The organism is Microbacterium testaceum, from assembly GCF_001476655.1.
In the GTDB taxonomy this organism is placed as follows: domain Bacteria; phylum Actinomycetota; class Actinomycetes; order Actinomycetales; family Microbacteriaceae; genus Microbacterium; species Microbacterium testaceum_C.
On sequence record NZ_LDRT01000032.1, the window covers coordinates 1 to 42,664 of the forward strand.

Sequence of the window (42,664 nt, forward strand, 5' to 3'; positions counted from 1 at the left end):
TGTTGCTTTTTATCCTTACATGTTATTTGTATTTTTGATATCCGCGCGTCCGAGTAATCGTGAACGCGTACGACCGTCGGCAGCGTCAGATGTGTATAAGGGCCAGCCCGCGCGCCGCGCACCCGACCGCGTCAGAGCGAGGAGACGTCGTGCCCCTTCGGCAGCGCCACCGAGAGGCCACCGGGAATGATGCGCGTGTAGATGCGGGTCGCCTCGCCGAACTCGTCGCCGTCGAGCTCGATCGGCTGCGCGGGAGCGGTCGCGAGCTCGATGCCCGTGCCCCGCAGGTAGCGCACCGAGGTGTCCTTGCGGCGCTCGAGCACGCGCCGGCCGGCGCGGAACTTGCGCAGCACCGAGTTGTCCCACACGATGCTCCGCCACACGCCCAGCCAGCCCAGCACCCCCGTCGGCTGAAGCACGGCCACGTCGAGGCGACCGTCGGCGATCGACGCGTCGGGGATGAGCGCCACGCCGCCCTGCAGGGCGCCGCAGTTGGCGAAGAGCACGCTCTGCACCTTCGCCGAGTGCAGGCGGTGCCCGTTCAGCTGGTACATGACACGGAAGGGCTTGGCCGAGACCAGGGACCGCGCCGCTCCGTCGACGTAGGCCACCCAACCGACCTGCTTCTTCAGGTCGTCGCGAGTGTTCTGGATCATCGCGGCATCCAAGCCGATACCGGCCATGACCGAGAACCCGTGTTCCTCGACCTCGCCGTCGGCACGACGGATGCGGGCCAGCCCGGTGTCGATCGGATGGATGTCGCCCTCGAAAGTCGCGCGGATCATCGCGTCGGTGTCGTTGAGCGGCAGGTTGAGGTTGCGCGCGAGGAGGTTACCGGTGCCGCTGGGCACGATCGTGAGCGGAACCCCGGTGGAGGTGAGAGCCTCGGCGACCGCACGCACGGTGCCGTCTCCGCCGGCCACGAGAACGGCATCCACGTCCTCGTCGAGAGCGGCGCGGGTCGCGTCGTCGCCGAGGTCGTCGACGGTGGTCTCGTAGAAGAGCGGCTCGGCCCAGTCGGCTTCGGCCGCGAGCTCGGCGACGCGCGCTCGCAGGGTCTCGGGCTCGACCTTGGTGGGGTTGTAGACGAGAGCGGCACGCTTCTTCCGCGTGGGCTCGGCGTCCATCGGAGCCTCCTCGCCCTCGGCGTCGACGCGCTGCGTCTTGCCCGGGGTCTCTGCCGACGAGTCGGGCGGGACGTCCTCCGGCTGATGGATCGTGTCGTCGGGCTCCGCGGCGTCCTTCGGGTGGGGGACGTCCTTGCGCGGACGATCGGCCGCATCGTCGCCGAGGCGGGCGGCGTGGAAGTCGTCGCCCGAGCCCTCGGCGGCAGCAGCGTCCGCCTTCACCTCGGCGGGCGCATCAGAGGGGACGGTCTCGGGGGACTCCGCGTCGTCACGCGGCGCGTCAGGGTCGGCCATTTCTCCACCATAGGACCGGGATCCGCTTCCGGACGGGCGAATCGGACGGGGTTGACGACCGGATGCCGGTGGCCCATACCCGCTGCGACGCGCCCGGCGTTGCGTCGGCCGGTGCGGGCCGTCCGAGGGAGGGAGCGAGGTCGGCCCCGACCGTAGGATGGACGCGTGATCGACCTGACTCTGCTGCGTGAAGATCCCGAGCTCGTGAAGCGCTCCCAGATCGCCCGCGGGGAATCGCCCGCGTCGGTCGACGAAGCGCTGGATGCCGACAGGCTCCGCCGCAAGGCGATCACCGACTTCGAAGAGCTCCGCGCCGCGCAGAACGCGCACGGCAAGCGCGTCGCGCAGGCGCCCAAAGACGAGAAAGCGGGCCTCGTGGCCGAGGCCAAGGAGCTGAGCGAGCGGGTCAAAGCCGCCCAGCAGGCCGCGAACGCCGCGGAAGAGGCCGCCGAGGCGGCGCTGGCGAAGATCGAGAACATCGTGCTCGACGGTGTACCCGCCGGCGGCGAAGACGACTTCATCACCCTGCGCACGCACGGTGAGATCCCCACCTACGACTTCCCCCCGCGCGACCACCTCGAGATCGGCGAGCTGCTCGGCGCGATCGACATGGAGCGCGGCACCAAGGTCTCGGGCAGCCGCTTCTACTTCCTCACCGGCATCGGCGCCCGCCTCGAGCTCGCGCTGATGACCCTCGCGCTCGACCGGGCCCTGCAGGCCGGCTTCACCCCGATGATCCCGCCGACGCTCGTGCGTCCCGAGGTGATGCGCGGCACCGGCTTCCTCGGTCAGCATGCCGACGAGGTCTACCACCTGCCGAAGGAAGACCTCTACCTCGTCGGCACGAGCGAGGTCCCGCTCGCCGGGTACCACATGGACGAGATCCTCGACCTGGAGCGCGGTGCCAAGCGCTACGCCGGCTGGTCCACCTGCTACCGCAGTGAGGCCGGGTCCTACGGCAAGGACACCCGGGGCATCATCCGCGTGCATCAGTTCAACAAGCTCGAGATGTTCGTCTACACAGACCCCGCCGATGCCGAGGCCGAGCACGACCGTCTCGTCGCGATGCAGGAGGGCATGCTGCAAGACCTCGGGCTCGCGTACCGCGTGATCGACGTCGCCGCGGGCGATCTGGGCTCCAGCGCCGCGCGCAAGTTCGACATCGAGGCCTGGGTACCCACCCAGGACGCCTACCGCGAGCTCACGAGCACGTCGAACTGCACGACCTACCAGGCGCGCCGCCTCGAGACGCGGTTCCGGCCCGAGGGCGGCGGCAAGACGCAGCCCGTCGCGACGCTGAACGGAACGCTCGCGACCACCCGGTGGATCGTCGCCCTCCTCGAGACGCACCAGCGTGAGGACGGGTCGGTCGCGGTCCCCGAGGTGCTGCGCCCGTACCTCGGCGGGCTCGAGGTCATGGAGCCGATCGCGTGAACGACGAGGCCGCTCTCCCCGACACCGGCGCCGTCGAGAGCGCGCCGAAGCAGGAGGCGGCTGACGCCGTCGCCGACCTCGCCGACGCTCCCGTCGCGCGCATGCTCATCGCCCTCGACGTCGACGGGACGGTGCTCCTCGAAGACGACACCCTCAGCCCGGGCGTGGTCGAGGCGGTGGCCGGAGCCCAGGCGGCGGGCCACGAGGTCATGCTCGCCACCGGCCGCAGCTGGGGCAGCACGCACACGATCATGGACCGCCTCGGCATCCGTCCCGAGTACGCGGTGTGCTCCAACGGTGCGATCGTCATGCGCCGCATCGGTGACGGGGATGCCGCGCCGTACGAGCGCGCGCACGTCGAGACGTTCGACCCGACCGAGGTCCTCACCCTCCTCGGCGAGCATCTCGCCGGGGCGCACTTCCTGGTCGAACTGCCCGACGGGTCCCGGCTGTTCACCGACTACCTCGACGACTGGAATCTCGAGGGCGCGAACCGCGTCACCTTCGACCAGCTGTCCGAGCAGCCGGTGTGCCGTGTCGTCGTGGTCGCCCCCGAGAAGACCGACAAGGACTTCCTGCAGCTGGTCGAGCGCATCGGCCTCAACCAGGTGTCGTACGCGATCGGGTGGACCGCATGGCTCGACATCGCCCCGCAGGGCGTCGACAAGTCCACCGCGCTCGAACTCGTGCGCGGCTGGCTCGGCATCCCCGCGGAGCGTGTCCTCGTCATGGGCGACGGACGCAACGACATCGAGATGATGCAGTGGGCGGTCCGCAACGGCGGCCGCGCGATCGCGATGCACCAAGGCCCGCCCGAGGTGCACGCCGCCGCCGGCGAGGTCGGGCTCTCGGTCGCCGAGGGCGGCGTCGCGGCGGTGCTGCGCGCGCTCTGACCCTTAGACGTGCGCGGCGTGTCCGGGCCGGTGGCTCGCGACGCTCGCGACGGCCCAGGCCAGCAGCCCGAACGGCGGCAGCAGCAGGAGCGCCGTGGCCCACGTGGCCTTCAGGCCGATGGAGACCTGCGCGTCACGGACGGTGACGACGGTGGCCCAGATGGATGCCGCGTAGATGAGCGCGAAGGCGATGAGCATGGGATTCCCCTCCTTGTCGAACAAGACCCGCTGCGGAGGGCGGTGGGCTGATTTCTCCCGGTTTACGCCTGCCTCGGTGCGCATTCAAGCGCCGGTGGCGAGCGCTGGGGGAACCGATATCCGTCGCTGGGTGTTCGTTCAGGAACGGATGCCGTGCCCCGCCCACGCGGAACGCCTTGCGGCTCGGAGCACACGGGTGTCGCTGCGGTCGAGGGCACGTCGACTGCGATCGAACGCTGCGCGCGCGGCATCCTGGAACAGGTGTTCGTGGGCCGATGAGGTGGCCGCGAGCGAGGCCAGGCACTTCTGCAGGCGCACCTGCACCTCGATGTCTGCTGCTCCGTCGCGCGCGAGCGGCCGGAAGGCGTCGGCGACGAGGTCGCGCAGCGTCGGCGGGGTCACGAACACGCGCTCATAGGCGACGTCGTGCGAGGGCTCCGTGACGAGCGCGCGCGTGAGGACCCGCTGGAGGGCCGCGATCACCTCGATCGCCGTACCCGGGTCGTTCGTCGCGGCCGAGAGCGCGCGGCTGCCGATCTCGGTGAGGGCGATCACGCCGAACCGCGGGTCCTGCTCGAACGTGCGGTGGCGTTCGATGCGGAAACAGCGGCGGATGCCGGATGCCAGGGCGTCGTCGATCTCGCCGTGCACGAACGCCAACGGCACCCTCGCGTCGGCGATGCGGCCCGGGGACGCGTGCACGTGGACCTCGACGTCGTGGGAGCGCGCGAGCCGGTCCAGGCCCGCGATGTCGACGTGCGTGACGTACCCGACCTCGTCGGCGGCGACCGCGGCGGCATCCCCCGGAACACCGGTGCTCCGGCGCGCGCCGAGCGTGGGGGAGGAGGCGTAGAGCTCGAGCGAGGTCGTCGCGGCCCTCTCGACACGGTCGATGACGTCGGCCATGCGTCCGAAGGTGGAGAGGTGCGAGATCCAGCGCAGCAGCGTCACGACGACGATCGCGATGATGACGAGGGTGCCGACGAACAGGATCGTCCGGCCCTGTTCGTTGTAGTAGTCCGTCGACAGGGCGACGATCCCGACGAGAGAGAAGGCGAACGCGCCGACGAAGGTCGACACCGCGTTCTGCGACGTCGGGTCCGCGATGAGCAGGGAGGTCGAGCGCGGTGTCGCCGTGGTCGTCGCGGACGAGAACGCCGTCACCATCGCCGTCACCGAGAAGGTGCTCACGGTGAGCATGGCCGTCGCGATGATCTGCAGCAGCGACCCCACCGCGTTCTGACCGAGGTCGAGCGAGAACGAGAACGGCAGCAGCGGCCCGAGGAACCGCGCCGCCAGCGCGACGAGCACCGCGATCACCGTGAAGATCGCCGCCCGTACCCACACCTGCCGCCCGAGACGGAGGAAGAAGGATGCCACCGACCCGCGTACTGCTTTCGCCATGGGATCGACGCTAGTCAGGGCTCTCCACGCGCGACGGGGGCTGGACGCGCGGCCCTCCCTGCCCTCGGTAGACTCGGACGACCGGGAGGGTTGTCCGAGCGGCCGATGGACCTGGTCTTGAAAACCAGTGGGCAGCAATGTCCCGTGGGTTCGAATCCCACACCCTCCGCAACGACGGAAGCGGCTCCCGCAGGGGGCCGCTTCCGTCGTTATGACCGGCTGAGCGGGAGTCGAACGGAGTTGGGCCCACGCCGCCGGAGGCTCCGCTCTCCTCGGCTCGCCGGGGCGAGTCCCCAGTGCTCCGTCGGATCGTCGGTGGTCCCGCGGCCGCCGCGGGTCAGTCGTAGGACTCGCCGGAACCGAGACTCTCGCCCGTGCGCCAGAACTGCGTGCCCAAGGCGATACCGGCGACGGCGATCGCGCTCGCGACGATCGCGACGACGATGAGGGGGCCCTGAACGGATGAGCGCTCGAGAACGGTGCTCTCCGATACGGCGAAGACCGCGCAGACGGCGGCGAAGAATCCGCCGACCGACACCAGCCACATGTCTGCACGCCAGCGGTAGAGCCAGAAGCGCCATCCTGCCTGCGAGGGTTTCCCGGATGACGCACGCCGAGCAGTGGCACGCACCTTGATGAGGGATGACAACAGGGTGAGCCCCGTCGCGAAAGCAAGACTTCCGTAGATCGCCCACAGCACCTCGACCGCTTCGTGAGCCGACAGCGAGTGCGGCCATGCTCCCGTGAGGAACCCGGCGATGACCGGACCGAGGAGAGAGGCGGCGATGGTGAACGCGATGACGATCCAGACGACTCGCCAGGGGGTCCCGAGAACACGGAAGGAGCTGACCATTGTCGCGGAGGGCGTCGCGGTGTCAGGCGGCGTCGGATTGGCGCGGATGGACCCTCGTCGCATCTGCTCCCCGGTGATGAGCGCGCACAGCGAGAAGAAGGCGAGGACGCCCACCGTCGTGGTCGACGTCTCCGCGAGGTCACCGGACGCCGACCCTCCGCCCGAGGCAGCGGCGCCCGCGGCGTACGTCAACGCGAGGCCCGCGACGGCCAGGAGCGCCCCGATCGCACTCACGATCGAGCCGAAACGCTGATTCGAACGGCGATTCGCTGCTCGCAGCTCGTCGGACGTTTTGTGAGCCATTCCGCCCCCTACCGGCATCCGGTGTCGCCGGTGCCGATTGTACCTTCGCCGGAATGGTCGCCCCGACGATGACGGGCATGGACCGTTCGGCCGTCGACCACGCGATCGTCGGGCGTTGGCGCGACCTCGCCATCGGATGAGATTCCCCTGACCCTCACACGATTCTCAGCAGTGCATCCCTAAGATGGCTCCGACCTGTGGCCGCGGCCCAGGCGAGATGCGATGCCCGGCCGGATGGCATCCGTCCCCGAAAGGACCCGAGTGAGCAAGAGCACGACCCCGCGCGGGCAGAGAACCGTCGCGCGCCACGGACGTCTGCGGACGCTCAGCCCCGCCAGCCAGATCATGCGGGCGGTGGCCGTGGGCCTCGCCGTTCTGCTGGTCTCCGGTTTCGGAGTCGGCGCCTACGCGCTGTACGACCTGTCGTCGAGCTTCACGGCCGACGCGGTCGAGCTCAAGGGACAGCCCGCGGTTCCGCCGGACATCGGCGAACTCAAGGGCGGTGTCAACCTGCTCCTGGTCGGAACCGACGAGTGCGAACCCGACTTCGCGTCGCTCTTCGGCGACCGTTGCACGGGAGCCGACTCCGGCGACAGCCTCAACGACGTCAACATGCTCGTGCACATCTCGGATGAGCCGCGGCGCGTGACCGTCATCTCGTTCCCCCGCGACCTCATGGTTCCGATCCCCTCCTGCACCGACAAAGACGGCACGCAGCACTCGGCGATGAGCAAGCAGCAGATCAACAGCGCCTTCTACTACGGCGGGCTGTCGTGCGTGGTCGACACCATCTCGAAGCTCAGCGGTCTCGAGATCCCCTTCGCCGCGAAGGTGAGCTTCGGGGGCGTCATCAACATCACCGACGCGATCGGCGGGGTCGACGTGTGTATCGCCAACGGCATCAAAGACCCCTACACCGGGATCGACTGGCCCGCCGGCACCCGCACCGTGGTCGGCCTGGACGCCCTCCAGTTCCTCCGCACCCGCCACGGCGTCGGCGACGGCGGTGACCTCGGTCGCATCTCGAACCAGCAGCAGTACATGTCGCGCCTGGCCAACAAGCTGAAGAGCCAGGAGGTGCTGTCGAACCCGGCAACCCTCTACAAGCTCGCGTCCACCGCCCTGCGCAACGTCGATCCCTCGACGTCGCTCACGAATCCCCTGACGCTCGTGCAGATCGCCTCCGCGGTGAAGGACGTCCCCTTCAACGAGATCGTCTTCATCCAGTACCCGACATTCACCGATTCGGCCGACCCGAACCGCGTCGTCCCCGACTACGACGCCGCTGACACGCTCTGGGCCGCGCTCGCCGCGAACCAGCCCCTCCAGCTCTCGGGGAACCTGAGCGACGGAGACGGCGTCGTCGTCGACGAGAACGCCCAGCCGGCGCCGACCGACACCGCGTCGCCGGCACCGACCGACAGCGCGGCCCCGACTCCGGAGCCGTCGGCGTCGGCGATCACGCTGCCGTCGGAGATCGCGGGCCAGACGGCCGCCCAGGCCACCTGCTCGAACGGAAACGTCCGCTGACACTCTCGTTCCCGGCATCCGGATCCTCCTGATCGTGGATTCGGATGCCGGGGCGCGAGCGGGTAGTATGAACCGGTGTGCTCGCGCCTTCGGCGCCGATCACCTGGAGACGTCGCATAGTCAGGCCTAGTGCACCACCCTGCTAAGGTGGAGTCCCCGTAAGGGGACCGAGGGTTCAAATCCCTCCGTCTCCGCACTGAAGAAAAGCCCCGGTCCGCCGGGGCTCTTCTCTTTCCTCCCGGGGTGCACCGGCGCAGATCCCGGAGAAGTGTCGCGCATCCGGATGGATCAGCCGGCGACGCCGATATCCTCGCTGAAGGCCCCGTCGCCCCTCGACCCCCGGAGAATCCCCATGTCTGTCGGTCTGCTCGCCGTCGTCGATGACATCCTCAGCGCCGCCATGAAGGCGAGCGCGAAGACCGCGGGCGTCGTCATCGACGACGCCGCCGTCACTCCGCAGTACGTTCAGGGCCTCACGCCCGCGCGCGAGCTTCCCGTCGTGTGGAAGATCGCGCTCGGCAGCATCATCAACAAGTACGTCATCATCATCCCGATCGCGCTGCTGCTCGAAGCCTTCGCGCCGATGGTGCTTCCGTACCTCCTCATCGTCGGTGGTGCCTTCCTCTGCTTCGAGGGCGCCGAGAAGGTGCTCGAGTGGTTCGGCGTCAGCCACGGCGAACACGAGGAGGAGGGCCCGCGCGACGAGAAGAAGCTCGTGTTCGGGGCCGTTCGCACCGACCTCATCCTCAGCACCGAGATCATGCTGATCGCGCTGTCGAGTCTCGACCCCGGGTTCGGGATCTGGATGACGCTGGGTGCCCTCCTCGTCATCGGTCTCGCCATGACGGTCGTTGTCTACGGCGCGGTCGCGCTGCTGGTGAAGATCGACGACATCGGTCTGCGTTTCATGAAGAGCCCCTCTCGCGCAGTCCGCCGCTTCGGCGTGCGGGTCGTGGCATCCATGCCCACGGTCTTCCGCGTGATCAGCATCGTCGGCACCATCGCGATGCTGTGGGTCGGGGGGCACCTGCTGCTGCAGAACCTCGCTGAGACGCTGTGGGCGGGCCCCTACGACCTTGTGCACGTGGTGACGCACGCGATCGAGGCCGCCGGTCCGGTGATCGTGTGGATCGTGGAGACGGCGATGTCGGCGGTGGTCGGCCTCGCCGTCGGGCTCGCCATCGTCGCGGTCATCACCGTGATCACGCGCCTGACGAAGCGCGGCGGTCACTCCGCGCAGAGCGCCACCGAGACGGCTCACGCCGACGGCTGACCGTCCTCGCCCGTGCCCCTCAGACGGAGGCTCCGCCGAAGCGCTCGCGCAACTCGGCCTTGACGACCTTGCCGGACGCCGTGCGGGGGAGTGCGTCGACCACGACGACGTCCTTCGGCAGCTTGTAGCGCGCCACCTGACCATCCAGGTGCGCGCGTACCGCGGGGGTGTCGAGCGTCGTTCCTTCCGTCACGGTCAGGACGGCCAGGGGCACTTCGCCCCAGCGATCGTCCGGGATGCCGATGACGGCGACGCCCGTGACTCCCGGTATGTCCGCGATCAGGGCTTCGACCTCGGCCGGGTAGATGTTCTCGCCGCCGGAGATGATCATGTCCTTCGACCGGCCGCAGATGTACAGATAGCCGTCGGCATCCAGGTAGCCCAGGTCGCCGGAACGGAACCAACCGTCGGTGGTCTTCGCGGCGCGCGTGGCCTCGTCGAGACCGAGGTACCCGGCGAAGACGTTCGGACCGGTGACGTGGATCTCTCCGACGGTTCCCGCGGGGACGGGGTGGCCTTCGTCGTCGACGACGCGGACCTCGGTGAAGAAGTGCGGGAGGCCGACGCTGCCTTGCTTCGCTCGCGTCATGTGCGGGGCGAGCGACGTCGCGCCCGGAGAGGTCTCGGTCATGCCGTAGCCCTGTGAGAACGACAGGCCGCGCTCCTCCCAGGCCCGGAGGATGCGATCGGGAACCGCGGACCCGCCGCATGTGAGGGTGTGCAGGCTCGAGATGTCGGTACTCGCCCACGAGGGGTGGTCGGTCATGAGCTGGAAGGTCGTGGGAACCCCGGAGATCATCGTGACGCGGTGCCGTTCGACGAGGTCGAGTGCGCGGCCGGCCTCGAACCCCTTCTCCAGCACGAGCGTTCCGCCTTTGAGGACGACGGGGAGGGCACCCATGCCGAGGGAGGCGACATGGAACAGGGGCGAGATCATCAGAGCGACGTCGTCCGACACGACGTCGTAGTCGATGACGGTGTTCACCGCGACGGCCGTGAGGTTCTCGTGCGTGAGCACCGCGCCCTTGGGGCGACCGGTCGTGCCGGAGGTGTAGACGACCGCTGCGGGCGCGTCAGGCTCGGCGATCACGAGCGCGGGCACCGGGCCGGTGGCATCCTTCCTCCGGTCGAAACCGGGTTCGCCGTTCCGGCCCGATACTCCCGTGCGCAGGCGGTGCGGTGGATGGGGGAGCCCGGCCTCGACGGTGTCGAGACGATCGTCGAATGAGGCGTCGTGGATGAGCACACGGGCGCGGCTGTCCGAGAGGACGTGGGCGATCTCGGGGCCGGCGAGGCGCGTGTTGACCGGGACGAAGACGGCACCGATGCGCACCGCGCCGAAGAGGGTGATGAGGAAGTCCGGGCTGTTCTCGCCGAGGAAGGCGACCGTGTCGCCCGCGCCGATGCCCTCTTCCGCGAGGACGGCGGACGCCGCCTCGGCACCGTCGGCGAGCTGTCGGTAGGTCAGCCGCTGGTTCTCCCCGAACACCACGGCGATCTTGTCGGGTGAGCGCAGCCGGCGCCGGGGGAGCCATGCTCCGAGTCCTTGGGTTCTCATGCGCGGTCTCTTCTTCGAGTGCGGGTTGGCGGGGGTCCAACGGTGTCCCTGGGCCCGTCTGCGACGGGCCCCGGGGCGGCTCAGGCGTAGAAGCGGTAGAGGCCGCGGGCGACGACGGCGGGCTTGCTGCCGCCGTCGATCTCGATCGTCTGGTCGACCGCGAGCTGATACCCGCCGGCGATCTCGGTGACCTCGGCGATGACGGCGTTCATGCGCACGCGCGCGCCGACCTTCACGGGCGAGATGAAGCGCACCTTGTCGAGGCCGTAGTTGACCTTGGTGGTCACGCCGGTGACATCCAAGAGCTCGGTCCAGAACTTCACGGCCAGCGACAGGCTGAGGAAGCCGTGGGCGATCGCGCTGCCGAAGGGGCCGTCTTTCGCGCGCTCGGGGTCGATGTGGATCCATTGGTGGTCGTCGGTGGCATCGGCGAAGAGGTCCACGCGGCCCTGGGTGACTTCGAGCCAGTCCGACCAGCCGAGGTCGGTGCCGGTGAGGCCGGCGATGTCGTCATAGGTGACGGTGGTGGTCATGAGTGCTCCTTGGGAGGGGTGGAGAGGCCGAAGAGGCGCGCGGCGTTGTCGCGGAGGATCCCCGGCATCACCTCGGTTTTCAGGGTGGTCTGCTCGACGTCGCGCATCCAGCGGTCGGGGGTGAGCAGGGGGAAGTCGGAGCCGAAGAGGATGCGGCTCTTCAGGAACGAGTTGGCCGCGCGGACGAGTTGCTCCGGGAAGTACTTCGGGCTCCAGCCCGACAGGTCGATCCACGTGTTGTGCTTGTGGGTGGCAACCGAGATCGCCTCGTCCTGCCACGGCACGGACGGGTGGGCCATGATGATCTGCAGATCGCCGAAGTCCGCCGCGACCGGGTCGAGCAGCATGGGGTTGGACAGGCCGAGGCGAAGGCCGCGCCCGCCCTTCATCCCCGCGCCGATCCCGGTCTGGCCGGTGTGGAAGAGGGCGACCACGCCGGCCGCCTGAAGCACCTCGTAGAGCGGGTAGTGGCGCTCGTCGCCGGGGTCGAAGTTCTGCACGGTGGGGTGGAACTTGAACCCGCGGACACCGGAATCCTCGATGAGCCGGAGCGCGCGGTCGACCGCGTCGGAGCGGTTCGGGTCGACGGACCCGAAGGGGATCAGCACGTCGTTGTGGCGTGCCGCGCCCGCGGCGATGTCGGCGCTCGACAGAGGCGGGTGGTCGAGGTGGCTCTCGGCATCCACCGTGAAGACCACCGCCGCCATCGACCGTTCGCGGTAGTACTCCGCGATGCTGTCGAGGTCGGGACGTGCGGCGTCGACGGCGAAGTAGCGGCTCGCGGCCGCCGCGAGATCGTCGGGCAGAGAGGCGTGTCCGTGCCCGTCGATCTCGATGTGCACGTGCACGTCGATGGCTTTCAGCGCCTCGACGTCGATGGCGCACTCGTAGCGGGCCATGGCTGTCAGGCGGTCGGGGCCGGGCGCTGCAGGTCGGCGGGCAGAGCGGGGAACCGCTCGCCGACGCTCTGCAGGTCGCCGACCGCCTCGGCGAAGCCGTCGGAGAGCGCCTCGAACGTCCAGCCGCCCTCGCGATAAGCCGTCGCCACGGGCTCGGGGTGCGACCACAGTTGCAGACGGTCGCCGCCGATGCCGATGGCCTGGCCGGTGACGCCCGCGGCGGCGCCGGAGGCGAGGTAGGCCACGAGGCCGGCGACGTCGTCGGACGTACCGAAGCCCAGGTCGTGACGGAAGAACGCCGGCATCGGCTCGCCCGCGGCCTCCGCCTCGACGGCAGCGGCGAAGTAGGGGACCGTCGCGGTCATCGCGGTGGCGGCGACGGGGATCACCGCGTTCACGGTGATCCCCGCCCTCTTCAGCTCGAGAGCCCACGTGCGCACCATGCCGACGATGCCCGCCTTGGCGGCCGCGTAGTTCGTCTGGCCGAAGTTGCCCCGCTGGCCGGTGGGCGAGCCGATGCAGATGATGCGCCCGGCGATCTCGTTCTGACGCATGTACGTCGCGGCGGCCCGCACGGTGGTGAAGGTCCCGCGAAGGTGGACGCCGATGACGGTGTCGAAATCGTCGTCGCTCATCTTCCAGAGCACGGTGTCGCGCAGGACACCCGCGTTGGTCACGAGGATGTCGAGGCGCCCGAAGTTCTCCACCGCCGCGGCGACGAGGGCATCGGCGGTCTCGGTCGGGCCGACCGGGGCGGCGACGGCGACCGCGCGCCCGCCCGCGTCGACGATGGTCTTCACCGCGGCCTCGGCGGTGGCAGCGTCCACGTCGTTGATCACGACGGCGGCGCCCTGTCGGGCGAGCTCCTGGGCGTAGGCGAGGCCGAGGCCGCGCCCGGAACCGGTGACGATGGCGACTTTGCCGGTGAGCGACATGGTGAACTCCTTCGTGTCGCCGCCATCGTGGCATCCATTCGTTGAGAATGTCAATGATTGATTTTCGCTACACTGACGTCATGAGCACTGCGGCGGGCGAGGATGCGACTCCGGCGTCGCGACTGGAGCACGCGCCCCTCGTCGACGATCTCGGTTTCCTGCTCGCGCGTGCCGCCGCGGTGTCCCACGCGGCGGGCAACGAGGCGCTCGCAGCGCACGGGTTGAAGGTGCGGTCGTACTCGGTGCTGGCGCTCGCCGTGACGGGCGGACGGCCCTCGCAGCGCGAGCTCGCGGCCTTTCTGCGCCTGGATCCCAGTCAGGTGGTCGCGCTCATCGACGACCTCGAGCAACGCGGACTCGTGTCGCGCGAGCCCGATCCCCGTGATCGACGAGCGAACGTCGTGTCCGCCACCCTGGAGGGGCGCAAGGTCTATCGCCGGGCGCTCGCCGACGTGGAGTCGGGGGAGCGGCGCGCGCACGCCGCGCTATCGAACACCGACCGGATCGAGTTGGCGCGGCTTCTTCGCGCGGTCGCCTTTCCCGCCGAGGAGTGAACGCTACGCCCCCGGGTTGAGCCTCTCCAGCAGCTCCAGCCCGTGCCGTGCCCAGGCGATCTCGCCTTCGGCGCGGTCGAGGAAGCCCTCGTAGGTGAAAACCTTGAAGGCGACGATCGCGTCCGGGTCGTGCTCGGTGTCGCTCGCGAGCCGGCGCGCCACGATGGGGTGCGAACGCCGGCGGATGGCATCCAACTGTGCTTGCCACTGCGCGCGGCGCAGTTCGTACTGCGCGATGTGCTCCTGCAGGTGGCGGCGCGCGATCTCGGGTTCGGTCCACTCGAAGTAGGCCGCACGCAGATGCGCCGGATCGCGTTCGCTCGGGTAGTCGATCGGTTCGCGCATCCACGCTCGGAACGCGGCGACGCCCTCGTCGGTGACGGAGTACTGCGTCTTCGTCGATTTCTCGCCCCACGGCACCGACTCATCGACCAGCAGGCCGTCGCGGACCATGCGCTTGAGCTCGGGATAGATCTGCGAGTCGGGGGCGTGCCAGACATGCCCGACCGAGACATGGAAGGCCTTGGCGAGGTCGTATCCGGTCATGGGCTGGGCGGTCAGGAGGGCCAGAAGGGCGTAGCGCAGGCTCATCGGCCGACTCCTCCCCACGCTTGCGGATGCCGAGCTTCCACCGTATCTTCTCCCGTATAACTATCGTGATAGTTAGTGGACAAGGGAGTGCACCATGCAGGAGACAGTGACCGCGAAACTGCTCGACCACCCGCGCAACGCGTGGTACGTCGCCGCATGGGACCACGAGGTCGGGCGCAAGAAGATCTTGGCTCGGACCGTCGCGGGCCGGCCGCTGGCCCTCTACCGCACCGAGGACGGCCGGGCCGTCGCCCTCGCGGACGCGTGCTGGCACCGCCTGGCTCCGCTGTCGCAGGGAGCCCTGGTCGGCCCCGAAGACATCCGCTGCCCCTACCACGGCATCACCTACGACGCCCGAGGCCGCTGCACGAGCATGCCCGCGCAGGAGACGATCAACCCCAGCGCCCTCGTGCCGTCGTTCCCCGTCGTCGACCGCTATCGCTACGTCTGGGTGTGGGTGGGCGACCCCGCTCTCGCCTCCCCCGCACTCATCCCCGACATGCACCAGATGACGGATGCCGCCTGGACCGGCGATGGCCTGACGATCCACGCCCCGTGCAACTACCAGCTCATCCTCGACAACCTCATGGACCTCACCCACGAGGAGTTCGTGCACTCGAGCAGCATCGGGCAGAAAGAGCTCAGCGAGAGCGAGTTCGTCACCAGTCACACCGACACGACCGTGACCGTCGAGCGATGGATGCACGACATCGAAGCGCCGCCGTTCTGGCTCAAGAACATGCGCGACAAGTTCCCCGGCTTCTCGGGCCGTGTCGACCGGTGGCAGATCATCCACTTCGAAGCGCCGTCCACGATCTGCATCGACGTGGGGGTCGCCAAAGCGGGCACCGGGGCGCCGGAGGGCGATCGGTCGCAGGGCGTCAACGGCTACGTGATGAACACCATCACCCCCGAGACGGCGCGGTCGAGCCACTACTTCTGGTCGTTCCAACGCAACTACCGCCTCGACAGCCAGCTGATCACCACGCAGCTGCGCGAGGGCGTGCACGGCGTGTTCGGCGAGGACGAGGCGATGCTCGCCGCCCAGCAGGCCGCGATCGACGCCAACCCCGACTACGAGTTCTACAGTCTGAACATCGACGCCGGCGGCATGTGGGTGCGTCGGATCCTCGAGCGGATGCTGCTCGCCGAGGGCCGCGACCACGCTCCCGCTCCGCGCCGCGGCGCCCAGCTGGTGCGCTGAGGTGGCGGTCTCACGCACCGAGGTCTGGCAGGGTGGCACGGTCGTGGCATCCCGTCCCCTCACCACCGAGATCCGTCGCATCGAGATCGAGGTCGACGACCCCGTCCCGGTGAGCCCCGGCGCGCACATCGACGTGCGCCTGACGATCGGGGGCGAGCGCGATCGCCGATCCTATTCGATCGTGGATGCCACCGACGACGGTCGTCGCATCGCGCTCAGCGTCTACACCTCACCGGTGAGCCGCGGGGGCGCGGCCGTCATGAATGCGCTCTCGCCGGGCGACCGGCTCGAGCTCACTCAACCGCTCAACGACTTCCCGCTCCGCCCCGGCGCCGTCCGCTACGTCCTCATCGCCGGGGGTGTGGGGATCACGGCGATGGTGGGCATGGCGGCGAGCCTCCGGGCCCGTGGAGCGGAGTATCGCCTGCTCTACGCCGGGCGCAGCCGCCCCCTGATGGCCTACGTCGACGACCTGCGCGACACGCACGGTGACCGCCTCCGCCTGCACGTGCGCGACGAGAACACCTCGCTGGTCATTCCCGATCTCGTCGACGGCATCGAGCCCGGAACCGAGGTGTACGTCTGCGGTCCCATACGACTGATGGATGCCATCCGCCGGGAGTGGATGCGACAGAAGCGCCCCGTCGCGGACCTCCGGATGGAGACCTTCGGCAACAGCGGCTGGTTCGACGCGCAGGAGTTCACGGTGCGCATCGCCGCCACGGGGATCGAGGCGCGTGTGCGGCCGAACCAGTCCATGCTCGAAGCCCTCGAGGCGGCCGGGGCCGACATGATGTGGGACTGCCGCAAGGGCGAGTGCGGTCTGTGCGAAGTGCGCGTCCTGGGTCTCTCGGGCGACATCGACCACCGCGACGTGTTCTACAGCGAGCGGCAGAAGGACGCGCGGTCGAAGATGTGCTGCTGCGTCTCGCGCGTGGTTGCCCCCGCGGGTGGGGCAGCGGTGGTGGAGATCGTCACGAGCTGAGGCGCTCTCTGACTCGCCGCGTCGGTCGTCTCACGGGGGCGGGCTCGCCGCGGACGTCGGCTCGAAGGGGTCGGCGGTGGTCTGGCCCAGCCAGTCGTACTCCACGACGGTGTCATCCGTCGCCCAGCGGGTGGGCGTGGGCGTGTCCAGCCAGTCGAGGGGGCGGACGCCCCCGGGCTCGCCGCCGTCGAGCGCCAGGCGCAGCGCCGCGGCGAGATCGTCGTCCACGCGGGAGCTCCGCGTGGACGGGTCGACCGACACGAACAGTGCGGTGCCGCTGCGTGCGACGAGGTCGAGGAACTGCCGGTTCAGTGTCCAGTCCGTCAGGGGTGTGCTGGGCACGCAGTCGGCGTCGACGGTGAAGAACGCACCGTGCTGGGCCAGTCGGAAGGCGAGGGCGTTCACGCCCACCCGGCGGGTGCGGTTCCAGTCCAGGCCGGAGGTGTCGTCGCCGATGCGTTGCGCATGCACGAGGCCGGCCGCGAGGTGGCCGACGGTGTTGCAGCCGAGGATGAGGGCATCGCCGGCGGCATCCTTCGCGTCCCGGTAGAAGCCGACGAACGCCTCGGCGGTCGTGACGCGCGGGTCGCTGAGTGCGGGACCCTCCGCCGGCGACGCGCCGAACTGCGGCCCCCAGCGTCCGAGGAGGTCGTATGTGGAGAAGTCGTGCTTGATCAGCTCGTATCCCCACCCTGACAGCCGCGCGAAGTCGGACGCGACGAGCTCGCGCACCGCGGGTGCGGTCGGATCCAGAGCGAGAGCTCCGTCACGCGACGCGCGCACGCCCTCGACGCTCGCGTCGCGGGTGAGGAGCGGGCGGAACCAGACGCCCGGTCGCACACCTTCGGCGCGAATGGCGTCGGCGGCTCCGGCCATGTCCGGGAACTCGATCGGGCGGCCGCCGTCCCAGGGGCCCGGCGAGGCCTCGCGCCCGTCGGCCGTGCCGTCGCTGCTCCATCCGTCGTCGATGACCCCGAACGGGCGAACGGGGTGGTCTCCGGCCAGTTCGGCGATCGCGCGAGCGTCGCGGACGACGGATGCCAGGGCGAAGTCGCGTCCGTACGCGTAGTACCAGTTGTTGGCGCCGACCAGCGGCCCCGCGCTGAGCGGGTCGCTGCACAACAGGCGCAGCAGTTCCTGCTGCGCGGCGAAAGCACCGGCCTCCGACGCCGTCCACCGCACGGTCGCGGCGGCGATGGCACGCTCCCCGGGGCGGACGGCGGTGCCTCCGCTGCGCAGGTCGAGCGTGAGGGTGACGCCGTGGTCGTCGACCTGCCAGAAGGCGAAGGCGCCACCGCGTACCTCGACGCCGGCACCCGTCGTCGTGCCGGTCGTGGCGTCGTGCAGCAGGACAGTCCAGGGGAGGACCGCCTCGGGGCGGACGATCCGCCATTCGAGGTCGCCGTACGTCCGCTCCCAGGCGTCGCCGAGGACGCGCGTCGAGCGGGGGACCGGTCGTCGCCAGCGCAGGACCACGCGCGAGACCGCCTCGCTCGCCTCGACGTCCACGCGCAGGCCCCGGCCGACCGTCGTCGTGTGGACCGCGACGGTCGAGCGGTCGATCGGGACGAACGGATCGGTGGGGAAACGCTGCACGCGCACGAGGTCGGGCGGCGGCACGGACGTCTCTGTCACGAGTTCTCCTGGGGTCGGGGGAGGGGGCGGAGGTCGATTGCGATAAATGTAATGCCATTTGCTCAAAGTCTTGCGAAGCAAAATCTACTCGTGTAGCTTTCCGGACAGCCGCTCCATCGACGAAGTGGCATCCGGAGCGCCGAAGACGATCGGACCGGATCATCGACAGAGGAGTCCCCGTGTACCGTTTCCCGCGTTACGCCTCCGCGAACGATCGACGCGTCCGATGACCGCGCTGCGTCCGAGCCTGTCGCCGGGTCAGCGCCGCCGGCGTCGGCGCGAGTTCCGGACCGCCATGGCGTTCGTCCTCCCGGCGGCGATCGGCTTCACCGCCTTTTACCTCGTGCCGACGATTCGCGGGTTCTACATCAGCCTCACCGACTACAACCTGATGAGTGCCCCGTCGTTCATCGGGCTGCAGAACTACGTACGCCTGATGGGCGATCCACTCTTCTGGAACTCCGTGGGCGTCACCCTCGAGTACGTCGTGATCAACATCGCCGTCCAAACGGTCGTCGCGGTCGGGCTCGCCGTGCTCATGCACCGGCTCACCCGGTCGGTCGTCATTCGCGGCGCGATCCTTCTCCCCTTCCTCGTTTCCAACGTCATCGCCGCGATGGTGTGGTTCCTGTTGCTGGACTTTCAGCTGGGCCTGGTCAACAGCGCCATCGAGGCGCTCGGGCTTACTCGCATCCCGTTCTTCGCCGACGACACGTGGGCGATTCCCACGATCGCGCTCGTCAACGTCTGGCGCCACGCCGGCTACACCGCGCTCCTGGTGTTCGCGGGCCTGCAGATGATCCCGTCCTACGTGTACGAGGCGGCGGCGATCGACGGCTCCAGCGAATGGCGCACCTTCTGGAAGATCACCCTGCCGCTGCTGCGCCCGGTGCTCGCCCTCGTGCTGGTGATCACCGTCACCGGATCGTTCCAGGTGTTCGACACCGTCGCCGTGACCACCCGGGGCGGCCCGATCAACGCCACCCGCGTCATCCAGTACTACATCTACCAAACCGGGTTCGGCGAGAACGACTTCGGCTACGCCAGCGCGATCTCGGTCGTCTTGCTCCTCATCCTCGCCGTCGTCTCGTTCTTCCAGCTTCGGATGATGCGCGCCAACCAGTCCGACCTCGCCTAAGGCCTTCCGATGACGACCTCCACCGAAACACGCACCCTGCTCGTCGGCCCCGAACGGCACCGGCCCCGATCGCGCGGCAGCCGCCGCTTCTCGTTCGGACGTGCGCTCGCCTGGGCCGTGATGGGAATCGCCCTCTTCCTGACGATTTTCCCCTTCTACTGGATGGCGCGCACCGCCCTCTCGACCGAGAACGCCCTCGCCGCCGGTGCCGGGTCGATCCTGCCCGTGGAGTTCACCTGGGGTGCCTTCGCCCGCGTGCTCGGGCTGGCGTCGCAGGAGAGCGCCATCGCGGAGGGTGGGTCAGGGGCCTCGGTGGACTTCCTCCTCTACCTTCGCAACTCTCTCGCCTACTCCACGCTTGTCACGGTCGGGCAGCTCTTGTTCTGCTCGCTGGCTGCCTACGCCTTCGCGCGGCTGCGCTGGCCCGGGCGGGATGCCGTCTTCTTCGTGTTCCTCACCGCGCTCATGGTGCCGCCGATCTTCACGGCCCTGCCCAACTTCGTCACCATGCGTGACCTCGGCCTTCTCAACACCATCCCCGGTCTGGCGTTGCCCACCCTGCTCATGACTCCGTTCGCGGTGTTCTTCCTGCGGCAGTTCTTCCTCGGGATCAACCGTGAGATCGAGGAGGCCGCCGAGATCGACGGGGCGAGCAAGCTCCGCGTGTTCTTCCAGATCATCGTGCCGATGAGCGGCGCGCCGCTCGCCACCCTCGGCATCCTGACCTTCATCAACACGTGGAACGACTACTTCTGGCCCCTGCTCGCGGGCAACACCGAGGACTCGCGCGTGCTCACGGTCGCCCTGGGCGTCTTCCGCTCGCAGACGCCGAACGGCAGCCCGGACTGGGCCGGCCTGATGGCGGCGACGCTCGTCGCCGCCATCCCCGTCCTGACCCTGTTCTTCGTCTTCGGGCGGCGGATCGTCGATTCCATCGGCTACTCCGGCGTCAAGTAGCGAACCCGAACTTCCCCTCGCACAACCCTCTCTTTGCATCGAAGCAGAAAGGCATCACCGCTCATGTCCGCATTCATCCGTAGGCCCGCCGTCATCGTCGCCGGCGTCACCGTCATGGGCGTCGCCCTCACCGGCTGCGTCGGCGGCGGCTCGTCGGGCGGGGATTCCGCCTCGATCGACACCAGCAAGGCCACGGGCACGGTGGAGTACTGGCTCTGGGACAACAACCAGAAGCCCGCGTACCAGCAGTGCGCCGACGACTTCCACACCGCCAACCCCGACGTGACGGTCAACATCACCCAGTACTCGTGGGACGACTACTGGACCAAGATCACCAACGCCTTCGTCTCGGGCACCGGGCCGGACGTCTTCACCGACCACCTCTCGAAGTACGCCGACTTCATCAAGAACAACCAGCTGGTCCCCTTGGACGACGTGATCGCCAAGGACGGTGTGGACGTCGGCCAGTACACTCCCGGCCTCGCTGAGTTGTGGGTGGGTCAGGACGGCAAGCGCTACGGGCTGCCCAAGGACTGGGACACCATCTCGATCTTCTACAACAAGGATCTCGTCCAGGCCGGCGGCTACAGCGCCGACCAACTCGCCGCTCTGCAGTGGAACCCCGAGGACGGCGGAACATACGAGAAGGCGATCGCCCACCTCACCGTCGACGCCAACGGTGTCCGCGGCGACCAGCCCGGCTTCGACAAGACGCGCGTGGCCGTCTACGGCCTGGGCCTGGACAACCAGTCCGGCGGCGGCGTGGGCCAGACCCAGTGGAGCATGTACAGCGGCGCGACCGGGTGGAACTACATGGACACGAACCCGTGGGGCACGCACTACAACTACGACGACGAGCGTTTCCAGTCGACGATCGGGTGGATGGCCGACCTCATCGAGAAGGGCTACATGCCCTCGGTGGCCGAAGTCACCGGTGGTGACTCGACCCAGACCTTCGGCGCGGGCAAGTACGCGATGATCACGAACGGCTCGTGGAACATCAACTCCTTCTACGCGCTCAAGGGCATCAACGTCGGCATCGCGCCCACGCCCACCGGCCCCGACGGCAAGCGCGCGAGCATGTTCAACGGTCTCGCCGACTCGATCTGGGCGGGCTCGAAGAACAAGAATGCGGCCGCGAAGTGGGTCGAGTACCTCGCATCCGCGGCGTGCCAGGATGTTGTCGGCAAGGCCGGTGTCGTGTTCCCCGCCATCCCCAGCGGCGCCGAGGAGGCCGCGTCCACGTTCCAGAGCAAGGGCATCGACGTGACTCCGTTCACCCAGCAGGTGGCGGATGGCACGACCTTCCTCTCGCCCATCTCGGACAACGCCGCCAAGATCGCCGGGATCATGACGCCCGCGGTCGACGCGGTGATGGAGGGCAAAGCCGACCCGTCGTCGCTCACCAGCGCGAACGACCAGGTAAACGCCCTCTTCAGCAAATAGATCGCGCCAGAGTAGAGGGGATCCGATCCGTCGGGTCCCCTCTACCCGCCAGGAGGCTCACGTGTCGCAGACCACTCCCCCTCGCGCCGCCGCGTCGCCCGACCTCGAGGCGCGCCCGGCCAAGGCGCCCACCCGCAACGATGTCGCCGCGCGCGCCCAGGTGAGCACGGCGGTGGTGAGCTATGTGATGACCGGGTCCAAGCGCGTGACGCCCGAGAAAGAACAGCGGGTTCGCCAGGCGATGGCCGAACTCGGGTATCGCCCCAACAGCACGGCCCGCGCCCTGCGGACGGGCAAGACGTATGTTCTCGCGCTGCTGCTGCCCGACAGCAGCAACCCGTACTTCGCCGAGATCGCGTTGCGGATCGAGAGCGTGGCGGCCGAACAGGGCTATGGGCTGTTGATCGCCAACACGCACGACGACCCCGCGACCGAACTCCGGCTCATGCGGGAGATGCGCTCGCGCGGGGCGGACGGCGTCATCCTCGCGAGCGTCTTCCATGCCACGTGGCCGGGCGATGCGCGCGAGGTCCCGCTCGTGCTCATCGACGCGTTCCATCCCGCCGAGGGCGTGCCCTCCATCGGGGTGGATGCCGCGGCGAGCACGCGCGAGGCCGTCCGGCATCTGGTCGAGGTGCACGATCGGCGATCGATCGCTCTCATCCTCGGAGCCAGCGCCGACCCCGCGGGCAACCCTGATCCACGCCAACAGGGGTGGGAACAGGCGCTCGCCGCCACGGGCGCGGTCTCGGGAGGCATCGCTGTGACCAGTTGGTCCCGCGAGGGCGGTATCGCCGCGGCACACGAACTGCTCTCCGTCCCCGACCGCCCCGACGCGATCTTCGCGGGTTCCGATCTGCTCGGCATCGGTGTCCTCCGCGCGGCGGCCGATCTGGGGCTGCGCGTGCCGGAGGACGTCGCGGTCGTCTCGTACGACGGTTCCACCGAATCGGCCTTCAGCATCCCGCGCCTGACCACGGTCGCGCAGCCCATCGGCGACGTCGCTCGTGCCGCCGTGGCAGCCGTCCTCGATCCCGCCGCCGCCGGCGGCCACTACACGTCCTTCCCCGGCGAACTTCTCATCCGCGAATCGTGCGGATGCGCGACACCCCCACCCCGCGTCACCCCGTGACGCCCAGAGAGGAACCTCGAATGACCCCTCCGAACACCCTCGGAGTCGTCCTCCGCGCCGCCGGCGTGGCACTCGCCGTCGACCTGTCCGATCGCGAGCTTCCCGCTGTCATCCATTGGGGCGCCGACTGCGGTCCGCTCGGCGCCGAGGCGTTTGCCGCATTGGCCCTGACCGGGGTCGCCCCGGTCGGGCCGAACGACATGGACCAGCCGATCCGCCTGTCGATGCTGCCCGAGGAATGGACCGGCTGGAGCGGACGCCCCGGCGTGAACGGCTCCCGCGCCGGACGCGCGTGGTCGCCCCGCTTCCGCTCCACCGCCGTACGCCTGGACAGCACCCCGCTGACGGCGGGCGTCCACGATGCGGGAGCCGGTGTCCTCGAGGTCGAGGCCATCGACGAGGAGAGCGAGCTGGCGCTCCTGCTGAGCGTCGAGATGAGCGTCTCGGGTATCGTCCGCACGCGGGCGCGTCTGACCAACCTCGCCGACGAGGTGTATCAGCTCGATGAACTGCTGTTGAGCCTGCCCGTCCCCGCCTCCGCGAGCGAGATCCTCGACATGGCCGGTCGCTGGGGCAAGGAGCGCGTGCCCCAGCGGAGCATGGTCACGATCGGAGCGCACCGCCGCGAGGGCCGCCACGGCCGCACGGGAGCGGATGCCGCCACGCTCCTGAGCGTGGGAGAGCCGGGGTTCGGCTTCGCGCGCGGCGAGGTGTGGGGCGTGCACACAGGGTGGTCGGGCAACCACGTCCACCAGGTCGAGCGGGTCTCGACCGGTGTGCAGGTCCTCGGCGGCGGTGAGCTGTTGCTGCCGGGCGAGGTGCGCCTCGGCCGCGACGAATCGTACGAGAGCCCGTGGGTCTACGGCGCGTACGGCGAGGGACTGGATGCCGTCGCCCGCCGATTCCACCGGATGCTGCGCGCGCGCGAACAGCACCCCACCTCGCCGCGCCCGGTCACGCTCAACGTCTGGGAAGCGGTGTACTTCGACCACGACCTCGACGTGCTGGTGGACCTCGCCGAGCAGGCTGCCGACCTCGGCGTCGAGCGCTTCGTCCTCGACGACGGCTGGTTCGGCAGCCGCCGCGACGACTTCTCGGGGCTCGGTGACTGGACGGTCTCGGCGGACGTGTGGCCCGAGGGCCTGCACCCCCTGGTCGACCGTGTGCGTGCATTGGGGATGCAGTTCGGCCTCTGGTTCGAGCCCGAGATGATCAACGTCGACTCCGATCTCGCACGCGCCCATCCCGAGTGGATCATGGCGACGGGTGAGTCCTTGCCCGTGGAGTCTCGCCACCAGCAGGTGCTGAACCTCGGCATCCCCGCGTGCTATGCGTTCATTCGTGACGCGATCTGCGCGGTCCTCGACGAGTACGACATCGCCTACATCAAATGGGATCACAACCGCGACCTGGTGCAGGCCGGAACGCTCCCGGCAGGGCGGCCCGGCGTGCACGCTCAGACCCTCGCCTTCTACCGTCTGGTCGAGGAGATCGGCGTCCGATATCCCGAGCTCGAGATCGAGTCGTGCTCCTCGGGTGGCGCGCGCGTGGATCTCGGCATCCTGGAGCACACCGACCGGGTATGGGTCTCCGACAACATCGATCCGCTGGACCGCCAGCAGATGAACCGGTGGACCACGCAGCTGGTACCGCCGGAGATGATGGGCTCGCACATCGCCTCGGGCCGCTCGCACACCACCGGTCGCTGGCACGACCTGTCGTTCCGGGCGGCGACCGCGTTGTTCGGGCACCTGGGGATCGAGTGGGACCTGCGGACCGCCACCGACGACGAGCGCGCGGAGCTGCGGACGTGGATCGACTTCTACAAGCAGCACCGCGCACTGCTGCACGGCGGTGATCTCGTGCGCCTGGACCACCCCGACGACACCATCGCCGTCAACGGCGTCGTCGCGGCCGACCGCTCGGCCGCCGTCTACTCGTACGCGTCGCTCGCCCGGTCGGAGACCGTCTCGCCGGGGCGTGTGCGTCTGCCCGGCCTGGACCCGGATGCGCGGTACCGGGTGGTGCCGGTCGTTCCGACGCCGCTGCCGAGCCGCTTCACGCCGGCCCGCTGGTGGGGGTTCGAGCTGGCTCCGTCCGCGGTGTACCACGGCGCCCCGGTGTGGCAGGAGGGTTCGGAGCCGGGGGTGGAGATGTCGGGCGCGCTCCTGGGGGCGGCGGGCCTGATGGCTCCGCTGCTGTACCCGGAGACGGCGGTGGTCTATGCGGTGACGCGCGTCTGAGTCGGCCGCGAGAGATGACGCCCCCACCGAGCCGGCGGGTTCGTCATCTCTCGTGCGTCCGGATCAGTCGAGCCGCGAGTGCTCGCCGAGGCGGTGCCAGGTGCGGTTGTGGTAGACCAACGCGGAGCCCGGCTCTCCCGGCTCGAGGTCGCGCTCGACGTCGACCTGCAGGGCCTGGGCGGCGATCACGGTCGAGCCGCCGGCATCCATTCGGCTGACGATCTTGCACCGCAACCACGCGCGAACGCCGTGGTAGACGGGCTCGCCCGTGGGCAGACGCGACCACGTCGAGGTGTCGGCGAAGCGGTCGAGGCCGCTCGTGGCCGCCGTACGGGCGAGGCCGATGTCCTCGGCGTCGAGCAGGTGCACGACGATCGTGTCGGCGGCGATGATCGTGGGTGTCGCCGACGACAGCGCCGACACCGAGAAGATCAACAGCGGCGGGTCTGCGCTGACGGACGAGACCGACGAGGCGGTGAGGGCCACGGGCCCGTTCTCGCCGTATGCGGTGATGACCGCGATGCCGCCGGGGTGCCCGCGGAAAGCGCGCTTGAAGTCGTCCGCCGAGACCGTGGTGCCGATCGCGGGGGTGCTCTCGGGTTCGGCGTGCGGAAGAGAAGTCATACCTCAAACGGTAGGCGCTTCTGCGGCCGGGGGCGTCGCCGAGCGCAACACGGCGACACGCGACTCCGCACGCGTGCTCGCGTCGCTCGGTGTCGCGCTCGCCGCGCTGTTCCGACGCCGGTCCCGACGCCGGTCCCGACGCCGGTCAAACTCGGCTCTTGCACCGCACCCAATGTTCTCGCTAACATTCGAGGACCGCAGGGGAGCCCCGGTCCCGACGGATTCTGCGGGAGCTGCCCAGCTCGGTGGTCTTGCTACTTGATCGACGGGGATGTCGATCGAAGAACGGAGTACACGATGAAGTTTTCTCACGGTTTCGCGGCGAGGGTCGCGGTGGCCACCGCCGGCGGCCTCATTCTGGCCGGCACGGCGGGTGCGGCGTTCGCCGCCGAACAGCCGTACGGCGACAGTGACGTCGACGTGAACGTCAACATCGCCCCGGTCGACGGGCCTGGCACCCTGAGCCTGACCGTCGCCGGCACGTCGACGTCGCTCACCGAGAACAAGGAGACCGGAGACCCGAGCCTGCGTCAGTTCGACGGCTCGCTTCCGCAGGTGACGGTGACCGACACCCGCGACCCCGCGTCGGTGTCGACCGACCTCGCCTGGTACGTGCTCGGGCAGGCCAGCGACTTCACCGGCTCGGCGGGCACCATCTCGGCGGGCAACCTCGGCTGGACCCCGAAGGTCCTCGACCCCGCGGACGGCCTCGTCGCCGAGGGGCCCCAGGTCGACACCGTCGAAGACGCCGACCCGGACGGGTTCGGCAACAACGTCGGCCTCAAGGACAAGGAACTGCTCTACCTGACGACCAACTCCTCCGACCTCCTTCAGGCGGGTGGGAAGTCGTGGTCCGCGAGCGCCGACCTGGTGCTGAAGACCGGCACCGACGTGGCCCCGGGCTCGTACTCCTCGACGCTGACGCTGTCGCTCTTCGAAGACGTCGTCAACTGATCGATCCCGTCGCCTGGCGCGAGGCGGGTCCCCTGAGGACCCGCCTCGCCGCACATGCGAAGATGACTGCTTTCGATGCTCGATGACGACTCGGACGGTACCCCCATGCACAAGAAGCGCTCCCGCCTGACCCTCGCGGTTCTCGCCGTCGTTGCTGCGCTGTGGGTGCCTTTCGTTGTCAGCACGAACGCGTACGCCGCACCCGACGATGTCACCTGGGCCGTGACGCCCGCGACCCCCGACGGCGCGGATACGCGGGGGTTCATCCAGCAGGAACTCGATCCGGGCGCCTCGCGCGAGGATCACCTCGCCGTGCGCAACCTCAGCCGGACGGAGATCACCTTCCGCCTCCACGCCGCGGACGGCTACTACACGGACCGGGGGCGGTTCAACATGCTCCCCTCCGACCAGGAATCGGTCGATGCGGGCCGATGGATCTCCCTGCCCGAGACGGTGACCGTCGAGCCGAACGCCACCGTGGTCGTTCCCTTCACGACCACGGTGCCGGCCGACGCGATCCCCGGCGACCACGCCGCCGGGATCGCCGCGTCCGTCACGTCCACCGGCACCGATGCGAACGGATCGACGGTCGGGGTGGAGAGCCGCGTGGGCTTCCGCGTGCTGACGAGGGTCGCGGGCGAGATCGTGCCGGCCTTCACCGTCGATGGCATCGACTCGGCGTACGACATGTCGTGGAACCCCTTCCAGCCGGGAGCGGTCACCACGACCTTCACGGTCCACAACACCGGCAACGCGAGCCTCGCCGTCGCCGGAGTGGTCGGATTCGGCGGGGCGCAGACGAACGTGCCCGGCGATGACACCCAGCGACAGGAGCTCCTGCCCGGGGATTCGCGCACCCTCACCGCGACGATCCCGGGGGTGTGGCCCACCTTCTACGTTCCCGGCGAGGTGGCTCTGGCCCCCACGGCATCCGACCTCAGTGGCGCGGCAGTCACCGTCGCCGCGTCGTCGACCGCCGCGTCCCTGTGGGCGGTGCCGGTGCCGCAGCTGCTGGTTCTCCTCGGCGTCGCACTGCTTCTGCTCGCTCTCCTCTGGCGTCGTCGACGTTTCGCCGCCGCTCTCGATCGTGCGCGGAGTGAGGGCCGCGCCTCCGCTCTCCAGCCCGACGCGCCGACGCAGACCTCGCCGTCGGAGCCGGCCGATCCCCCCGCACGGAGGTCTCGCAGACTTCCCGTCTCTTCACCTGCAATGGAGCACCAGTGATCCACGCTCTTCTCACCTCTCCCGCCGCGTCCGCCTCGGTGGGAGTCGGGGTGGACATCACCCCGTTGCCGACGGTGCCGCCGTCGCCGACGACGGCTCCGACCGTGATGCCGACGCCCACGCCGACGCTCTCCCCGATCGTTCCCGGCCCCGACCACGGGTTGCCGATCACCGGGATGGAACCGGCGTGGGTCCTCGTCGGCGTGGCCGTCGTGCTCGTCGTCGTGGGCCTCGCGATCATCCTGCGGCGCCGCGCCGGGCGTCGCGCGCGTCCCTAGGTCGAGCGATGTCTCCTCGCGTCATTCGGAGGGTGACCATGAGAACGCTCACACGGGCAATCACCACGCATCGCGACGAGGGAGCGTAGCATCGCCTCCATCGACAGAACTCCCCGGAAGGGGCGCGTCCTGCCCGATTCGGGGCGAGAGCGGTCGATGGACACGGGCCGCCTCGCCTGGATCGGAATCTCGCCCATGCCTCAGACGTCGAGCCGGGGATGGCAGCGACCAAGCATCTACGACGTCGCCCGTCGCGCCGGAGTTTCGCACATGACGGTGTCCCGGGTGCTGAACGGTCATCCGAACATCCGCGAGTCCACGCGCTCGAAGGTCCTCCAGGCCATCGACGAGATGAACTACACCCCGAGCTCGATCGCTCGCGCCCTCGCGACTCGGCGTGCTCGCCGCATCGGTGTGCTCATCGACGGCCCGGTCCAGAACGGACCGAACAACACGCTCCGCGCCCTCGAGAAGGCCGCGCGCGGCGTCGGATACGCCGTCAGCGCTTTCTCGATCGGCAGCGACGACGAGTCGCAGATGGACTCCGGCGTGATGGAGCTCGTGACCCAGGGGGTCGACGCTCTGTGCGTCATCGCCCCGCGTGCCTCGTCGCTCGACCTGCTGCGGCAGCAGACGACCGGACTGCCGACCATCGTGATCAAGGCGGAGGCGGACGCCGCGTGGCACACCGTCGGCGTGGACCAGCGCGCGGGGGCCCGCTTGGCGGTGAAACATCTCATCGACCTCGGTCACACCTCCATCGCGCACCTGGCCGGCCCGCAGGACTGGTTCGACGCGCGTGAGCGCGTGCAGGGGTGGCGGGAGTCGCTCGACGAGGCCGGCCTGGCCCACGGGCCTTTCGTCGTGGGGGAGTGGTCCTCGGACTTCGGCTTCGACTTCGGTCAGACGTTCGAGTGGGGCGACACCACGGCCGTGTTCGCCGCCAATGACCAGATCGCGCTCGGTGTCGTCCACGGCCTCGCGCGTCGCGGCATCAGGGTCCCCGAAGACATCAGCGTGGTCGGCTTCGACGATCTCTCGGACGCGCGTCACTTCCTCCCGCCGCTCACCACGGTGCGTCAGGATTTCGCCGAGCTCGGCGAACTCGCCCTGCAGCAAGTCATCGCGGCGATCGAGGGGAACACCGATCCCACGCACGACACCATTCAGCCCGCGCTGATCGTGCGGGAGTCGACGGCGTCTCGCGCGTAGGGCCGCGGTCGCGCGCGTCCCGCGTGGTCGTCGTGATGCATTCGTGATCTCGTGAGAGGAAATTCTCGCGTCATCCGCTTGCGTTCCCGATTGTTAGCGCGCACAATATGAATGACCAAGGGTGCTTCCAGCGGTGGCAGCACGGCAACTCTCTTCAACCCGACTGGTGGAGAGATCTCAAGGAGGAGAACACATGTCCAAGTCGAAGCGCGTCCAGGGCCTTCTCGGCGTCGTCGGTGTCGGTGCTCTGGCACTCGGTCTGGCCGGCTGCTCCGGTGGAGCAAGCTCGGACAGCGGCAGCGCCGGTGGTAGCAGCAAGGACGGCGTCATCACGGTGGGCTTCGTCGCCGTCGGCCCCGAGGGTGGATGGCGCAACGCCAACGAGCAGGCCGTCAAGGACGCCTTCTCGAGCGAGGCCGGTTTCGACCTCAAGTACGCTCCGGCTGCCAGCCCGAGCGACCAGAAGTCCCAGCTCGACGCCTTCTCGACGTTCGTCAACGACGAGGTCGACGCCATCCTGCTGACGGCCACCGAGGCTTCCGGTTGGGAAGACTCGCTGAAGCTCGCCAAGGAGGCGCAGATCCCCGTGATCCTGCTCGACCGTGGCGTCGACGCTCCCGATGACCTCTACGTCACCCGCATCGCCCCCGACAACAAGCAGGTCGCGGCGTCCGTCGGCGACTGGGCACTCACCGCCTTCCCGTCCGGCGCGAACTACTTCGTGCTCGAGGGTGTTCCCGGCCTCTCGGTCGTGAACGAGCGCAACGAGGGCTTCGACGAGGCGATCAGCGGCGCGTCCGGCTTCAACAAGGTCGGCGCGCAGACCGCCAACTGGAAGACCGACGAGGGCAAGTCCGTCATCGAGACGGTCCTCAAGGCCAACAACAACAACATCCAGTTCATCTTCGCCCAGAACGACGAGATGGGTATCGGAGCGGCCCAGGCCGTCAGCGCCGCGGGTCTGACCCCCGGCACCGACGTGAAGATCGCCACGATCGACGGCACCAAGGGCGCGCTCGAGGCCCTGTCGAAGGGTCAGCTGAGCTTCGTCGCCCAGTACAACCCGTTCTTCGGCGACATCGCCGCCGACGCCGTCAAGAAGGCCATCGCCGGTGAGTCGGTCGAGCCGACCATCATCGTCGACAGCGCGACGTTCGACTCGCCCCAGGCGGCCGACAAGGCGCTCTCCGAGGGTCTCGGCTTCTAAGCCGGGTCTGCCGAACAAGTAGCACCTCTCCGTCAGTGGGGGTGGCCCCGTGGCCACCCCCACTCCCGGTTCCCACCAGCACCGTACAAACGAGGAAGTTCGTCAGCGATGGCAGAGTCCCTACCGATCGTCGAAGTCCGTGGCGCATCGATCACATTCCCCGGCGTCAAAGCCCTCGACGAGGTGAACTTCCGACTCCTCCCCGGCGAGGTCCACACCCTGATGGGAGAGAACGGGGCGGGCAAGTCCACCCTGATCAAGGCCCTGACCGGCGTCTACCAGATCGATTCCGGTTCGATCCTGATCTTCGGTGAGGAGCGTCGCCTGACGGGCACCGCTTCCGCTCAGGCCGCGGGCATCTCCACGGTCTATCAAGAGGTCAACCTCTGCACGAACCTCACCATCGGCGAGAACGTCATGCTCGGCCACGAGATCCGGGGCCCCCTCGGGATCAACTGGCGGGCGACCCACGCCAAAGCCGCCGAGGCGCTCACACGTATGGGTCTCGGCCACCTCGACACCCGCGCCCCGCTGTCGTCGATCTCGATCGCCCTTCAGCAGCTGGTGGCGATCAGCCGTGCGATGGTCACCGACTCCAAGGTGCTCATCCTCGACGAGCCGACCTCGAGCCTGGATGCCGCCGAGGTCGAGGTCCTCTTCACTGTCATGCGTCGCCTGCGCGACCAGGGCGTGGCCATCCTCTTCGTCTCGCACTTCCTCGACCAGGTCTACGCGATCAGCGACCGCATCACGGTGCTGCGCAACGGCGGTTTCGTCGGTGAGTACCTCACGCGGGACCTGGACCGCACGCAGCTCATCTCGAAGATGATCGGTAAGGACATCGAGGCGCTGAAGGCCCTCGGCTCCAACCGTCAGGTCGACGCGCGCGACCGGTCGGCGACCCCGGTGTACGCCGCCGAAGGCCTCGCCCGCGCCGGCGCGCTCGCCCCCACCGACATCGAGATCCACAAGGGCGAGGTCGTCGGATTCGCCGGTCTCCTCGGGTCCGGCCGCACCGAGCTCGCCCGCCTCATCGCCGGCGCCGACCGCGCCGATGCGGGGGCGGTGCGTCTGAAGGGCAAGAAGGTCAATGTGACCTCGCCCGTCTCGGGGCTCGCCAACCACATCGCGTACTCGACCGAGAACCGTCGTGACGACGGCATCATCGGCGATCTCAGCATCCGCGAGAACATCATGCTCGCGCTGCAGGCCAAGCGCGGGTGGTTGCGCCGCATCCCCGCGCGCGAGGTCGACGAGCTGGTGCGCACCTACATGGAGCGTTTCAGCGTCCGCCCGAACGACCCCGATCGCCCCATCCGTCTGCTGTCCGGAGGCAATCAGCAGAAGGTGCTCCTCGGACGCTGGCTCGCCACCGACCCCGAACTGCTCCTCCTCGACGAGCCGACCCGAGGCATCGACGTCGGTGCCAAGGCCGACATCCAGGAGACCGTGGCCGAACTGGCCGAGGGAGGGATGAGCGTGGTGTTCATCTCGTCCGAGCTCGAGGAAGTCGTCCGACTCTCCGAGCGCATCGTGATCATGAAGGACCACCAGAAGGTCGGCGAGATCGTCAACGGTCCCGACGTGACGGCCGAGCGGGTCGTCTCGATCATCGCGGCCGAGTCCGACGAGAAGGCCGAAGCCCAGACCGAGTCGCTCATCGAAGGAGAGACCCCCTGATGTCCGTCGTCAAGACGCTGCTGCGCACTCCCTGGTTCTGGGGGATCATCGGCATCCTACTCCTGCTCTCGCTGAACGTGATCAAGGACCCCACGTACCTCTCGATCGGCATCAACCCGGCGACGGGTCTGGTGGCGGGCAACCTGCTCGACATCCTCCGCGTGTCGGCGCCGATCATCATGATCGCCCTCGGCATGACCTTCGTGATCGCCACGAAGGGCATCGACCTCTCGGTCGGCTCGATCATGGCCGTCGGCGGGGCCGCGGCGATGGAGACCCTGCGGGCGCTGAACGCCCCCAGTTCCTTCGGCGCGATGTTCACCGCGATCGGCATCGCCCTCGCGATCGGCGCGGTGCTCGGTCTCGTGAACGGTCTGCTCGTGTCGGTCGTGGGCCTGCAGCCCTTCATCAGCACCCTGGTGATGATGCTCGCGGCGCGCGGTATCGCGCGTGTCATCACGGGGGGTCAGAACACCAACTCGACGAACGCGCCGTTCCAGCAGATCTCGAACGGACAGGTCCTGGGCCTTCCGACGAGCTTCGTGATCGCGATCGTCATCGTGGTCGTGGTGTCGGTCATCATGCGCCGCACCGCCCTCGGTCTGATGATCGAGTCGATCGGCGTGAACCCCGACGCGAGCCGGCTCGCCGGCATCCGCCCGCGTCCGATCCTCATCACCGTCTACGTGCTGTCGGGGATCCTCGCCGCGGGCGGCGGACTGTTCACCGTGTCGGAGGTCATGACCGTCGACGTCTCGGGTACCGGCTATCAGATGGAGCTCGACGCGATCCTCGCGGTCGTCATCGGCGGAACGTCGCTGGCCGGCGGCAAGTTCTCCATCCTCGGTTCGACGATCGGTGCGCTGCTGATCGCCACACTGAACAAGACGGTGCTCTTCCTCGGCGTCTCCGCCGCCGCGACCCCGGCCTTCAAGGCCATCGTCATCGTGCTGCTCGTCCTGCTGCAGTCCGAGCGTGTGAGGGCTTTCGTCCTCCAGGCCGGACGCCGCCGTACCCGTAAGGAGGTCGTCGCGTGAGCACGACCGTGTCGCCCCCCTCGCACGGCACCGAGGTCCCGGTGCGGGGACTCGCCATCTCCCGCATGTGGGGCCGCAGCCAGTCGGCCATCCCCACTTTCGCCGCCGTCATCCTGCTCGTGGCGATGCTCGTGTACGCCGAGATCGCCTACGGCCGCGTGTTCCACGCGGGAACGATGTCGAGCCTGCTCGTCAGCTTCGCGCCGACGATCATCCTGGCCGTGGGGATGACCATCGTCATCCTCTCCGGCGGTATCGATCTGTCGGTGGGTGCGGTCGTGGCCTTCACCTCGGTCTCCGGCGTCATGCTCATGAACGCCGGTGTGAACGGCTGGCTCGCGATCGTGCTGATGATCGCGTTCGGGGCCCTCTTCGGCCTCGTCTCGGGTGTGCTGATCCAGTACTTCAACGTGCAGCCGTTCATCGCCACACTCGCGATGATGTTCCTGGCCCGCGGTCTCGCCTCGATCCTGTCGACGGTCCCGGTGCAGGTCGCCGACGACTCCCCGATCCTGACCCTCGCGACGGACTTCAAGCTGTACGACGGTCCCAAGACGAACGACCTCATTCTCACCCCCGGCTTCTTCATCGCCGTCCTCGTGGTCGTCGGAGCCTTCTTCCTCCTCCACCGCACCCGCACCGGTCGCACGGTGTACGGCATCGGAGGGGCGGAGAACTCGGCTCAGCTGATGGGTCTGCCCGTGGCCCGCACGCGCGTGCTCATCTACGTCATCAGCGGTGCGCTCGCCGGTCTCGCCGCCGTCGTCTACACCGCCGAGGTCGGCGGCAAGGCGCAGAACGTCACCGGTATCGGGTGGGAACTGGATGCCATCGCCGCCGTCGTGATCGGCGGAACGCTCCTCACCGGTGGTGCCGGTTACGTGCTCGGCTCGGTCGTGGGCTCGCTCGTGCTCGCGGCGCTGGCGATGATCATCACGAAGGACGGTAGCATCCGCCCGGAGTACTTGACCATCATCACCGGCAGCATCCTGCTGGCCTTCGTCTTGCTCCAGCGCGTGCTGACGGCGCGGCGAAGGAAATGACCGCCGCCGTCGACCGTCGTCATCTCGAGGAGAACACCATGGCAGAGCCGTCTGCTGATTTCCCGCCTGCGGTGCAGGCATCCATCGACCAGGTCCGTGCCGACGTCGCGCGCCTGCACGCGGAGCTCGTGCGCTACAACCTCATCGTCTGGACCGGCGGCAACGTCTCGGGTCGCGTGCCCGGCGCCGACCTGTTCGTGATCAAGCCCTCGGGCGTCTCGTACGACGACCTCACCCCGGAGAACATGATCCTCTGCGACCTCGACGGCAACGCGATCCCCGGAACCTCCGGCTCCGAGCGCAGCCCGTCGAGCGACACGGCGGCGCACGCCTACGTGTACCGCAACATGCCCGAGGTCGGAGGCGTGGTGCACACGCACTCGACCTACGGCGTCGCGTGGGCCGCGCGCGGCGAGGAGATCCCCTGCGTCATCACGGCGATGGCCGACGAGTTCGGCGGCCCGATCCCGGTCGGCCCCTTCGCGATCATCGGCGACGACTCGATCGGCCGCGGCATCGTCGAGACCCTGCGCGGGCATCGCTCGCGCGGCGTCATCATGCAGAACCACGGTCCCTTCACCATCGGCGCGAATGCGAAGGATGCCGTGAAGGCCGCCGTCATGCTCGAAGACGTCGCCCGCACCGTGCACATCGCGCGCGAAGCCGGTCCGCTGATCCCGATCCCGCAGGACAAGATCGACGCCCTCTACAACCGCTACCAGAACGTGTACGGCCAGAGCTCGGACGCACGCCGGTGAGCGCGGCGCAGACCTCGGTCGCCGAGGTGATCGCCTCCGGGCGCGCGGTCCTGGGAATCGAACTCGGCTCGACGCGGATCAAGGCATGCCTGATCGACGGCGACGACCCCGCACGCGTGCTCGCGACGGGCTCGCACGCCTGGGAGAACAGGTACCACGACGGCAACTGGACGTACTCGCTGGACGACGTCTGGGCGGGCGTCCGGGCCGCCTACACCGACCTGGGTGCGCGGGTGAAGAGTGGCCACGACACGGTGATCCGCGACCTCGCGGCCATCGGCGTGTCGGCCATGATGCACGGCTACCTCGCCTTCGACGCGGCGGGCGATCTGCTGGTGCCATTCCGCACGTGGCGGAACACCTCGACCGAGCGCGCCGCGGGGGTGCTCTCCGAACTGCTGGGAACGAACATCCCGCTGCGCTGGTCGATCGCGCACCTGTACCAGGCGGTGCTCGACGAGGAAGACCACGTCGGCGACGTCGCCTCCTTCAACACCCTCGCGGGTTACGTGCACGAGAAGCTGACGGGTCGTCGCGTCCTCGGCGTCGGGGATGCCTCGGGCATGTTCCCCATCGACGTCGCGACGCGCGACTACGACGCGGGCATGATCGCGAAGTTCGACCGACTCGTCGCCGAACGCGCGCACGGGCTGGAGCTGCGCGCTCTGCTTCCCGACGTGCTCGTCGCGGGACAGGCCGCGGGTTCGCTCACCGACGAGGGGGCAGCGCTGCTGGATCCGAGCGGGGCGCTTCGCCCCGGCATCCTGTTCTGCCCTCCCGAGGGCGACGCCGGCACGGGGATGGTGGCGACCAACTCGGTCGCCCCCCGCACCGGCAACGTGAGCGCGGGAACGAGCATCTTCGCGATGGTCGTGCTCGAGAAGCCGTTGCGCCGTGCGCACGACGAACTCGACCTCGTCACGACGCCGTCCGGCGATCTCGTCGCCATGGTCCACTGCAACAACGGCGCCAGCGAACTCGCGGCGTGGGTGGCGCTCTTCGAGCGGTTCGCCGAGATCGCCGGGGGCTCGCTCAGCTCCGACGAGGTCTTCGAGGCACTCTTCCGCGAGGCGTTCGACGGCGCGCCCGATGCCGGCGGCATCCTGGCGTACAACCACCTGGCCGGGGAGCCCATCGCGGGACTCCCGGAGGGGCGCCCCCTGGTGCTGCGCTCACCCGACAGCCGCCTGACGCTCGCGAACTTCATGCGCGCACAGCTGTACGGGGTGTTCGCCACGCTCGCGCTCGGCATGCGCGTCCTGACCGAAGAGGGCGTCGAACTCGACCGGATGTACGCCCACGGGGGTGTCTTCCGCACGGCCGGGGTGGCGCAGCGCTTCCTCGCCGGGGCGCTGAACGCACCTGTCGCGGTGGCATCGACGGCGTCGGAGGGCGGCGCGTGGGGGATCGCGGTCCTCGCGGCCTTCGCGTCCGACGCCACGGCGACCGATCTCGGCGCGTACCTCGAGAGTCGGATCTTCGACCGGACGGGGGTCGACGTCGTCGCCCCCGACCCCGAAGACGTTCCGGGATTCGCCGCATACCTCTCCCGTTATCGCGCGGGACTGGCGGTCGAGCACACCGCCATCGCCGCGACACCGTGAGCGCTCCCCGCGTTCGCACCCCTCCCACCGAAGGAAAACTCGCATGACCCGCACTCCCCTCAAGAACGACCTCGACGGCTACGAGGTCTGGTTCGTCACCGGCAGCCAGAACCTCTACGGCGAGGAGACCCTGAAGCAGGTCGCCGAGCAGTCGCAGGCCGTCGTCGAGGGGCTGAACGGCCTGCCGGTGAAGGTCGTCTGGAAGCCCGTGCTGAAGGACTCCGACAGCATCCGCCGCATGGCCCTCGACATCAACGGCCGCGACGACGTGATCGGCGTCATCGCATGGATGCACACTTTCAGCCCCGCGAAGATGTGGATCTCGGGCCTCGACGCCCTGCAGAAGCCCCTGCTGCACCTGCACACGCAGGCCAACGTCGAGCTGCCGTGGAACGACATCGACTTCGACTTCATGAACCTCAACCAGGCCGCGCACGGCGACCGGGAATTCGGGTACATCCAGACGCGCCTCGGCGTCGCGCGCAAGACGGTCGTCGGCCACGTGTCGAACCCCGCCGTGCGTCAGCAGATCGAGGACTGGGAGCGCGCCGCCGCCGGCTGGACCGCCGCCCGTACCCTCAAGCTCGCGCGCTTCGGCGACAACATGCGCTTCGTCGCGGTCACCGAGGGCGACAAGACCGAGGCCGAGCTGCGTTTCGGCGTGCAGGTCAACACGTGGGGCGTCAACGAGCTCGTCGAGGCGGTCGAGAAGGCATCGGATGCCGACATCGACGCGCTCGTGCAGGAGTACGTCGACAGCTACGACGTCGTCGAGGAACTGCTCCCCGGTGGGGCGCGCCACCAGTCGCTGCGCGACGGCGCCGCGATCGAGCTGGGCCTTCGCTCGTTCCTCGAGGAGGGCGGCTTCGGCGCCTTCACGACCTCGTTCGAAGACCTCGGCGCTCTGAAGCAGCTGCCGGGTCTCGCGGTGCAGCGCCTCATGGCGGAGGGCTACGGCTTCGGCGCCGAGGGCGACTGGAAGACGGCGGTCCTCGTGCGCGTCGCGAACGTCATGGGCGCGGGCCTGCCCGGCGGCGCGTCGCTTATGGAGGACTACACCTACGACCTCGTCCCCGGCTCCGAGCGCATCCTCGGCGCCCACATGCTCGAGGTCTCGCCCTCGCTCACCACGAAGAAGCCGCGCCTCGAGATCCACGAGCTCGGCATCGGCGGCAAGGACGACCCGGTGCGCCTGGTCTTCACCGCCGACGCGGGCCCCGCTCTCGTCGTCGCGATGAGCGACATGCGCGACCGCTTCCGCCTCGTGGCCAACGTCGTCGAGAACGTCGACGCGCCCGACCTGCCGAAGCTGCCCGTCGGCCGCGCGGTGTGGAAGCCCGCCCCCGATCTCGCCACCTCGGCCGGCTGCTGGCTCGCCGCCGGTGCCGCGCACCACACCGTCATGACGACGGCCGTGGGCATCGAGGTGTTCCGCGACTTCGCCGAGATCGCCAAGACCGAGCTCGTCGTCATCGACGACGACACCACGGTCCGCGGTTTCCAGAGCGAGCTGCGCTGGAACCAGGCGTACTACCGCCTGGCCCAGGGCCTGTAAGACCCCCGCCGTCCCGGGCTGCCCTCGCATGTGGGCCCCGGGGCGGTGCGGCACTCGCGCTTTCTGTTCGCTCAGTTGGCGTGCCGCGGACCGGGCTTCAGCCGGTGCGCGGACGGTGCCCCGGACCCCTTGTAGCGGTGGGCTGCGACGGGCCCGGGGCACCGATTCTCCGTCGGGTTCTCTGTCGACGGTGTCGTCTCACCTCGCTCGTGGCGGTGAGACGCCCGCTCGCCGACGATCCGGTCACGGTCCGGGAGGAGCGCGATGCCGCACGTGAACCGATCCGCTTCGCGGGCGAGCGTGGTGTCTGCCCCACGGCGCTTCCCCGGTCCGGCGGGTTCCCGGACGATGATCGCGGCCGCCGCCGCGGCCGTCGTCGTCGTGGCCGTCACCACGCGGCTGAGCACGCGGGACGCAGACACCCCCTTCCCCGGTGCTCTCTCCGACGGCATCACCCTGGCGACGAGCGTCGTCATCGAGTCGCTCCCGTTCGTCTTCCTCGGCATCCTGATCTCGATCGCCGTACAGCTGTGGGTCCCGACGAGGGTGATCGACGCGCTGATCCCCCGATCCGGGATGCCGCGTCGCGCCGTCCTCTCCCTCCTCGGGGTCGTGCTCCCGGTGTGCGAATGCGGCAACGTGCCACTGGCGCGCGGGCTGATGGTGCGCGGCTTCTCCGTCGCCGACTCGATGACCTTCCTCCTCGCCGCTCCGATCCTGAACCCGGTGACCCTCGTCACCACCTATCAGGCATTCGGATGGGAGAACGGCATCCTGGTCGCCCGGCTGGTCGGCGGCTTCGTCCTCGCCAACCTCGTCGGGTGGCTCGTGAGCCTGCACCCGGAACCCGAACGGCTGCTCACCCCGAGCTGGATCGCGGCCTGTCGGGTCGCCTCGACGAACAGTGAGCGGCCCTCGCTCCGCCGGGCGGCGCTGCTCTTCCGCGACGAGATGTCGGCGATGCTGCCGGCGCTGTTCTTCGGAGCCGCGATCGCCGGCTTCATCCAGGTAGTCATCTCGCGAGACACTCTCACGGCGATCGGCGGGCACCCGGTGGCGGGGATCCTCGCGCTGATGGCGCTCGCGGTCATGATCGCCATCTGCTCCAACGTCGACGCGTTCTTCGCGCTGTCACTGGCGTCCACCTTCTCTCCGGGCGCCCTCGTCGCTTTCCTCGTGCTCGGTCCGATGATCGACGTGAAGATGCTCCTCATGCTCGGCACGACGTTCCGGGCCCGCACGCTGGCGGGTGTGACACTCCTCGTCGCCCTCGGGGCTTTCGCTCTCGGCCTGGGGGTGAACGCGCTTGTCTGAGGTCGTGCGGAAGTGGGCAGGGATGTGCCTGTGCGGGATCGGGGTGATCAGCACCCTCGTCCTCGCGGCCACGGGAGAGCTGACGCTGTACATCCACCCCCGCTACGTCGTCTTCACCGTGATCCTCGGCGTCGGGGGCGCGCTGCTGCTCGCCGTGGCCCTGTGGTACTCGGCCGTCGGCGGCCCGCACCCGCACGGGCACGACCACGGGGACCCCCCGCACGACGGGGTGCCGGAGCACCCGGCGCGGCGACTACGGCGGGGGGCGGCAGCCGTCGCCGTCGCGGCCGTCGTCGCCGTCTCGGCCGTCGCTCTCCTCGTCGTGCCGCCCTCGACCCTCAGCGCCGATCGCGCTCTGGCCTCCGCGGCGACAGACGGCTCCGGGACAGCCGACGTCCCACCCACGGTGCTCGTGGGCAGCGATCCCGCCCGGTACTCGGTGCGGGACTGGGCGGCGATCCTGGGCAGCGGCGCGACGGCGAACGATCTCATCGGACAGCAGGCCGACATCACGGGGTTCCTCCTCCTCGACGACACCGGTGCGGTCCGGGTCGGGCGGTACGCGGTGACCTGCTGCACCGTCGACGCGCAGCTCTTCGCGGTACCGCTTGCTCCCGGTGCGCTGCCCGCGGGCGCGGCATCCGGCCAATGGGTGCACGTGGTGGGGACGTTCGCCGACGACGACGCGGGGACGCGCCTGTCACCCACGACGATCGAGGCGGTGGAGGAGCCCGATGACCCCTATCTCTCCTGACGCCCGTCCGTCGCGCGCCGGGCGCTCCGCGCGTCCTTTCCTGGCTGCGGCGACGGGGGTGACGCTGTGCCTCGCGCTGGTGAGCGGACTGTTGACCGCGTCGGCGCTGGAGCGCGGCCCTCGTCTGCGTACCACCGTGGGTGACACCGCGCTCACCGTGCAGCGACCCGGAGTGACACTGGGCATGCGCGCCGATCAACCTCTCGCCGACACGTCGACCGAGGGGGTGCGTGTCGACCCTCCCTCCGACGTCGATGTCGAGGTCGAGGGCGCGACCCTGCGCGTCCGCTTCCTCTCGCCGCTGGACTTCGGGACGGACTACCGCATCGTGGCACCGAACCTGCGGGGCCGCTCGACGGGCGCCGCCGCCGCGGCCGAGTTCGCCTTCCGCACACCTTCGCTGACGGTGACCACCCTCGAACGCGGCGGCGCCTACGACCGGACCGGCGGCGAGGATCGCATCGTGCGCCACGACGTCCTGTCCGGCGGCGAGAGCACGCTCTTCTCCGCCGGCCGCATCCAGGAGTATGCGGTCGACGGCGACAGCCTCGTCGCCCTCGTGCGGGACGAGGCGGGGAGAGCCGCGCTGCGGCGCGTGGGAGCGGACGGGACGACGTCTCTCGCCGCACCCGGTGACGGCACGGTGGGCCTCGTCCGCGTCTCGGCCGACGCGACTCGGGTCGGCTTCGTCTATTCGGGTCCGGGGCCGGACGGCACTTCCTACCTCAACACGCTCTTCGCCCTCGACCTGGAGGAACCGGGGGCCCGCCCCCAGCCGGTGCGCGGGGTGGGCGGCATCCCTCTGCTCGCCGACGCGTGGTTCTTCCTCCCCGGCAGCAGCTATCTCGTGGCGCAATCGCCGGATGCCACGCTGACCCTGGTGGACGCGTCGGGAGCGGCCCCGGCCCGCCGCCTGGGGGAGGTGGGCACGCTGCGTGCCGTGCTCCCGGGAGCGACGTCGGTGGTCGTCGAGGGGCCCACGGGCGCGGCCATCCTGGACCTCACCGACGGCTCTCTCACCCCGGCGCCGGTCTCGTCGCCTTCCGGCGAGATCTCCGCCGGTTCACTCCTCGTGTCGCCGACGTCATCGCTGAGCTGGGATGCCGCGACCGTTCGGCTGGACGACTCGCAGCGCTCGCTCTTCACGGCCGCGCCGGGGGAGCGCATCGACGAGGTGTGCCTCGCACCCAGCGGACGTCATGTGCTCGTGGGCACGGTGCCGGCCGGAGCGGTCGTCGACGGCTATCCCGCTCGCGCGGAGTGGGTCGGGCGCACCTCGACGGTCGTCGAGGTGGCGACGGGAGCGCGGGTGGCCACGCTCGCGGGTACCCGCCCCAGCTGGTGCGACTGAGGCACTTCCTGCCCCGCCGCAGCTTCACCGGTACCCGCGAGCGTCGTGTCCTACAGGGCCGTGATGGTCCACCGCTGCTCGGGACGGCTGCCCCACATGCGCTGCGCGGCGTTCGCGCCGTCAGCGGTGGAACCCGCGGCGACTTCGAGCACCAGACTGCTGAAGCGGTTCGTCAGCACGCTCGCTCCCGTATCGGTGCGCAGGATCGCCCAGTGCTGCGTGAACTGATCCGCGGCGGCGCCCACCGAGATGCCGCCTCCGTTGTCGCGGTTGCGGTTCGTCACCTGCAGGTACCCGCCGCCGGCGACGTCCTTGATCTTGTAGAAGCCGTCATCGGTCGACTCGATCGCCCACGTCTGTGCGGACGAGGCTCCGGCGGCGCGTTGCAGGACGCGGCTGCCGTCGGTGGTCAACGCGAGCGCGCTGTTGACGTTGTCGAGCCGGTAGCGGGCGCCGCCGCCGTAGGGCCGACTGAGCAGGGCGGGCTTGGCCCTTCGGCCGCCGACCGCGATACCGCTGACATTGACGTAGTCGCCGGTGGCGGCTTTCGCGGTGAGACGCACGTAGGCCGCGTCTCGCGCCGTCCACTCGACGAATTTCGCCGACTGATCGGGTGCCCAGGTTCCGGACGCGACATCGGTCCAGGTGGTGCCGTCGACACTCAGCGAGATCGTGAAGGAGGTGATGTCTCCGTCGGTTCTGTCGTCGCGGCGCCACTGCTTGGGAAGGTACGTCGCCGACGAGATGTTGCTCCACACCCCGCCGAGGTCCAGCACGAGGGACTCCGGGGTGGTGGGGAGCGAGAAGGGATCCCCCCAGGTGGACCAGCACGTCTCGTTCCTGTTGTCGCTGTAGCCGTCGATCGCGCGCATCGGACCCTCGTCGCCGTAGCTCCGCGTCGCGATGGCGCTGGCGGGGACCACGGGGTACTCGACGCGCAACGGCTGGGC

At 69.2% G+C, this 42,664-nt stretch carries 38 protein-coding genes and 2 tRNA genes; 28 read left to right on the top strand and 12 right to left on the bottom strand.

From position 1 onward, the window contains the following. Nucleotides 1-131 precede the first annotated feature (131 nt). Nucleotides 132-1,421 (bottom strand): diacylglycerol/lipid kinase family protein, encoded by a 1,290-nt coding sequence (locus tag NS220_RS05775; protein WP_081323000.1) that lies wholly within the window; start codon nucleotides 1,419-1,421, stop codon nucleotides 132-134. A gap of 165 nt (nucleotides 1,422-1,586) precedes the next feature. On the opposite strand from NS220_RS05775, the gene serS reads away from it, so the two are divergent. Next, nucleotides 1,587-2,855 (top strand): serine--tRNA ligase, encoded by a 1,269-nt coding sequence (serS, locus tag NS220_RS05780; RefSeq protein WP_058623137.1) that lies wholly within the window; start codon nucleotides 1,587-1,589, stop codon nucleotides 2,853-2,855. Continuing rightward, a complete protein-coding gene (locus NS220_RS05785) occupies nucleotides 2,852-3,748 on the top strand; it encodes an HAD family hydrolase (protein WP_058623138.1) in 897 nt (298 codons plus the stop codon). Before serS ends, NS220_RS05785 begins: the two co-directional genes overlap by 4 nt. A gap of 3 nt (nucleotides 3,749-3,751) precedes the next feature. Here the strand turns inward: NS220_RS05785 and NS220_RS05790 are convergent, their stop codons facing one another. Together NS220_RS05790 and NS220_RS05795 are read right to left on the bottom strand one after the other, a co-directional pair. Continuing rightward, the gene (locus NS220_RS05790; RefSeq protein ID WP_058623139.1) at nucleotides 3,752-3,946 is read right to left on the bottom strand and encodes a PLDc N-terminal domain-containing protein; all 195 of its coding nucleotides are present in this window, start codon (nucleotides 3,944-3,946) and stop codon (nucleotides 3,752-3,754) included. 138 nt (nucleotides 3,947-4,084) lie between these two features. Next, nucleotides 4,085-5,350, bottom strand: coding sequence for a DUF2254 domain-containing protein (locus NS220_RS05795; protein WP_081323002.1), 1,266 nt, complete (start codon nucleotides 5,348-5,350; stop codon nucleotides 4,085-4,087). Nucleotides 5,351-5,434: 84 nt separating this feature from the next. On the opposite strand from NS220_RS05795, the gene NS220_RS05800 reads away from it, so the two are divergent. Continuing rightward, nucleotides 5,435-5,519: transfer RNA gene (locus NS220_RS05800), tRNA-Ser, on the top strand. Between the two features lie 168 nt (nucleotides 5,520-5,687). On the opposite strand, the gene NS220_RS05805 is transcribed toward NS220_RS05800, so the two are convergent. Then, a complete protein-coding gene (locus tag NS220_RS05805) occupies nucleotides 5,688-6,506 on the bottom strand; it encodes a hypothetical protein (RefSeq protein WP_058623141.1) in 819 nt (272 codons plus the stop codon). A gap of 261 nt (nucleotides 6,507-6,767) precedes the next feature. Between NS220_RS05805 and NS220_RS05810 the strand changes: the two genes are divergently transcribed. The 3 genes from NS220_RS05810 to NS220_RS05820 all read left to right on the top strand — a co-directional run bounded on the left by NS220_RS05810 (nucleotide 6,768) and on the right by NS220_RS05820 (nucleotide 9,309). After that, nucleotides 6,768-8,036 (top strand): LCP family glycopolymer transferase, encoded by a 1,269-nt coding sequence (locus tag NS220_RS05810; protein ID WP_058623142.1) that lies wholly within the window; start codon nucleotides 6,768-6,770, stop codon nucleotides 8,034-8,036. A gap of 105 nt (nucleotides 8,037-8,141) precedes the next feature. Further along, nucleotides 8,142-8,230: transfer RNA gene (locus NS220_RS05815), tRNA-Ser, on the top strand. Between the two features lie 158 nt (nucleotides 8,231-8,388). Then, nucleotides 8,389-9,309 (top strand): DUF808 domain-containing protein, encoded by a 921-nt coding sequence (locus NS220_RS05820; RefSeq protein WP_058623143.1) that lies wholly within the window; start codon nucleotides 8,389-8,391, stop codon nucleotides 9,307-9,309. 19 nt (nucleotides 9,310-9,328) lie between these two features. Here the strand turns inward: NS220_RS05820 and NS220_RS05825 are convergent, their stop codons facing one another. The 4 genes from NS220_RS05825 to NS220_RS05840 all read right to left on the bottom strand — a co-directional run bounded on the left by NS220_RS05825 (nucleotide 9,329) and on the right by NS220_RS05840 (nucleotide 13,234). After that, nucleotides 9,329-10,867, bottom strand: a complete 1,539-nt coding sequence (locus NS220_RS05825; RefSeq protein ID WP_058623144.1) for an acyl-CoA synthetase — start codon at nucleotides 10,865-10,867, stop codon at nucleotides 9,329-9,331. 80 nt (nucleotides 10,868-10,947) lie between these two features. Further along, on the bottom strand, nucleotides 10,948-11,400 hold the full coding sequence (locus NS220_RS05830) for a MaoC family dehydratase (protein ID WP_058623145.1): 453 nt from the start codon (nucleotides 11,398-11,400) through the stop codon (nucleotides 10,948-10,950). After that, complete coding sequence (locus tag NS220_RS05835) at nucleotides 11,397-12,299, bottom strand: amidohydrolase family protein (RefSeq protein WP_153004171.1); 903 nt, start codon at nucleotides 12,297-12,299, stop codon at nucleotides 11,397-11,399. The genes NS220_RS05830 and NS220_RS05835 overlap by 4 nt, the downstream gene beginning before the upstream one ends. Nucleotides 12,300-12,304: 5 nt before the next feature. Then, a complete protein-coding gene (locus NS220_RS05840) occupies nucleotides 12,305-13,234 on the bottom strand; it encodes an SDR family oxidoreductase (RefSeq protein WP_058623146.1) in 930 nt (309 codons plus the stop codon). An 80-nt stretch (nucleotides 13,235-13,314) separates the two neighbouring features. Between NS220_RS05840 and NS220_RS05845 the strand changes: the two genes are divergently transcribed. Beyond that, complete coding sequence (locus NS220_RS05845; protein ID WP_058623147.1) at nucleotides 13,315-13,788, top strand: MarR family winged helix-turn-helix transcriptional regulator; 474 nt, start codon at nucleotides 13,315-13,317, stop codon at nucleotides 13,786-13,788. A 3-nt stretch (nucleotides 13,789-13,791) separates the two neighbouring features. Here NS220_RS05845 and NS220_RS05850 read toward each other — a convergent pair whose 3' ends face one another. Next, the gene (locus NS220_RS05850; RefSeq protein ID WP_058623148.1) at nucleotides 13,792-14,379 is read right to left on the bottom strand and encodes a PadR family transcriptional regulator; all 588 of its coding nucleotides are present in this window, start codon (nucleotides 14,377-14,379) and stop codon (nucleotides 13,792-13,794) included. Nucleotides 14,380-14,473: 94 nt separating this feature from the next. Here NS220_RS05850 and NS220_RS05855 point away from each other — a divergent pair, with 94 nt between their 5' ends. Next, entirely contained in the window at nucleotides 14,474-15,583 is a 1,110-nt protein-coding gene (locus tag NS220_RS05855) for an aromatic ring-hydroxylating dioxygenase subunit alpha (protein ID WP_058623149.1), read from the top strand. Nucleotide 15,584: 1 nt separating this feature from the next. Continuing rightward, nucleotides 15,585-16,568, top strand: coding sequence for a PDR/VanB family oxidoreductase (locus NS220_RS05860; protein ID WP_058623150.1), 984 nt, complete (start codon nucleotides 15,585-15,587; stop codon nucleotides 16,566-16,568). 30 nt (nucleotides 16,569-16,598) lie between these two features. Here NS220_RS05860 and NS220_RS05865 read toward each other — a convergent pair whose 3' ends face one another. Then, entirely contained in the window at nucleotides 16,599-18,203 is a 1,605-nt protein-coding gene (locus NS220_RS05865) for a hypothetical protein (protein WP_206542991.1), read from the bottom strand. A gap of 226 nt (nucleotides 18,204-18,429) precedes the next feature. Between NS220_RS05865 and NS220_RS05870 the strand changes: the two genes are divergently transcribed. From NS220_RS05870 to NS220_RS05890, 5 genes are all read left to right on the top strand, one after another. Further along, the gene (locus tag NS220_RS05870; protein WP_058623151.1) at nucleotides 18,430-19,341 is read left to right on the top strand and encodes a carbohydrate ABC transporter permease; all 912 of its coding nucleotides are present in this window, start codon (nucleotides 18,430-18,432) and stop codon (nucleotides 19,339-19,341) included. A gap of 9 nt (nucleotides 19,342-19,350) precedes the next feature. Continuing rightward, entirely contained in the window at nucleotides 19,351-20,298 is a 948-nt protein-coding gene (locus NS220_RS05875; RefSeq protein WP_058623152.1) for a carbohydrate ABC transporter permease, read from the top strand. 63 nt (nucleotides 20,299-20,361) lie between these two features. Beyond that, the gene (locus NS220_RS05880; protein ID WP_058623153.1) at nucleotides 20,362-21,744 is read left to right on the top strand and encodes an ABC transporter substrate-binding protein; all 1,383 of its coding nucleotides are present in this window, start codon (nucleotides 20,362-20,364) and stop codon (nucleotides 21,742-21,744) included. A gap of 61 nt (nucleotides 21,745-21,805) precedes the next feature. Continuing rightward, nucleotides 21,806-22,876 carry a LacI family DNA-binding transcriptional regulator gene (locus NS220_RS05885; RefSeq protein ID WP_058623154.1) on the top strand — a complete coding sequence of 357 codons (1,071 nt, stop codon included), beginning with the start codon at nucleotides 21,806-21,808 and terminating at the stop codon, nucleotides 22,874-22,876. 20 nt (nucleotides 22,877-22,896) lie between these two features. Then, a complete protein-coding gene (locus NS220_RS05890; RefSeq protein ID WP_058623155.1) occupies nucleotides 22,897-25,119 on the top strand; it encodes an alpha-galactosidase in 2,223 nt (740 codons plus the stop codon). A gap of 63 nt (nucleotides 25,120-25,182) precedes the next feature. Here the strand turns inward: NS220_RS05890 and NS220_RS05895 are convergent, their stop codons facing one another. Continuing rightward, a complete protein-coding gene (locus NS220_RS05895) occupies nucleotides 25,183-25,743 on the bottom strand; it encodes a flavin reductase family protein (protein WP_058623156.1) in 561 nt (186 codons plus the stop codon). A 297-nt stretch (nucleotides 25,744-26,040) separates the two neighbouring features. Here NS220_RS05895 and NS220_RS05900 point away from each other — a divergent pair, with 297 nt between their 5' ends. From NS220_RS05900 to NS220_RS05965, 14 genes are all read left to right on the top strand, one after another. Further along, nucleotides 26,041-26,697, top strand: a complete 657-nt coding sequence (locus NS220_RS05900) for a hypothetical protein (RefSeq protein WP_058623157.1) — start codon at nucleotides 26,041-26,043, stop codon at nucleotides 26,695-26,697. Between the two features lie 75 nt (nucleotides 26,698-26,772). Then, nucleotides 26,773-27,921 carry a WxL protein peptidoglycan domain-containing protein gene (locus tag NS220_RS05905; protein WP_206542992.1) on the top strand — a complete coding sequence of 383 codons (1,149 nt, stop codon included), beginning with the start codon at nucleotides 26,773-26,775 and terminating at the stop codon, nucleotides 27,919-27,921. Beyond that, complete coding sequence (locus tag NS220_RS05910) at nucleotides 27,918-28,199, top strand: hypothetical protein (RefSeq protein WP_058623158.1); 282 nt, start codon at nucleotides 27,918-27,920, stop codon at nucleotides 28,197-28,199. The genes NS220_RS05905 and NS220_RS05910 overlap by 4 nt, the downstream gene beginning before the upstream one ends. A 195-nt stretch (nucleotides 28,200-28,394) precedes the next feature. After that, nucleotides 28,395-29,411, top strand: coding sequence for a LacI family DNA-binding transcriptional regulator (locus NS220_RS05915; RefSeq protein ID WP_058623172.1), 1,017 nt, complete (start codon nucleotides 28,395-28,397; stop codon nucleotides 29,409-29,411). 193 nt (nucleotides 29,412-29,604) lie between these two features. Beyond that, nucleotides 29,605-30,618, top strand: a complete 1,014-nt coding sequence (locus NS220_RS05920) for a substrate-binding domain-containing protein (RefSeq protein ID WP_058623159.1) — start codon at nucleotides 29,605-29,607, stop codon at nucleotides 30,616-30,618. A gap of 108 nt (nucleotides 30,619-30,726) precedes the next feature. Further along, nucleotides 30,727-32,298 carry a sugar ABC transporter ATP-binding protein gene (locus NS220_RS05925; RefSeq protein WP_058623160.1) on the top strand — a complete coding sequence of 524 codons (1,572 nt, stop codon included), beginning with the start codon at nucleotides 30,727-30,729 and terminating at the stop codon, nucleotides 32,296-32,298. Beyond that, nucleotides 32,298-33,335 (top strand): ABC transporter permease, encoded by a 1,038-nt coding sequence (locus tag NS220_RS05930; RefSeq protein WP_058623161.1) that lies wholly within the window; start codon nucleotides 32,298-32,300, stop codon nucleotides 33,333-33,335. Before NS220_RS05925 ends, NS220_RS05930 begins: the two co-directional genes overlap by 1 nt. A 65-nt stretch (nucleotides 33,336-33,400) precedes the next feature. Continuing rightward, on the top strand, nucleotides 33,401-34,378 hold the full coding sequence (locus tag NS220_RS05935; RefSeq protein WP_153004175.1) for an ABC transporter permease: 978 nt from the start codon (nucleotides 33,401-33,403) through the stop codon (nucleotides 34,376-34,378). Between the two features lie 38 nt (nucleotides 34,379-34,416). Then, nucleotides 34,417-35,136: an L-ribulose-5-phosphate 4-epimerase gene (locus NS220_RS05940; protein WP_058623173.1), complete on the top strand. Its 720-nt coding sequence runs from the start codon at nucleotides 34,417-34,419 to the stop codon at nucleotides 35,134-35,136. Next, nucleotides 35,133-36,740 carry a xylulokinase gene (locus NS220_RS05945; protein WP_058623163.1) on the top strand — a complete coding sequence of 536 codons (1,608 nt, stop codon included), beginning with the start codon at nucleotides 35,133-35,135 and terminating at the stop codon, nucleotides 36,738-36,740. The genes NS220_RS05940 and NS220_RS05945 overlap by 4 nt, the downstream gene beginning before the upstream one ends. 43 nt (nucleotides 36,741-36,783) lie before the next feature. Next, nucleotides 36,784-38,295 (top strand): L-arabinose isomerase, encoded by a 1,512-nt coding sequence (gene araA, locus NS220_RS05950; protein ID WP_058623164.1) that lies wholly within the window; start codon nucleotides 36,784-36,786, stop codon nucleotides 38,293-38,295. Between the two features lie 348 nt (nucleotides 38,296-38,643). Continuing rightward, nucleotides 38,644-39,609, top strand: coding sequence for a permease (locus NS220_RS05955; RefSeq protein WP_153004172.1), 966 nt, complete (start codon nucleotides 38,644-38,646; stop codon nucleotides 39,607-39,609). Nucleotides 39,610-39,631: 22 nt separating this feature from the next. Next, complete coding sequence (locus tag NS220_RS05960) at nucleotides 39,632-40,363, top strand: TIGR03943 family putative permease subunit (RefSeq protein ID WP_058623166.1); 732 nt, start codon at nucleotides 39,632-39,634, stop codon at nucleotides 40,361-40,363. Then, nucleotides 40,344-41,714, top strand: coding sequence for a hypothetical protein (locus NS220_RS05965; RefSeq protein ID WP_153004174.1), 1,371 nt, complete (start codon nucleotides 40,344-40,346; stop codon nucleotides 41,712-41,714). The genes NS220_RS05960 and NS220_RS05965 overlap by 20 nt, the downstream gene beginning before the upstream one ends. 50 nt (nucleotides 41,715-41,764) lie before the next feature. Here NS220_RS05965 and NS220_RS05970 read toward each other — a convergent pair. Next, nucleotides 41,765-42,664: RICIN domain-containing protein (locus NS220_RS05970; protein WP_193755282.1), on the bottom strand; the 900-nt coding region annotated here is incomplete at its 5' end.

What these genes read in the sequence shown, in the direction of transcription:
- NS220_RS05855 (WP_058623149.1), top strand. Translation starts at nt 14,474, where the DNA reads ATGCAGGAGACAGTGACCGCGAAACTGCTCGACCACCCGCGCAACGCG.
- NS220_RS05790 (WP_058623139.1), bottom strand. Translation starts at nt 3,946, where the DNA reads ATGCTCATCGCCTTCGCGCTCATCTACGCGGCATCCATCTGGGCCACC.
- NS220_RS05920 (WP_058623159.1), top strand. Translation starts at nt 29,605, where the DNA reads ATGTCCAAGTCGAAGCGCGTCCAGGGCCTTCTCGGCGTCGTCGGTGTC.
- NS220_RS05960 (WP_058623166.1), top strand. Translation starts at nt 39,632, where the DNA reads ATGTGCCTGTGCGGGATCGGGGTGATCAGCACCCTCGTCCTCGCGGCC.
- NS220_RS05935 (WP_153004175.1), top strand. Translation starts at nt 33,401, where the DNA reads ATGTGGGGCCGCAGCCAGTCGGCCATCCCCACTTTCGCCGCCGTCATC.
- NS220_RS05925 (WP_058623160.1), top strand. Translation starts at nt 30,727, where the DNA reads ATGGCAGAGTCCCTACCGATCGTCGAAGTCCGTGGCGCATCGATCACA.
- araA (WP_058623164.1), top strand. Translation starts at nt 36,784, where the DNA reads ATGACCCGCACTCCCCTCAAGAACGACCTCGACGGCTACGAGGTCTGG.
- NS220_RS05870 (WP_058623151.1), top strand. Translation starts at nt 18,430, where the DNA reads ATGACCGCGCTGCGTCCGAGCCTGTCGCCGGGTCAGCGCCGCCGGCGT.
- NS220_RS05875 (WP_058623152.1), top strand. Translation starts at nt 19,351, where the DNA reads ATGACGACCTCCACCGAAACACGCACCCTGCTCGTCGGCCCCGAACGG.
- NS220_RS05835 (WP_153004171.1), bottom strand. Translation starts at nt 12,299, where the DNA reads ATGGCCCGCTACGAGTGCGCCATCGACGTCGAGGCGCTGAAAGCCATC.
- NS220_RS05805 (WP_058623141.1), bottom strand. Translation starts at nt 6,506, where the DNA reads ATGGCTCACAAAACGTCCGACGAGCTGCGAGCAGCGAATCGCCGTTCG.
- NS220_RS05775 (WP_081323000.1), bottom strand. Translation starts at nt 1,421, where the DNA reads ATGGCCGACCCTGACGCGCCGCGTGACGACGCGGAGTCCCCCGAGACC.
- NS220_RS05940 (WP_058623173.1), top strand. Translation starts at nt 34,417, where the DNA reads ATGGCAGAGCCGTCTGCTGATTTCCCGCCTGCGGTGCAGGCATCCATC.
- NS220_RS05930 (WP_058623161.1), top strand. Translation starts at nt 32,298, where the DNA reads ATGTCCGTCGTCAAGACGCTGCTGCGCACTCCCTGGTTCTGGGGGATC.
- NS220_RS05845 (WP_058623147.1), top strand. Translation starts at nt 13,315, where the DNA reads ATGAGCACTGCGGCGGGCGAGGATGCGACTCCGGCGTCGCGACTGGAG.
- NS220_RS05795 (WP_081323002.1), bottom strand. Translation starts at nt 5,350, where the DNA reads ATGGCGAAAGCAGTACGCGGGTCGGTGGCATCCTTCTTCCTCCGTCTC.
- NS220_RS05850 (WP_058623148.1), bottom strand. Translation starts at nt 14,379, where the DNA reads ATGAGCCTGCGCTACGCCCTTCTGGCCCTCCTGACCGCCCAGCCCATG.
- NS220_RS05905 (WP_206542992.1), top strand. Translation starts at nt 26,773, where the DNA reads ATGCTCGATGACGACTCGGACGGTACCCCCATGCACAAGAAGCGCTCC.
- NS220_RS05880 (WP_058623153.1), top strand. Translation starts at nt 20,362, where the DNA reads ATGTCCGCATTCATCCGTAGGCCCGCCGTCATCGTCGCCGGCGTCACC.
- NS220_RS05915 (WP_058623172.1), top strand. Translation starts at nt 28,395, where the DNA reads ATGCCTCAGACGTCGAGCCGGGGATGGCAGCGACCAAGCATCTACGAC.
- NS220_RS05825 (WP_058623144.1), bottom strand. Translation starts at nt 10,867, where the DNA reads ATGAGAACCCAAGGACTCGGAGCATGGCTCCCCCGGCGCCGGCTGCGC.
- NS220_RS05900 (WP_058623157.1), top strand. Translation starts at nt 26,041, where the DNA reads ATGAAGTTTTCTCACGGTTTCGCGGCGAGGGTCGCGGTGGCCACCGCC.
- NS220_RS05965 (WP_153004174.1), top strand. Translation starts at nt 40,344, where the DNA reads ATGACCCCTATCTCTCCTGACGCCCGTCCGTCGCGCGCCGGGCGCTCC.
- NS220_RS05895 (WP_058623156.1), bottom strand. Translation starts at nt 25,743, where the DNA reads ATGACTTCTCTTCCGCACGCCGAACCCGAGAGCACCCCCGCGATCGGC.
- NS220_RS05840 (WP_058623146.1), bottom strand. Translation starts at nt 13,234, where the DNA reads ATGTCGCTCACCGGCAAAGTCGCCATCGTCACCGGTTCCGGGCGCGGC.
- NS220_RS05820 (WP_058623143.1), top strand. Translation starts at nt 8,389, where the DNA reads ATGTCTGTCGGTCTGCTCGCCGTCGTCGATGACATCCTCAGCGCCGCC.
- NS220_RS05890 (WP_058623155.1), top strand. Translation starts at nt 22,897, where the DNA reads ATGACCCCTCCGAACACCCTCGGAGTCGTCCTCCGCGCCGCCGGCGTG.
- NS220_RS05955 (WP_153004172.1), top strand. Translation starts at nt 38,644, where the DNA reads ATGATCGCGGCCGCCGCCGCGGCCGTCGTCGTCGTGGCCGTCACCACG.
- NS220_RS05830 (WP_058623145.1), bottom strand. Translation starts at nt 11,400, where the DNA reads ATGACCACCACCGTCACCTATGACGACATCGCCGGCCTCACCGGCACC.